Below are 44056 nucleotides of genomic sequence, written 5' to 3'. Positions count from 1 at the left end.
GTAGGAAGACGTTCTCCTTGTAACTGCCCTCGATTCCACATTCTCCAAGCAGTGTCATAACTGATCCCTTTTTTCTTAGCATAATCTGATAGTTTCATGTGAACTGCAATGTAAACTTGCACTAACCATATTAGCAGTTGTTTGCAGTCATTTGCATATATTTTTTACAAAACTTTACAATACTAAATCCAAAGATGGCTTTTAGTTGTCAGCTAAATTTTTTGACCAATTGGGTCAAATTGCTTCAAGAGATTTGATTGCGAACGCCACTAAAAGCGGCATAGGCGATCGCTATAGCATCTACAGCATCATTAATGGGCATTTTTGTCAATCCGAATAAATACTTAATTTGTTCGGCCACCTCCGCTTTAGTGGCCCTACCATGGCCCAGATGACATTTCCAACTAGCTTGATGGAGGAAAATCGGTTCAATTCCCCCATCGCGGCAGCTAACCAGATTGATAATTCCCAATGCTTGCAGGACTCCACCAGCTGCCTTGATTTGCCGGTTAAAAAAGGGCATTTCCACGGCAATTTCCCCCGGTTTATATTCTGCGATTAACTCCTTTAAATCCCGTTCAATTTCGATCAAACGCTGGGCAGTAGAAAGATTTTTAGAAGTTTCGATCGTGCCGTAATCGACTAAAATCGGCATTAACTCACTATTATCCCGGAGAATAGCCCAACCGACAATCGCTAATCCGGGGTCGATACCCAACCAAGTAGTCATAGATTAAGCCAAAAAATCTTGGACGATTTGGAGGATTCTTTGGGATGCTTGTCCATCTCCAAAAGGATTAATGGCATTAGCCATACGATCATAGGCGATTTTATCCCCTAATAATTCTCCCGCTTGTGCTAAAATTTGCTCTGGATTAGTACCAATTAATTTCGCTGTTCCCGCTTGTACTGCTTCCGGTCTTTCCGTGGTTTCTCGCAATACTAAAACCGGTTTTCCTAAACTAGGGGCTTCTTCTTGAATGCCCCCCGAATCAGTTAATAATAAATAACAGCGTTGAATCGCCCCCACTAACTCGGCATAATCGAGAGGTTCAGTTAAAAATACCCTGGGATGATTGCCCAAAGCGGACTGTATTGGTTCTCGGACGGTGGGATTGCGATGCAGGGGTAATAATAGGGCTGTATCGGTATATTTTTCTAACAACAAAGTGAATCCTTTGATAATATCCCGTAAGGGTTCGCCCCAATTTTCCCGGCGGTGAACCGTGGCTAATAAAACCCGATAATCTGACCAATTTAAGCCCGCAATTTGACATTCTGGGGCGGTTTTGGCTACGGTTAATAAAGCATCAATAACTGTATTACCGGTGTGGTGAATATTTCCTGTCACCCCAGATTTTTGTAAATTTTCCACGGCTAAAGTAGTGGGAGCAAAATGTAGGGTAGTCAGTTGAGAAATTAGGCGGCGATTAGCTTCTTCGGGATAGGGATTATAGATATCATTAGTTCTTAATCCTGCTTCTACATGGGCGATAGGAATTTGTTGATAAAAAGCCGCTAAAGCAGCAGCAAAAGCCGTGGTAGTATCACCTTGCACAATAATTAAATCTGGTTTTATGCGCTCAAAAACTGTTTCTAAACCCCGTAAACTGCGGCAAGTAATATCAGTTAAGGTTTGACGGGTTTGCATAATATCGAGATTTTCATCTGCTTTTAAAGCAAATAATTCCATCACCTGCGCTACCATTTCTTTATGCTGTCCCGTCAGAACTACATGGGTTTGAAACTGTTCCGATTCTTGAAAAGCACGAATAACGGGAGCTAATTTAATCGCTTCAGGACGAGTTCCAAGAGTAATACAAATTGATTTAAACATATTATTATCAGTTATCAGTTATCAGTTATCAGTTATCAGTTATCAGATGTGAGTTTTCATTTCACTGATTACTGTTCACTGAAAATCGCTTGAATTGTGCTGTTTTGTCATTTTTCACTCGTGGGTGGTTGTTGAACGATAAATTGGGGATAGAGTTGCATTTGCTTAGGATTTAAAGGTCGAGAGATGGTCAAAACTTTTTGTTTAGCTAACTCTTGAGTCATGGTATCTAAAGTTTGAGCGATACGCAAATTATATTCTAATTGTTCCCCGGAAGAAAGCAGATTACTTAAGCCATCGATTAAACGTCTTAAATTCTCGCGAAATTGGGGATCACCGATTAACTCATCGATATCGGAGGTGATTTTTTGAGTATTTTCAAAAGTCACCCTAGCGGATTCGAGAGTTTTTTGCAGTACGACAATTGTAGCAGGATCGTTAATAGTTTTAGTAATTTCTCGTAAATTATTCGATGTTTCCACCGCATTATTCAAAATAGTCTCGATATTTTGCATGACTTGTTTAGTATCAATTTCATCTAAACCTGCATTCAACCTCAGGGCGGTATTATTGAGATTATTAGCGAGACTACCAATACCTAAACTAGCTTGATTAATATTACCGAGAGTATCAACAATTTGTCCGCGATTTTCGCTGAGAACAGCATTGATATTAGCGACCAATTGGGAAGATTGTTGAAAAGTCCTGCTGATTTGACTGCGATTTTCCTGAACGGTATTATCTAAAGTATTGACAAAACGGGAGGCATTATTAGCCGTATTAGTGACCGAGCGACTGGTGGTAGCTAATTCCAAAGATAGACGAGAGATTTCTCTTTGGGCATTACGGATAGTCTGGGAGGTATCATCGGATAAACGGGCGATTTTTTGAGCTGCTATAGCGGTATTTTTGGTGACATCATTGAGATTACCCACAAATTCAGGACTGGTAAAAGTATCCACTAAACGACCAACACTAGACATTAATTGTGTTCCTGTTGTCCCCTGTAAACGAGTATTATTACAGAGAATTAACTGTTGATCACAGTCGGGACTCAGAGGGTCGAGATTTTTAGCCTCAGCACTTAAAGAAACTAAGGGAGTGATATCGATGGCTGCCTCTCCAATTAATCCGGAAAGATTGGTAGTAACAGTTACCTTCCTAGGCATAACTAAAGTAGCAGAAGCGATTTCGGCAATAACTTCCACTTGATTACTCCCCGGGATAAAACTCGTAATTCTTCCCACTCTCACCCCGCGAAAACGCACCGGCGCCCCGACTTGTAACCCTTCCACGTCGGCAAACTCGAAGATTAATTGATAGGTTTTCTGACCAAATCCTCCCCCGCGAACCCAGATAGCGAGCGCCCCAAAGACCAATAATCCGCCTAGAGCAAACAAACCTAGTCTTCCTTCCCGTAAAGCTCGCGAACTCTGCATGATTTTTCTCTCATTCTCGATAGTTCTTAATTTAGCTTAATCTAGCTTAAACGATTGTCCTAATCGGGCCTTCAATGCTGGCGCTAAAAAATTGCCGGATCATGGGATGATCGGTACGATCGATATCTGCCACTAATCCCTGCCATTGCACTTTTCCCTGATAGAGAAATACTACTCGATCGGCGGTGCGTCGGATGGTACTTTGTTGGTGAGAAACCATCACATAAGTGTTCGCAGACCCCGATTTTTCATGGAGAGTCCGCACTAGATCCTCGATAATTGTGGAAGCTATCGGGTCTAATCCGGCGGTAGGTTCATCATACAGCAGTAATTCGGGATTATCGGCCGGATTATCGGGATTAGTGATAATAGCGCGGGCAAAAGCCACCCGTTTACGCATTCCCCCCGATAGTTCCGAAGGATAAAGGTCACTAATTCCCTGTAAACCGACCATTTCCAGGCTTTTTTCCACTAATTCCCTAATTATGGCTTTTTTTAAATTAGTTTGTTCATAAAGATAAAAACCGACATTTTCCCCGACGGTGAGAGAATCAAACAGGGCCGTTTGTTGAAAAACTAAGGAAGTTCGCATCGCTTCTCGACCATCTTCTAGCAATCCCTGACGCAATTGACCTTTAATACGAATTTCTCCAGCATTTATCCCCGTTAATCCCGCAATTAACCGTAAAACCGTTGATTTTCCCGTTCCCGACGGCCCGATAATTACCAGGGCCTCCCCTCGATAAATGGTTAAATCTAAACCATCGAGAATAACATTATCCCCGAATCTTTTCGATACTCCTCTCAATTCAATTAACGGTTCTTTCATGAAATCAAGATTAATGTCGCTTAATTATCTTATAGCCTCTGGAATTTTAGGGAGATGGGGAAGTGGGGTGTGGGGTGTGGGGGGAAGTGGGGTGTGGGGTGTGGGGAAGTGGGGAAGTGGGGAAGTGGGGAAGTGGGGAAGTGGGGAAGTGGGGAAGCTGTCTCATCACCCTATCACCCTATCACCCTATCACCCCAAAACCCTATCACCCCAAAACCCTATCACCCCAAAACCCTATCTCCCGACTCCTGAATACTGACTCGATTCTGGCTGCTATAGTAGAAAAGCACCCATTGCTGACGATATCTGAGGTAGATTGCCGTGACTATTGCTTTAGACCAACTGCTTACCCCCGACATTTTTCGACCAGCGCGTTATTTGGGCAACGAGTTAGGCGCTAAACATAAAGAATGGGCAAGTGCTGTGGTTCGTTGGGTGTTAACCTATCCGGAAGTGTACGAAGTGGGGGCATCTAACCTCGGCCATATTATCCTCTACAATATCCTCAATGCTCAACCCCGCCAACTCTGCGATCGCACTTATTTACCCGCACCGGATTTAGCCCAAAAACTCAAACAGACAAAAACCCCCTTATTTGCCCTAGAATCCCGTCGTTGCCTCACAGATTTTGATATTCTGGGTTTTAGTCTCAGTTATGAGCTAGGAGCCACCAATATTTTAGAAATGCTCGACTTAGCGGCAATTCCCTTGACTTGGAGAGCAAGAGACTCGGGTAACTATCCGCTAATTTTTGCCGGGGGACAAACTGCCACCTCTAACCCCGAACCCTACGCCGACTTTTTTGATTTTATCGCCCTTGGTGATGGCGAAGAATTATTGCCAGAAATCGGTTTAATTTTAGAAGAAGGTAAACTAGCTAATCTAAGCAAAGAAGAACTATTACTAGATTTAGCCCAAATTCCGGGGGTATATGTCCCGCGTTTCTACGATGTCACCCCAATCGGTGCAGTTATCCCCAATCGTGACGATGTACCGCCAAGAATTTTACGCCGGGTAGCGACTCCTATCCCAGCCTATTCTATCGGTTTAGTTCCCTTCGTGGAAACGGTTCACGATCGCCTGGTGGTGGAAATTCGTCGCGGTTGCACTAGGGGATGTCGTTTCTGTCAACCGGGGATGTTAACCCGTCCTGCGCGGGATGTGCAACCGGAAGCAGTAATCGAATCGATTGAAAAAGGAATGCGAGCGACGGGATATAACGAATTTTCCTTATTATCTCTCAGTTGCTCCGATTATCTAGCTTTACCTGCCGTGGGTATGGAGATTAAAAACCGTCTCCAGAATGAGAATATATCTCTATCGTTACCCAGTCAAAGAGTCGATCGCTTTGACGAAAATATTGCTAACATAATTGGGGGCAATCGTCAATCGGGTTTAACCTTTGCACCGGAAGCGGGAACCCAACGAATGCGCGATGTGATTAACAAAGGGTTAACCAACGAAGAATTACTCAGAGGGATAAAAACTGCTGTCGAACAGGGTTGGGATAAGGTCAAACTCTATTTTATGATCGGTTTGCCAGGGGAAACCGATGTGGATGTCATCGGTATCGCGGAAACCCTGCGTTGGTTGCGTCGGGAATGTCGTTTACCGAAGCGGAAACCCCTCGATTTTACCCTAACTATCTCTAATTTTACGCCTAAACCCCATACCCCCTTCCAGTGGCATTCCGTCTCGACGGCCGAATTTATCCGCAAACAGGAGTTATTAAGACAGGAATTCCAAGGCATGAGAGGGGTAAAAGTCAATTATACCGATGTCCGCATCTCGGCCATGGAAGATTTTATCGGTCGCGGTGACAGAAGTTTAGGGAAAGTGGTGCTGCGCGCTTGGCAATTGGGAGCCGGGATGGATGCTTGGTGGGATAATACAGAGAAAGCCTATCAAGCATGGTCACAGGCGATCAAAGAATCCGGTTTAACTTGGAAATATCGTCAGATAGAACAGGGAGAATGGCATATTTTTGCCGATGCAGACAAAGATATTTTAGAGCGTCCTTTGCCCTGGGATCATCTGGATACCGGTATCGATAAAAAATGGCTACAGGAGGACTTAAAACGCGCCCTAGACGCGGCAACGGTCCCCGATTGTTCTTTTGAGGGTTGTTCCCATTGTGGCGTTTGTAGCGTCGATTTTGGTCATAATATCGTCATTGAAGCGCCTCCGATTCCCGCTTTTGCCGGACATTTTCAACCCAATCAAGAACGCGCCCAAAGAATTCGGGTTTGGTTTGGCAAAATTGGCGAAATGGCCCTACTTAGCCACTTGGATCTGGTGCGTTTATTTGATCGCGTCGTCCGTCGCGCTGCTATTCCCATTTCCTTTACCGGTGGATTTCACCCTGGTCCGCGCATTTCGATCGCCAATGCTTTATCCTTGGGAGCAACCAGTAGCGGTGAGATTGTCGATTTTGAATTGACAAAAGTGATCGATTTAGAGAGGTTTAAACAGCAATTAAGCGCACAATTGCCCGCAGATTTACCAGTTTATCAGGTGGAAGAAATTCCCTTAAATGCCCCCGCTGCCACCCGTTTGTTAGAAAAAGCTGCGTATTTGCTCACTTTTAACAGTGAGGGAATTGACTGCCAACAATGGCAAAATTGGATCGAGGCGATTAAGCAAGCAACGGTGATGGAACGGGAAAAAACCACCAAATCCAGCAAAAAAGTCACGATTAATCTGCGAGAACAATTATATGAATTAGAGTTAAAAACTGTTGACAAGGAAGCCGTTTTGTGCTATGTGGGCAGTTGTCGCAATGATGGCACTTTACTACAGCCCGATCATCTCGTCGAGATGTTAGAAAGGGTTTCTGGACAGGAAATTTCGCTGCTTAATTGCCATCGTCAGTGCTTGATTTTAGGAACTTAACCATCGTCAACTGTTCCCTTTATACTCACCCCAGAGAGTCAGCTAATCTTGATCGACTAATTCTAAGCAATCATCAATCAAAGCTGGCCGATAACTTTGAACAACCATCGGTAAAAAAGCCCCTCTTAAACCCTTTTTTATTCTCTCGGCCGTTTGATCAAAAACCACAAATAAAGGATGAATTGTTTCTGCACCTTCACTAAACATATGTTGTTCTCTGGGGGGCATTAACCATTCATATTCTTTATCTAAACATATTTGTGTTTCGCGCCAGCGTTTCAACAAATCAGAAAAATCTTCCCCCGGACGATGGATAAAAATCAGGATTTCTGAACCTAATTTAATTTTCCATTCCGGATCACACATCAGAATCGCCAAATCACAAGCTAATTGTACCGTCTTTCTAGATTCAAGGGCAGAAGATGGACGAATTCTGACCAAGGGCAAGGGAATAGTAATTAAACTCTCTTCAGGACGACGCATACTAGGAATTAACTCTAAATAGGGGCGATATTGTCGCAATAATTCGATCGCCCCCTCACGACAGCTATATTCCGCTAATAAAGTTTCGTAAGACACAGATTCACCTAATCAAATAAAAGGAGATAAAAATTAAAATCTTGCTGATTTCCAGCTACCGGCAATAGTCACTGATCACTTGATCACTGCTCAACTTATCCCAACGCATCGAAGATTTTAAACATGGGCAAGTACATAGACAAAAGAATAATTCCCACCATCCCCGCAACACCAATCATCATCAAGGGTTCAATGATACTGGTTAAAGCTTTAACGGCCTGTTCCACCTCATCTTCGTAGAAATCCGCCACTTTCATCATCATGGCATCTAATTCTCCCGTTTCCTCCCCAATACTAATCATTTGAATTGCCAAAGGTGGGAAAACATTGGCTTTTTGTAGGGCCAAACTCATCATTCCCCCCTGCTGAATTTCCGCCTTGGCACCAGCGATCGCATTGGCAATTACCTGATTACCCACCGTATTACAAACGATGTCGAGAGAACTTAAAATCGGGACACCAGAACGCGTCAGAGTCCCAAAAACCCGGCAAAATCTAGCCACAGCTGACTTTTCATTCAAATCACCAAAAAGAGGCATTTTAAGGAAAAAGTGGTCAATTTGTAGACGACCCATCGGGGTTTTGTAATAGCGACGTAGTAAAAAAACCGTGGCAACAATGGTGACAATCGGAATTAAAATCAACCAACTACGCATCACACTACTTAAAAAGAGCATAAATTGCGTTAAAGCTGGTAGCGGCACGTTTAAATCGGTGAAAATTTTCGCAAACACGGGAATTAAAAAAATTGTCATCCCGAAAAACACAATTACCGCCAAAATTCCCACCGCTACCGGATAGGTCATCGCTGATTTAATCTGGTTTTTCAAGCGGGCCATATCTTCCAAAAGTTTCGAGAGACGGTTCAGCACTTCATCGAGTACCCCCCCCGTCTCTCCAGCTTCGACCATACTGACATAAAGTTCATCAAAACATTCGGGATGTTTGGCCATCGCTTCCGATAACGGACTCCCTTGCTGTACCTCAGCACTAATCGCTTCTAGGGCTTTTTTCATCTTGGGATTACCGCATTGATCCCCCAAAACTCCCAAACATCTCACAATCGCCACACCAGCATTAATCATTACCGAAAATTGACGGGAAAAAACCGCTTTATCTTTGATGGAAATGCTGGCAAACATCAACTTTAAACCGGAAAGATCGATCTCTCCCCCCACTTTTTTGACCTTACCGACGGCGGCATATTTCGCCTTCAGCATCGTCCGGGCCTGTTCGGGAGACATGGCCTCAACTTTCTCTTGGAAAACTTTTCCAGAGCCGTTTTTAACTTGTGCGACAAAATTAGGCATAGGACAAATCAGTTATCAGTTATCAGTTATCAGTTATCAGTTATCAGTTATCGGTTATCAGTTATCAGTTATCAGTTATCAGTTATCAGTTATCAGTTATCAGTTATCAGTTATCAGTTATCAGTTATCAGTTCACTGTTTACAGCAAAAAACTTCCCACTCTCCTATACCTTTTAAACAGGATTTAGGATTAAATCCGGGCTTTAGCGTTAGCGCTGGCCCCGGCGATAAGACGTTGTAATTCATCGGGTTTACCGCTTTTAGAAATGGCCTCTTCCAAAGAGACAACACCCCTAACAACTAAATTAGCTAATCCCTGTTCCATGGTTTGCATTCCTAACTTCATTCCGGTTTGAATTGCTGAATAGACTTGGGGGGCTTTTCCTTCCCGAATTAGGTTAGCGATCGCTGGAGTTACCACCATGATTTCCTGTACCATTGCCCGACCAAATTCCCCCGGTTTAGGATTTTTTTTCTTGACTAGGTTTTGACTAAAAACTGCTAGTAAAGAATTGGATAACATGGCGCGAATTTGTGCCTGTTGATTAGCAGGAAAAACGTCAATAATCCGATCCACTGTTCCCGCTGCCGAGCTAGTGTGTAGGGTTCCGAAGACTAAGTGACCGGTTTCTGCCGCCGTGATTGCCAAACTAATTGTTTCTAAATCCCGCATTTCTCCCACAAGGATAATATCAGGATCTTCCCGTAAAGATGCTCTTAAAGCGTTAGCAAAACTCTTGGTATCTTCTCCTTTTTGTCGTTGGTGAAACAGACTTTTTATATTAGGAAAAACGTATTCAATTGGGTCTTCTACAGTTAAAATATGTTCAGACCTAGTCCGATTAATTAAGTCTAAAATTGCCGCTAAAGTGGTAGTTTTACCTGAACCTGTTTGGCCAGTTACGAGAATTAATCCCCTCGGTCTTTCCGATAACTCCCGTACTACTCTAGGTAAATTTAATTGTTCAAAGTTAGGAATTTTAGAGGACAAAGCCCGTAAACAAGCTGCATAAGCCCCCCTTTCTTTATAAACATTGACCCTAAATCTTGCTAATCCTTTCACCCCGTAGGAACAGTCTAATTCCCAATTCTGCTCTAACTCTTTTCTTTGGGTATTATTGAGCATACTAAAAATCAATTTCTGACAATCTTGCGGGGTTAAAGATTCTTCATTAATCGGGGACAGTTTGCCACTAATGCGAAAATAGACCGGAGCCCCGGACTGAATGTGCATATCGGAACCGCCCATCTCGACCAATTGTTCCATTAAATCTTCGATCATTAATTCCATAAGTTAAACCCCATCTATAAGGTAAAAAGTGAAAAGGAGATAGGAGTCAGGAGCCGGTCATCAGGAGACAAATTCATAATACTTTTGCCGGTTCCGGAGTTCCCTGATAACTGATAACTAAAAAACTGTCTTAATCACTAAATCGCGGTGTCATACAATAGGGACAATCGAGCCATTCTGGTTGTAGTTCGGCGCGACAACCACGACAGATTAAACCGCTTTTCCGTTTGGCTTTTAGTTCCGCTTCCAGACCAGAATCGGTAAATGTCACCCGTTCCACCTCTTCGAGGGTGGTGTAACCCTCGCGCACCAGATTTAAACTATAGGCTAGGAGTGTCACCATGCCCTCATCGACGGCCGTCTCCTTAATGCGATCAGTGGTTGCCCCTTGGTTAATTAACTGCTGCAGTCGTTCACTATTTTGCATTACCTCATAGACCCCGACCCGACCTTTATAACCGCTGCCGCTACACTTAACGCAGAGATTGCCCTGTTTTCGCGCCTGTTGAATTTCCTCTAGGGTTAGGGTATTAGCCTTATAAAAGGTCACTTCCCGTTCATTGGCGGCGGCAAGACCAAAACGGGCTAATTCCTCTTGGGTGGGGTGATAGGCGACTCGACACTCGGTACAGACGCGCCGCATGAGACGCTGGGCCAAGACTCCCAAGAGAGAACCAGAAATCATAAACGGTTCAACCCCCATCTCATCGAGACGAGCGATCGCACCTGCGGCATCGTTGGTGTGTAGGGTAGTTAGGACCAAGTGACCAGTTAAGGCCGCCTCGATCGCTGTTTTGGCCGTTTCCTTGTCCCTAGTTTCTCCCACCAGAATCACATCCGGGTCTTGTCGCATGAATGCCCGCAGAATCGAGGCGAAATCCATGCCTTTTTCGCGAATTACCTGCACCTGGGTGATGCCCGGTAGAGAATATTCGATCGGATCTTCGGCCGTACTAATATTGACCCCGGGGTGATTTCTTTCGGCTAACACCGAGTATAAAGTGGTGGATTTCCCCGAACCGGTCGGGCCTGTCACCAGTAACAGACCAAAGGGACGACTGGCCATGTCTCGGACGATTTGCAGGGTCTTTTGGTCGGTGATTAGTTTATCTAAACCCAACTGGGTAGCCGAGTTGTCGAGAATCCGTAAACAGACTTTTTCCCCGTAGCGACTGGGTAGGGTGTTAACCCGAAAATCCACTTTCCGCCCTTGATATATCCGCCGAATTTTACCATCTTGGGGAAGACGACGTTCGGCAATATCGAGATCGGCCATGATTTTAAAACGGGCTGTCACCGCCGGGGTAATTTTTTTCGGCAGTGGATCAAAAGCTTGATGAAGAACTCCATCTTTGCGAAAGCGAATTTTCAGGAATTCTTCTTGGGGTTCAATGTGAATATCGGAGGCCCATTCCTGTAGGGCTTTAGCTAGAATTTTATTGACGAGGTTGATGACGGGGGCTTGATTAGCGTCCCCTTCTCCGAGATCATCGGCCACTTCATCGTTAGCACCCCCGGAGGCCACATCAATATTGCCGACAATATCGGTGAGATCCGAGAGTTTTTCCAGTTCTTTTTCTTTTTGCAGTCGGGCTTTTTCCTGTTCTAGTTCCGATTGAGCCGAGTGGAATTTTTCCAGTAATCTTTCATAATCTTCGCCGGTAATCACCAAACGCTGTAAACCTAAATCCTTGGGACGGAGAATACGATTAATATCGTCGGAAGCCTCGAGGTTGTCGGGATCGACCATGGCTATCAAAATCCCAGCCGGCTCTCCTTCGATCTTTCGCAGGGGGATGAGACGATAGCGACGACAAAGATCGATCGGAATCAAAGAATCGATCAATCGGGCTATTTCCAGTCCATCCACATCGGTTAATTCGGGGTCGATCGATTCGACCCCGTAGAGAATTTTTAGTTCAAATAACTGGTTTTTCTTATACTGTCGCCGTAAATCCGGGGGCAAAGGGCGCCCGGTTAGTTGTTGTAATATTTCTACTAGCGATCGTCCCGATTTCCGTGTTTCCACTAGGGCCTGTTGCATCTGGTCGGCACCGACATAGCCCGACTGCACCAACTTGTTACCAAAGGGCGAAAAGTAATTGCGTAGGGCAACGGCACGGGTTTTCTTGGAAGAAAATGTCATAGACGATTCTTAACCTCTCCACTACCCTTAAATGTTCCCAATTTTACTAAGAGAATTATATTCTAGCAAAAATTTTTCTAGATCACCGATTATCTATCGGGGTCGCTTATATCCAGTTACGGATCTTGTCCACAAAATGTTACATTAAAGGTTAAACCTTGATTATTAGCTGGTACTTAAAGACCAAAATTAGCAGTAAATGGTCATATATTGCCAAATTACCCACTAAAATTGCATACTATGAGTGCAGAACCAAATACCTCAGTAATTTTCGACGAAAACCAAGAATCCTTTCCTAATTCCCCCGAATCCCTTACAACCGAATCGGAAGCCAGTGTCACCGATGAAGCCAAAACTGTGACGGATCAGGCCGCCTCTAGCGAGGAATTTTCCCTTCTAGGGGGAATGACTATCGATGCTCTACAAGAGGAAATCGATACTCTCAAACAGCAGTTAGAGGAACAAACCCAACAGGTTGATGCCTACAAGAAACGCTATATCACTCTAGCAGCCGAGTTCGACAATTTTCGCAAACGCACAGCCAAGGAAAAAGAGGAACTGGAAACAAAAATCAAGGGCAAAACCCTGATGGAAATTCTTGGCGTGGTGGATAATTTTGAGCGCGCCCGTACTCAAATTAAACCTGCTAATGATGGCGAGATGGGTATTCACAAGAGTTACCAAGGGGTCTATAAAATCTTAGTAGAGAGTCTCAAGCGTTTAGGCGTTTCCCCCATGCGTCCGGAAGGTCAACCCTTTGATCCCACCTACCACGAAGCGATGATGCGGGAGTACACCGATGAACATCCCGAAGGCACGGTGGTCGAGCAGTTAGTGCGAGGATACACTCTCGGAGAAGATGTTTTGCGTCATGCTTTGGTAAAAGTGGCCGCCCCCAAAGAGACAGATCCTAACGCTGCTCCGTCAGAAGCGACTGCCATCCCATCCCAGGAATCAGTCTAAAATCCCGATGGGGATTAAAGCAGTTTGAGGGTTAGGTATTAGCTGGTAGGGTATGTATTCCCTCCCTGTCCCCTATTCCCGCTGAAAGACTTTTTCTCTCTTTACCTAGGGTTTGCTGAAAAAGTTTTTCGTGGGGGCAGGGTGTGGGTTGTAGGATTTTACCCATAAGAGCCAAAGATATTATCCCACAAGGTTTTTAGATTTATTCAGCCAACCCTATTGATCTTTGAATTAAAAACGCTTCTATACCCAAGGCTTTTGCTCCTTGGTAGTCCTCTTTTTTACTATCGCCAATATGCCAAGCTTGTGCGGGGGAACAATCATGTTTTTGCAGGGCGATTTGAAAAATTTCAGCATCGGGTTTAGCTGCTCCTGCATGGGAAGAAATCGTGATCGATCGAAAAAAATATTCTAAGCCTAATTCTGCCAAAACTTGGTAGATACGACTATCAAAATTAGAAATAATGCCCAACTCGATCCCCTGAATCTGCCAGAGTCTTAAAGCGGGAATGACATCCTCGTACAGGACCCAAGGCTCGGCCGTGGCAAAATGACGGTAAAGTTCGCCAAAAAAAGCCTCAAAATCGGGAAATCGTTCCAGATAACCTAAATTATTAAAAACTGCCCCAGTTAGCGATCGCCACCAGCGATACTCTAACTCGGGAATTTGTGCCGGTTCAACCTTAGGAAAAGCTAGGGGGGGAGAAGTGGGGAAAATAGCCAAGAAAGATTGTTCTAGACTCTCGGCCGCCACCTCTACCCCAAAATCAGCTGCTATTTGACTATAAATTGCTCCGACACTGCCTTTTACTCCAAAAAGAGTACCCACAGCATCGAGAAAAATAACTTGCGGTTTCTCCATGAGAGTTTTGTCTATAACGGTCTGACTGAGGTTTTTAGGGTAAGCCCTTTAGCTGGTCTAACACACCTAACAATTGCTTATTTTAAAGGATTATGGCGAAAATTCTCGGATCACTTGCCAAACCCTTAACACCTCTGCCACTGTCCATGCTTGGGCAAAAGCGCCCCTAGGGGTAAAAGGGGCATTACCATCGAAAATTTCGCTTAAATTACCGATACAGCTATCCCAAATATGATCGATCATCGGTGTTAAAAAACTCTCAGCTAGGATGGGATCGCGATAGACTTTCAGATGGGCCTCGATAAATGCCCCTAATAACCATCCCCAGACTGTCCCCTGATGGTAGGCACTATCTCTTTTTAAGCGATTGCCACTGTAAACGCCAAGGTAATCAGGATGATCGGCATCTAGCGATCGCAAACCGCGAGAAGTCAACAATTTTAAAGCACAAATATCGACAATAGCCCTTTTCTGTGGGGAATTTAATAACTCCTCCACCGACAAAGACACGGCAAAAAGTTGATTCGGTCGTAAACTGGCATCATTACCCTTGTCCGTATCCAAAACATCGTAACAATACCCCAGAGAATCATCCCAGAAGCGAGAGAACCCTTTTAGGGTCATTTTTCTCATTTTTTCGTAATCAGTGGCATCCATGCCCAAATAATGGGCAAATTGAACCATTATTTTGAGGGCATTGAACCAAAGGGCATTAATTTCTACGGGTTTGCCGATGCGGGGAGTAATCACCAGATCATCAACTTTGGCATCCATCCAAGTCAATTGTACTCCCGCTTCGCCGGCATAGATCAAACCATCGTCATCTAGGTGAATATTGTAGCGAGTACCGCGACGAAACCAAGCGATCACTTCCTTTAAAGCGGGATAAATAGTTCTGAGAAACTCAAAATCTTGGCTTTGGTTAAAATAGGAACGAATGGCTTCAAAATACCAAAGAATAGCATCGACAGCGTTATATTCGGGCATTTCTCCCCCATCGGGCAGTAAATTCGGCAATAAACCCTGGTCTAGATAACGGGAAAAAGTCAGTAAAATCTGACGCGCGATCGCAGGTCTGCCTGTAGTCAAAGTTAATCCTCTTAGGGAGATCATCGTATCGCGACCCCAATCACCAAACCAAGGATAACCCGCGATAATTGTTTTGCCGTCCGGTTGATCCAGGAGAGGACGACTAACGATAAACTGGTCGGCAGCGAGGGTAAGTTGTTGAATCCATTCAGGCTGCTGGGGATTAATCAGACTATTTTCGTAGCGATAGCGAGACTCTAGAGAAGATTGACCGTCTAAATTCGGATCGGGACGGGTACTAGCGGCAATTGTCACCGATTCTCCCACTCTAAGAGTAGCCGAAAAACTAGCCCCATGGAGATGATTTTCTCGATCGATTAAACCACGATAACGTTCCACGGCCAAATCAAAGCGATAATACCAGATATGAGCGGGAAAAACCTCTCCCTGACTGATTAATAGATAAAAAGGTACAGCATTGTCATAGGCAATCACTCTTACTCCTTTTTCCAGGGGACTAATAGCCATTTGCCAGTTAAAACCCTGGGTATTGCCGTGAAAATCACGATAATTGACAAAAGCAGTCAGATTGAGAGTTAGGGGAGAATGGCCACGACGGTAGGTATAGTGAGTATAGGTGGTATTTTCTCCCTGTTCCATCCAAATGCGCTTTTCTAGTAAGGCATCCCCACAGATAAAAGTCCAGACGGGAATTGTGCCTTCCAGATGAAAACTTTCGATATTAATATAGCCTTGGGGTTCGATCGTAGCACCTAACCAGCGATTGCTGGCCAGATGATAAATTTTCTGGTTATATTGTACCGATTCATCGATTTTAGTCACAAGAAGCGTTCTTTGCGTCGGTGGAGCCAAAGCAGCGATCAAGAGGCCATGATAACAGCGAGTTAGCAATCCGGCCACAGTTCCCGCGGCAAAACCCCCAATACCATTAGTGACTAACCATTCGCGCTTTTCAGCCACTGGGAGACAATTACAGATGTCCCGACCGAAACGGAGCTTGACCATGGGCTTCCCAATTCCTAGTAATTTTGTTATAATTGAAAATTGTGTCTTTATATCTATAGAGTAACTCTATCTTAAGGAGGAAAATCAGCAGTGAGTAAACGTACTTTAGAAGGAACCACGCGCAAACAGAAGCGCACTTCCGGATTTAGAGCGAGAATGCGTAGCGTCAACGGACGCAAAGTAATTAAAGCTCGTCGGAAAAGAGGGCGCTATCGTTTAAGTGTTTAGGTTATTCTGGGAACCGACTAATTTTCGTGGGACTACCCCAAATTCATCGCTTAAAACATCGACAGGATTTTCAAGCTGTCTATGGAACAGGGAAGCGTTATCACGGTTCCCACTTAACCTTAATTAGTTTAGAGGATTCTTGCCCAGATGCCCCCGGCCCCAGTCGTTTTGGTATCTCGATTAGCAAGAAAGTTAGTAAAAAAGCGGTGGTTCGTAATCGACTAAAAAGGCAAATACGAGCGGTAATTCGGCAGTTATTGCCAGAAATAGCAGCAGGATGGCGAGGGATAATCATTATCCGTCCAGGGGCGATCGAGTGCAATTATGAACATTTTTTGCGAGAATTAAAGCAGTTGTTAGTGAAGGCCAATATAATTCATGGGCATTAAAGAAGAAACTTTTTATGAAGGGGGTCCGCACATCGGCGACCTAATCATCAATATCCTGCTAGGATTTACGGTGATTTGTTTACCTTTGACCGTTGGGGCAGTAGTACGGGCAATCTGGTTAAGATATAAGATAACCGATCGGCGGATTTCGATCACCGGGGGTTGGATGGGACGCGATCGCACAGATATTATCTATTCGGAAGTGGCAAAAGTAGCGAAAATGCCGAGAGGAATTGGTCTTTGGGGGGATATTGTCGTAACTCTCAAGGATAGAAGTCGTTTAGAAATGCGCGCGATGCCGAAATTCCGGGAAATTCATGACTATATTGCCGAAAGAGTCGCCGATAAAACCGGTCGTCCCCTAGAATCGATCATAAGTCAATAAAACAAAATAATCGATCGCCGAGATTCGATAAATTAGATTTGTCAAAGTGAACCCCTATTAAACGAGAAGGCATAGATTAAACCCATGGATTTTGGAGTCGGATTTATTTCCACAAATATCATGTTGCCAATCCTAGATTTTTTCTTTCGGATTGTGCATAGTTACGGTTTCGCCATCATTGCTTTAACGCTGGTGGTGAGATTTGCCGTCTTTCCCCTCAGCGCCGGCCAGATTCGCAATATGAGAAAAATGCGAATCACTCAACCCTTGATGAAGGAAAGACAGACAGAAATTCAACAACGCTACAAAAATGACCCGCAAAAACAACAGGAGGAAATGGGCAAATTAATGCAGGAGTTGGGCAATCCCCTAGCGGGTTGTTTACCCCTGTTATTACAAATGCCGATTCTTTTGGCTTTATTTGCGACTCTGCGGGGTTCCCCCTTCTCGGACATTAACTATACCGTCGATTTACAGGTGTTGCCAAGGGAACAAATCGCCCTGGTGCAGCGCCAACCCTATGCCACCAAACCCCAAAACGTCTATATTGACGAGTCTCTCCACTATCCCATTACCGCTTTTTTACCCCAAGGCAATAAAATCGCCCCGGGAGAACAGCTAAAAATCGACCTCCAAAACGACCAGGGCAAGTCTTTAAGCCAATTAGCCACGGAAGTACCCGAAAATAACCTAAAACCCACCTACGAGGTGGTTAAAGGTCAAGAACTGGTGCAAGTTAATGAAGACGGTTCCATCGTCGCTTTAGCCCCCGGAGATGCCAGTATTAAAGTTATCGTCCCGGGGATTGCCGCTAATACGGGTTTTCTCTTTATTGAGGCCCTGGGAAGAATTGGGGCAACCGGTCCAGATGGTGAAATTCACTGGGATATTTTGGCGATGGTGATCGCTTTCGGTATTAGTATCTATGTTAACCAAGAGTTATCCGGCGCCGGTGCGCCTTCGGGGGGGGCAGCCCAACAACAGCAAACGGTGAATAAAATCACCCCGATAATTTTTAGTATGATGTTCCTGTTTTTCCCCTTACCGGCGGGGGTATTGATGTATATCTTAACCGCGAACATCTTCCAAACTATTCAAACGGTGATTTTAATGCGGGAACCGTTACCGGAAAACCTGCAAAAATTGGTAGCGGAACAGGAAAAAACGGAAAAATCCCGCGATGCTCTCCCCTTTGAAAAACGTTCTAGCAAGAAAAAGGAAAAAACATCGTAATGAGTATATGGGAGCAAAATAGCGAGAAAGCTAAACAATGGCTGGAAAAACTGCTAAAGTTGATGGCCATGCCCGCAGATGTCCAGATTGGTGTGCAGGAATTGGGAACTGGACCTTCCTCCTGTTGGTTAATTATTGATAGCAGTCAATTGAGTCCCCAACAAGTGGAACTTCTCCTCGCTAACAAGGGTGAGGGACTGGATGCGATTCAATCCCTAGCTAATACGATTCTGAATATTGGTGTCGAGGCGGCAGAACATCAGTTCTATATTGTCGAAATCAATGGCTATCGTCAACAAAGACAGGCAGAACTTTTCGACTGGGTGAATCAAGCGGCGACGCAAGTACGGCAAACAGGACAGGAAATAGAATTAAAAGCCCTATCTTCGGCGGAACGTCGCCAAATCCATGCCTTTTTTCAGGAAGAAAACGATTTAACCACGGAAAGTCGCGGCGTGGAACCCGATCGCCGGTTAGTAATTCGTTTAAAGTAGGATCAAAGGGTGGGCTAAAACCTGCCCTCTTTTTTATTTTAGGCTTTAGCCTTCTTGCTCACTCTAAAATTGAGTTGAGAATTACCACAGCCATGGAGATATAAAATTAGAAAATACGACCACCTCGACGGTTGGGAGCTAAACCACGATTACTGGGTGTAAAGCAGTAGGCATCGCGATTGATTCGTCGAATATTCTCTTGTAAAAATCGATCACAATTGCCCTCTGGAACGATAATTGTTTGATAGAGCGATTTTCCCGATAGATTACTATAGTAAGGAATCCAAAGAATACCCAGATTTTGAAATCCATATTTGAAGTGTAGTTCTTCCCCGCGTTTCTTTGCTTCGTATTCGGTCTTCCAAGCTGACTCGGCAATTACTCGCAGACCTTCAAAATCGGCACTGTGCCAGTCAAGACGTGGAGCAGCGAAAACCTCACCGAAAAATGTACTCGAAAATGCCATGCACATCATCAATAAAGTGATTTCTTGTCTGATATTCATGAAAAATTGATAACTGAAATATTTTTTATTTTAACCTCAGTTCAAGATAAGCCGAAACCATAATTTTACCTTAGCCAGTCAGTCCTATTCTTTCCTGAAAGTCATGGCAAAATCTGCTGGGTGCATCTCATGTTTGTAAATCTACCAAGTTGGGATTTTTACGGGGAAACTCCTCGATAAAATTGGGCGTTACTTGCGATTTTATCACTCAATCCCAGCTTTTGGGGGGTAGAACCCCCCAAACCCCCCGTTGGGGGCGTGGCGCCGCCCCCAAACCCCCCGCGCATTAGCTTTTCGGTGGGATGCTTACAGGCAGCTGCTGATACATTTGTCATCATCTAAGAGTCACTGATAATTGCTGATTATCGGTATTTCTGCAAATGTGAGATGCACCCAATCTGCTTAACCCGAACTGAAGTTATTTTAGCCAGATATCTCCTTTCTCTTCTGTCTTTTCGCCTGTTTTTGCTCTCAAAGCTCTGGCAGCCAAAATTTTGTCATCGATTGACGTTGTTAATAGTGGGATTAACTCCCCATCCAACTTTAAAAACACCCCACATCCAGGAAAAACTTTTTGCCGCAAACCCTAGTTAATAACTTAACTTCAGAGCATTTACCGGTACATCATCCCAAGATTCTACGGTTCTTAAAACTGCTACCCACCCCGCTTGTTTTTGTTCATCCGTAAGACTGGTTAACCAACTTTGATGACAATCTTTTGCTGCTTGTTCATCTTGACAGGCAATACAAGCTTGTACTAAACCGCAGGGGTCAATCTGTTCATTTACCCAAATAATCATAGTTAATAGCCCTACTTAACTTTACTATTATAATCCATCGATCGCCCACAGAGAAACTTTTGATATTCATAACCTGTTACATAATTGGAGGATAACTCTGAGAGTTGACAGTCCGCTCGATCTATTGAAGAATGGAAATTAATTAACCATAATTCAAAAGGGGGAGAAGATGGCAGATTAAAATTTGGCTTTTGTCCTGAGTTAACTAAGATAAACTTAGGTTTCTTATCGGGAAATCTTTGGTTAAATTCCCAAGCAATTCCCATCATTTCTCCCACCTGCACCAAACTCCTATAGCTAGTGGCAATTACTAACGGATAACGGCTATTATTTTCGATGGTGGTAACTAATTTATCCGGGCGATAATACTTACGATAGCCTAAATTAAAAGTAACACTTAGGGAACTAACTAAAGCCATGATAATTACAATAATTACGATTTTTTGCTGCTTCCTTTGCCAACAATTGTCTAATAAAATTGCCAGAATTAAAATTACCGAGGGAAAGTAAACAAAACTATATCTAGCTCCCCGGGTAATATCGATCGAGAGCAGATAGGTGATGACAAAGAAAATAGCAATTGAACTGAGAAAAAATGCCGAGAGAATGCCTAATTCTGGTTTATAGGAGTCTAGCCATGCTGTTTTTAATTGTGGGATAATCCAGAGAAAAAAACCGATCATTATTGCCCCAGAAATCAAGATAATTATTAAAGATTCTGATTCAACGGGGAGCAGGGAAAGCATGGTGATTAATGTTCCCAGCAATTGAAAAAAGGGGCTAATTACGGACAAAAAACTATCATTGTCTCTCTGAATCCAACTGGTCATCTGATTGCCATAATCTTTGGGTACAAAAGTGATAAACCAAATAATAATAAAGCTCAAGTTACCTAAAAAAACTAAACTTAAACGCCACCAATTAGTTATCCAAAAGTTTTTTTGTTTGATTTGCTTGAATAAAATCAATAATAAAGTTATCGCTTCTGCGAGGATAGTTAAACTAAAAAAATAGTGGACTAATAACCCTAGACAGTTGACAATTAACCAGAAAAAAACCAAAGTATGGGATATTCTCTTATGGTCGATAATTTGGCCGCTTGCCTTAAGAAAACAGCCTAAAGATATGAGGACAAATACAACCGCTAAAGTATAATGACGCGCTTCTTGGGAGATAAAAACCGCGTAGGGAGAAACCGCCATTAAAATCGCCGACAGAAAAGCGATCGAGCCTGATTTAAAGACCAATTTACTGATAAAATAAATTAAAGGAATCGAAATAACTCCCCAAAAAACTGCCAGCGATCGCATTCCTGCTAAAGATACATATTCTCCCCGATCAAAGAATAATTTATTCCAGAGATAGGCGAGAATAAAATATAAAGGTGGATGATTGTCCTCCTGAATAACTAATTTAATTACATCGGCAATAGTTGCCTGATGGTTGCTCTGGAGAGGTGCTAATAAAGTGTCTAGGGAAATTATTTGATTTAACGGCACTATCTGGTAATTATTGCCAATACTAAAAACCATAGTGGCAAATTCATCCGTCCAGGGAGGTTTGCTAGTTAATTGTGTTAACCTAATAACCAGTCCCAAAATTATTACTAATCCTAACCAGCAAAAATCAGACCAAGCTAACCGCTCCTTGCCTTTTTGTTGTAGATCAGAAATGACTGTAGATAAATTCAATTTAATTGTTATCTCCGAAAGATTCGATTATTTTAACCGCTTCCGATGGGGAAATATCTTGACGGCAATTAGGATAATCATACTCCTCCCGGGCAATTAATGCCCCACTGAGACGATAAAAATATTCTCCCATTTTCATCCAATCGGAATACAAATCGGGTTCGGGGAATTGTTGCCTTAATTCCGAGTCTTTGGGTGTACCATAATTGAGCCAGTATCCTTCTCCAAATAGTGGGGAATTGAGCGCTAGGGTTCCCTCTAATTCTAAACCATCATCGCCCCTGGCGTTTTCGATTCCTTCCACCAAAAAACAGCTATTCTCGGCATTTTCAAAGAGGACTGCGTATCCATTCCCCTCTTCTGCGAGGATTTTAATCTCGCTGGCCCGAAATCCGGGAGGGATATAGTTAGGTAAAATAATCTTAGCATCTAGCGATCGCAGTTGTTGCCGTTGACTGGCGCTCAAAGTTACCGTTTCTGCTCTCAGATATTGCCCCTTGTCAATAATAACAATAGATAATCCTAAAACTAAAGGCCAGAAAAATTTTATGGTCATAATCGCTGTTTCTAGGGTCATATTCTGGAGAATATGTCAGTTTTTAGGCAATTTACTGATTATTTAACCATATAAGCGACGAATATTGCCCTTTTCCTGTTCCCGATTCCCTATTTACCGATTCTAATCGACAAAAAATCATAGCTTATCTGTGGATTCCACTTTTTTCCACTTCTGTCACCCGGAATTATGGGACTGACATCACCCCAAACCCTCTCGTATTCTAAGGTTATCGACAGGAAAGAGAGGTGACAACCATGTTAGCCAACCACCAAAATCAAACTTTTGTCCGTAACTACTTAATCGCAGTTATCTCCGTGGTGATGATGGGTGTGGGAGTTGCCGATCTCGTCAATAATCCCTCTCGAATCGCTCAACAAAACCGTCTTGATGGTTATGGTCGCTATGTTAGCGCTGGTTTGGTTAGTGGTGCGGTCAATAATATGCGTTAATTTGCCTCTGATTCTCAATCCTGTTTAAAAGGTGTGGGGGAGTGGGAAGTTTTTTCAGTGATCAGTAAACAGTGATCAGTAAACAGTGAACTAATAACTCAAATCTGAAAACTAATAACTGATAATTGATAACTGATAACTGATAACTGATAACTGATAACTGATAACTGAAAACTGATAACTGCTTAAACCCAAGAATGGAGAGCGCGTAATTGGGGCGTTTTTTTCGCTTGGTGGCTCTGCATTCTTTGTAAAACATCATCGAGAATTGTCACCGCTTCCCGGATATATTCCCCCTTATTAAGCATGACACATTCGGCTCTTTCGGCCATAGCGGCATCGGTAATCTCGGCCCGGGAAGGAATACTTTTCTTGACCAGATTTTCTAGGACTTGGGTGGCCCAAATTACCGGAATATGGGCTGCTTCGCATAACCAGAGAATTTCCTCTTGAATTTCTGCGAGTCTTTGATAGCCAATTTCTACGGCCAAATCACCCCGGGCAATCATCACCCCAAAAGGTTGTTTACCGGCGGCATGGATGATTAATTCGGGAAGATTTTTCACGGCTAAAGGTGTTTCTATTTTGGCCACGATTGCTTTTTGTCGCCAAGCATCCCCCAAACGACTTTGTAACTCTAGCTGTAGTGTCTCGATATCGCTGGCTTTTTGCACAAAAGAGTAACCGATAATATCGGCATTTTGGGCAATAAAATCTAAATCTTGCCGGTCTTTTGCGGTCAAAGGATCGATATTTAAGACGGTATCGGGGAAATTTAGGCCCTTATCTGCTTTGAGTTTTTCCCCTTTCTCCCTGGCGTGGGTAATTTTTAGTAAGAGACCTTCTGGCATTATGGCAATAACTTCAGCCCCGATATGACCATCATCAATCCAAACTTTCGCCCCGACGGGAATTTGGGGAATAATTTCCGGTTGGGAACAATTAGCCTGAAAATACTGAGGATGGGCAGTGTGGGGGGGTTGGGTGGTTAAGAGGAGAAAATCCCCTTGATATAGTCTGGTTTGGGACTGGGGGGCTAAAATCTGTTCTAAACGGATTTTTGGGCCCGCTAAGTCCATATAAACTTTACAGGTATGTCCATTGACTAAATTTTCGGGATTTTTGACCGCCTCGCGCAGATTTTCGATCATTCCCTGCCACTCTTTCGGGCTATCATGGGCGCAATTAATGCGAATACAGTCCATCCCGCAACGCAGTAATTGAGCGATAAAATCGGGGTCGGTTGCCGCCTCCGTCGGCATTGTCACCATAATTCGCACCCGACGCCGGGGGGAAGGCAGACCGAAAACTTCCGCGCTATGGGAAGCTAAAAGTTGATCTCCTTGGAAAAATGCCTCTAAAGGGGGATGTTTGGGTAATAATGAGGCTTCTTGATGACAAACCGCCCCTAAAGTGGCAATTACCGCATCGAGAGTCGGTAAAACTTTCGATTCAATCCGGCCTAGGGAAGATAATCCCCAGGGCATTAAAGCTAATTGTAAATCCCGGATATCTTCTTGTCTCAGGGCGAGATAATAGGCTAAATTACGGGTGCTAGGTTGAAAATTCTCCTTTTCAATGAGGTTTTTCCACTGCTGCAATTTCTCCTCTCCTTCCACTGTCACAAAATGCCGTAACCTTTGCAGATGATGGAGGAGAGTTTGGGGATAGGATAATTGTTCTCGCTTGAGTTGTTCTGAGAGAGTTAAAGACATAAAATTGAGTAAAAAGTAAAAATCGTCAATTAAGTAGGGAAGCACAATTATTTGTAGGATGGGTTAGCGGTAGCGTAACCCATGCGGGCGTTGGGTTTCATGCTTCAACCCAACCTACGTTCATCTTATATTTAATTCCACCCACCTACTTACTAAGGCAATACTTGCCTAGAAAATGCTCACTTTCGCCGCTTATATTGCTTTTGGCTGGTTATGGTGTCAGTTCTCAGGTATAATCTCTCTGTTTCTATACTAAGCAAATATCCCGTCTCTAGAAGTTAATTTTTGCTACGATTTATGTCGGTTATCTTAACGGTGAGGTGGAAAGTTTTAGGTTTCGTTTTCTGTGGTCGGTGGTGGATACTAGAAAATCTAGGTTTATCGGTGAAAAATTATCGATAGTCTTCCCTGTCTTATGCCTTTGATATTATTAAAAATAATGCGGAGATTGGTTGAATAAATTATCTTTTTTGAGCTATATTAAAGGTGCAGAAAGTTATTAGTAACTACATTATTAAGTTTTGTGAAGGGAGGGAATGCTCCTGAATCGCGACTATAATGATTAAACAGATCATTCCTGTGTCGGCTAGAGCGAGAAAATATGTCTGCCACTGAATACGAAGCAATTATCGGTTTAGAAACCCACTGTCAACTCAACACCAAAAGCAAGATATTTTGTCCCTGTCCCACCAACTTCGATAGTCCCCCCAATACTAACGTCTGTCCCGTCTGTTTGGGTTATCCGGGGGTATTACCCGTCCTTAACCAAGAAGTCCTGGCCAGTGCCGTTAAACTGGGATTAGCTATCGACGGTAAAATCACACCTCATAGCAAATTCGATCGCAAACAGTATTTTTATCCCGACCTGCCGAAAAATTATCAAATTTCCCAGTATGATCTCCCTATTGTCGAACAGGGTCAACTAGAAATCGAGATCGTCGATAAAAAAACTAAGGAAGTTAGCCGCAAAATTATCGGCATTACCCGTCTGCACATGGAAGAAGACGCGGGAAAACTGGTTCATGCTGGCAGCGAACGTCTCTCCGGTTCCACCCATTCCCTCGTGGATTTTAATCGTACAGGTGTACCATTATTAGAAATTGTCTCGGAACCGGATTTACGCACTGGGGCCGAAGCGGCGGAATATGCCCAAGAATTACGGCGTTTAGTGCGTTATCTCGGCATCAGTGACGGCAATATGCAGGAAGGTTCCCTGCGCTGCGATGTCAATATTTCCGTTCGTAAAAAAGGCACTAAAAAGTTCGGGACTAAGGTAGAAATTAAAAATATGAACTCCTTTAGTGCTATCCAAAAAGCCATAGAATACGAGATCGATCGACAAATTGAAGCGATCAAAAATGGCGAACTGATCGTACAGGAAACCCGTCTTTGGGAAGAAGCTACTCAACGGACGATTAGTATGCGGAAAAAAGAAGGTTCTAGCGATTATCGCTATTTTCCCGAACCGGATTTACCCCCCCTAGAAGTCTCCCCCGAACAGTTAAAAGCTTGGGCGGAAGAATTACCGGAATTACCCGCTCGTAAACGTCGTCGTTATGAAGAAGAATTTGGTCTTTCCGCCTACGATGCCAGGGTTTTAACCGATGATCGCACCGTGGCCGAATATTTTGAAACTGCTGTAATTGCGGGGGCCAATGCGAAATTAGTCGCTAACTGGATCAGTCAAGATATCGCCGCTTATTTGAATAATAATAAGCTGACGATCACAGAAATCGCCCTGCAAGCGTCAGACTTAGCCGAATTAGTTAAACTGATTGAAACCGGAACAATTAGTGGCAAAATTGCTAAGGAAATTTTACCCGAACTTCTCACCGAAGGCGGTTCACCGAAAGCGCTGGTGGAAAAGAAAGGATTAATACAAATTTCTGACACTTCTGCGATCGAAAAACTGATCGAGGAAATTATCGCCTCCCATCCAAGCGAGTTAGAAAAATTCCGGGCGGGTAAAACCAATCTTAAGGGATTTTTTGTCGGTCAAGTCATGAAAAAAAGCGGCGGTAAAGCCGATCCTAAATTAACTAGCCAAATCTTAGATCAAAAACTTTCTGGTTAGTTATATTCAGTGATCAGTAATCAGTAAACAGTAATCAGTGGGGAGCTTTTTTTCAGTGATCAGTAAACAGTAATCAGTAAACAGTAAACAGTGAACTTAAAACTCAAATCTGATAACTGATAACTGGTAACTGATAAGTAGCTGGTTATAATTAAATTGAAGATAGATTTTAGGTTCGATCCCCCCTGCCCCCCTTGATAAGGGGGGTGCCGGTAGGCGGGGGGATCCCCCCTTAATAAGAGGGGCATCCGATAACTTTTAACGCCTACTTACTTAACTGATAACTGATAACTGATAACTGAAAATGACCTCGCAATTAAAGCCTAATAGCCCAAAAATCCTCGCTGTTGTCAATGGTAAAGGTGGTGTGGGTAAAACCACAACTGCGGTCAATTTAGCGGCAATTTGGGGGGAGAATCAGCGTGTTTTGCTGGTGGATGCGGATCCGCAGGGTTCCTCCACTTGGTGGGTAGAAAGAAATCAAGCGGGTATGGTATTTGATTTAGCCAAGCAAATTAATACCGAGAAATTAGGAGAATTGCGTCAAATTATCGAGTACGATCTGATCGTGATTGACACACCACCAGCTTTGCGCTCCGAATTACTTACGGCAGTAATAGCAGAATCAGATTATTTAATTTTACCGACTCCTCCCGCACCGATGGATTTAATGGCTTTAATTGACACGGTACGCACGGCAGTTAAACCCCTAGGAATTGCCTATCGGGTTTTGTTAACGAAAGTGGATTCCCGTAGTCTTAAGGAAACTTTGGAAGCACAAAATACTTTATTAGAATTAGGTATTCCTGCCTGTCATGCTTTTGTCAGAAATTATAAGGCCCACGAAAAAGCCGTTTTAGACGGGGTTGCTATTACCAATTGGCGCGGTAAAAATGCCCAAGAAGCCAGCGCCGATTATCGTCGTGTGGCCGAAGAATTAGAACGAGATTGGTAGATTTATTAACAGGTTTTCTAAGGACAATATTTTTGCAGTAAAGAAATAACTAAATCCAGACCATCGGGCTGAACTTGAATAGTATAGGCTTCGGCTTCGATTTGTCTGCTAAAACCCTGATAATTCATAAAAAATCTTCTGGTCATTGCTGGTGGTTCTATGGCTAAATTAAGAGCTTTAACTGTTTTGCCTCCATGACAAAGTTGAGCGGCATGGACAGCTTCATGAATTAATGTTGGTCGGGCAATACCTAAGTCAAAAACTAGGGGATGAATCCAAATAATTCTAGTTTTACTATCAAATAAACCGTAGGCTCCTCGCACTGGTGGCGGGGCAATTTTGACGATGAAATTGTGTTTTTCTAAAGCTTTCTGCAGCTGGAGAAAATCAGGGTTTGCCGCCGATAAATTTTCTCCTGTGGCTAATTGCATTCCTAGGAAAACAGCAGCGATTGTGTAATAAATGCCCATCGGGTGATAGTTCCTATTAAAAAAATATCAAAATTAGCAGGAGGTTATTCATTGATGAATCGAACCATCGGGGAGAATTGTTCCTGTTAAAATTGCTCCAGTTAATTTCACCATAATACGCTTACCAAAGCCAATTTTTGCCCCGCGTAAATCTGCCGCCGACAGATCCGCCCCGCTTAAATCCGCCCCGATGAGATTGGCTTCCTGTAAATTTGCGCCCTTAAGGTTAGCTTCGAGGAGATTGGCGCGAAAAAGATTAGCTTTGTACAGATTAGCTTTTTCTAGGTTAATTTTGTGCAGGAAGCTATCGCTTAAGTCGGCATGGCTTAAATCAGCCCCGATGAGACTGCGACTAGAGAGATCTTTTTCTTTCAGGTTAGCTCCCTGTAAATCGGCTCCGTTTAAATCCCGATAGTGAGGGCGCCAGGCGCCATGATTGTGAACCTGATGGTTATTCTGGGAGTGGCTGTGTTGACTATGGGTTTGTTGACTGTGGGTTTGTTGACTGTGGGTTTGTGAATTTTGGCCGGGTTGGCTAGGGTGAGGCTGATAGGGGGACGCAGTTTTATAGGCGTGGGCGGGCTGTTTTTCAGTTTTAGGGGCGGAATTGGAGCGTTTAGGAGAATTTTGATGAATTTGCCGCAATTGTTCCCTAGCTTGGTTAATTTCTTGCAGTTTAGCCGTGGCTTTTTCCAAAAGACGCTGATTATCTTTGGGAATGCGATCGGGATGCCAAATAAACACCAAATCTTTGTAGGCTTGATTGATCTCGTCGAGAGATGCCCCATGATCTAACCCTAAAACTTTATAGTATCGCTCCAATTCTTTCATTATCGAAGTCCTAATACAAGGATAAAAGCATTAATGGCTACAATTTCTCTGAGTCTTGTCGGATTTTTTAGGAGAGGATTTCTTTCAGGATAATTTGACTCTGGGAGAGTTGCCATAAAATTTGAGAAAATGTCTGGTAATTAAGAAAATCTCGTTTTTCTATCCTGTTTTGTGGTGTAACTGTGTAGCAGATAACAGCAAAATTAGCAAATTTTTGATACAAAACTTAATTTTTGCTGTGGGGAGATAGGGAAGTGGGGAGGTGGGGAAGTGGGGAGATAGGGAGGTGGGGAGATAGGGAGACCACTTCGTGCGCGTTGCGGGGGGAGATGGGGAGGTGGGGAGATGGGGAGGTGTGGAAGTGGGGAAATTGAACTAAAACCCCAAAACCCCAACACCCCAAAACCCCAACACCTAAAACCTGCCGACCGCCGACCGCCTCCCGACTGCTGTATGATAAAACTTGTCCCGATAGGATAAATCAAGGTTGTGAAATTTGGTCAGTGGTTGGGGTTTATCTGTTTAATAATGGCTCTGTATGTATTGTGGCAGATTCGACAGCTGTTATTATTGATTTTTATGGCGATCGTGTTTACCGTAGCCTTAAATAGATGTGTGAAAGGATTGCAGAGATTGGGGATTAAAAGGGGTTTGGCTATTTTAATTACCCTGCTGACGAGTCTAGCAATTGTGATTTTATTTTTTGTAATTATCGTTCCCCCCTTTATCGAACAGTTTCAAAAATTAATTGAACTTTTACCGCAAGCTTGGGATTTAGTCCGCAATAACTCGATTCGATGGCGACAACAATTTCAATTTGATTGGTTGCCATCGCTGCCTAATTTAACTGATTTATTCCAGCAGTTACAACCTTTAGGAACCTTTGTTTTTAGTAACTTTTTTACCTTCTTTTCTAACTCAGTGGCGGCAATTTTGCAATTATTATTCGTGCTGGTGTTAGCAATTATGCTGTTAGCTAACCCCCAACCCTATCGACAAGCTTTCTTAAAATTATTTCCTAACTTCTATCGTCGTCGTGCCGAGGAAATTCTTACCCTATCGGAAGCGGGTTTAGGTAATTGGTTGTTGGGAATTGCCATTAGTTCAACTATGGTGGGATTATTCAGTGGTTTCGGTCTTTTGCTTCTACAAATTAATCTAGTTCTCGTTCATGCTATCCTAGCCGGATTGCTCAATTTTATCCCTAATATCGGACCGACTGCTAGTGTGATTTTTCCCATTCTAATTGCTGTTATCGATGCACCTTGGAAAATTGTCGCTATTCTGATTCTCTATTTTATTATCCAAAATGTCGAAAGTTATTTGCTGACACCAACTGTCATGGCTAAACAGGTATCTTTACTACCAGCAATTACCCTAATCGCTCAAATTTTCTTCGCTCAAATATTTGGCATCTTAGGTTTATTATTGGCTTTACCTTTGACAGTGGTAGTAAAGACATGGTTAGATGAATTATTATTCAAAGACATTTTAGATAAATGGGATCACGGTCATAACAAATCTTAAATAATCTCGGCAAAAGTCATGAAATTAATCATTCTTACTCTCGTTATTTTATCTAATTTTTTTGCTCCCCTCCCAGCTAAGTCTGAAACGGTTCTAGAAAAAATTAAACGCACGGGATTATTAGAAGTAGCTATGAGAGAAGATGCCATTCCTTTTGGCTATCGAGATAGTAATAATAATTTGCAGGGATTATGCTTAGATTTTATCCAATTGCTCAGAGGGGAACTAAAGCATAAATTAAACCTCCAGATCATCAGTGTCAAAATTTATAAATCAACTTTATTTAATCGCTTCCAGTTATTGGAAAATAAAACGGTTGATTTCGAGTGTGGTCCCAATAGTATCAGAAAAAATATACCTGATGGTGTCAGTTTTTCTCGTCCTTTTTTTGTCACTGGAACTCAGTTTTTAGTGAGGAGTGATAATCAGAAGAATTTTAACTTTTCTTCGTCCTTAGAAGGTATAAGTATTGGAGTTTTGCGAGATACCAGCACTCAAGAATTATTAAGACAAAAATATCCTCTTGCTACCTATCAAGAATTTCAAGGAGTGACGGGAAGACTGCGGGGTATCCAAAGTTTAAGAAGGAATAGAATAGATGCTTTTGCTAGTGATGGCATTCTGCTAATTGGAGAAGCTGTCATTCTCGGTTTGTCCTTAGAAAAAGATTATAAACTTATCCCGCGCAATCCTTTAAATTGTGATTATTATGGTTTCATTCTTCCCGCTAATGATCCCCAATGGCAAGATTTTATTAATGGGGTTATCGTCACCAGTGAGAACAGAAATATTTTTAAAACATGGTTTACTGAAGTTGCTGCCTATTTTATACATACCTGGCAGTATTGTCGTAATAACCCCGAAAAATCCCAGTAAAACTTAATGATTATGTACAAAAAAAATGATTTATTTTGGTTAATTGGTTGCGCGACAATAATCCTGTTTGTTTGCAGTGCTATCAGACATATTTTATTTCAATCTAATGCTCTCGATCTTGGTTGGTTCGATCAAGGAGTTTACCTAATTTCTCAAGGTAAACCACCGATTATATCTTTTGTTGACTACCATATTTTAGGCGATCACATCGCTTTTATTCTCTATCCTATAGCCTTACTTTATAAAATTTATCCTAGCGTTTATTGGCTGCTTTTCTTACAAGCTTTTTCCCTTTCTCTTGGTGCTTTTCCCCTCTGGCAATTGGCAATAGAAGCGGGATTAAAAGAAAAACAAGCTTATACATTAGCCTTAGTTTATCTGCTCTATCCCCTAATTTTTAATGTTAATCTCTTTGATTTTCATCCCGAAGTTATCGCAGTGCCAGCGATTTTTTGGACAATTTTAGCGGCAAGATTAAATAATCTCTGGGGATTTTGTCTAGGAATCATTGTTATTCTCGGTTGTAAAGCAATTCTCTCTTTAACATTGTTGGGAATCGGTATCTGGTTACTTCTCTGGGAAAAGAAAAAAATCTCGGGAATAATTGCTATTATTAGCGGCATTCTTTGGTTTATTATCACCACGAAGTTATTAATTCCTCTCCTGACAGGAAAATCAGCAGTTATTGAAATGGCCGATTCTCGATATAGTTATCTAGGAGATAGTTTACCAGCAATTATCTTTAATCTTTTCCTCAAACCCGATCTTGTCTTGGGAAAAATCTTTACTGGCAATAATCTAGAATACCTAATCCTATTAATTATTCCCTTAGTTTGGGGTTTATCCTGGCGCTATTCTGCCCCAATAATTGCCGCTATTCCCGCACTCGCTTTAAATTTATTAGCAGATCATGCCCCACAAAAAAACTTAACCACTCAATATTCCCTGCCAATTTTGCCCTTTTTATTTCTAGCGGTTATCGCCACTTTAGCCCATAATAGTAACTGGTTGAAGCAGCCTAAATGGATAATTACTTGGGCAATTATTGCCTTTTTTGCCTTAGCTAAATACGGCTATTTTTGGTCACTGTATTTAAATTCCCTCGATACTTGGTCCGCCACCCAAAAAGCTCTAACCCAAATTACCACCAGTGAGAGTGTCTTGACTACTTCTAGAATTGCCCCCCATCTTACCCATCGAGAAATGATCAAATTAGCGATCGAAGGTTCCCAATCCCTAGATTTAAATCAATTTAATTACATCCTACTCGATCGCCGTCATCCCGGTTGGTCTAGTTCACCAGAACTAATTGATGATCACTTAAATAAACTGAATCAAAATGAGAACTTTCAGTTAATCGTTAATCAGGATGATGTGTTTTTATATCGGGCCTTGACAACCCCTCAAGAAACAAAATAATTTTTCGTTCCACCGATTCCAATAAATTTTCTTTATCGACGGGAAACCAGACAATATCAGCATCGGCACGAAACCAAGTGCGCTGACGTTTGGCAAATTGACGGGTGTGGAGGATAATTAGATCGATCGCCTGTTCTAAAGAAATTTCCCCGAGCAGATATTGCTTAATCTCTGCATAACCCAAAGTCTGCAAAAGTGGCAAATCCCAACCGTATTTATCCCCCAAATTCTGCACCTCTGCTACTAATCCCCTGGCGATCATTTGATGAGTACGAACAGTGATCCGCTTGCCTAAACTTTCTGGGGAACAATCTAAACCAATTTGTAAAATCGGATAAGTGGGAGGATTTTCTCCCTGCTGACTAGAGATAGGTTTTCCTGTCAGATAAAAAACCTCTAAAGCGCGTAAAGTCCTTACCTGATCATGGGGATGAATTTTTTTAGCAGCCTCCTCATCTACCTGGGTCAGAATTTGATAAAGATAGGATTGTCCTAAAGCTTGTAATTGCTGTCTTAAATCCGCTTGAGGAGAAACCCTCGGTATTTTTAAACCTTTGACAATGGACTTGATATAAAGTCCCGTACCACCGACCAAAAACAGAGGAGAATAGTGGAGAGTGGTGATTAAATCCTCAGCTTGTTCTTGGTACTGTGCTAGGGTAAAATTATCTTGAGGAGCGCAAATATCAATTAGATAATGGGGAATCCGCTGACATTCTTCTAAGCTAGGTTTAGCGGTACCAATATTAAATTCTCGATAGATTTGTCGGGAATCGGCACTGAGAATTACTGAATTAAACTTTTCGGCCAATTGTAGTGCCAAACTGGATTTTCCCGTGGCAGTTGCCCCACAAATAACAATTAAAATAGGTAAAGAGGAAGTAGTCATCGACGCTACATGACAGTGAACAGTAATCAGTGAACAGTAATCAGTAATCAGTAATCAGTGAACAGTAATCAGTAATCAGTAATCAGTGAAAAGACAGGACTGTTAAGTTAAGTGGGTGGGTGGAATTAAATATAAGATCAACGTAGGTTGGGTTGAAGCATGAAACCCAACGTCCGCTCATGTTGCGCTACCGCTAACCCATCCTACAAATAATTGTGCCTCCCTACTTAAGACGCATTTAAACTGGGTATTGTGAAGCTGATTAACAGGGGTACATCCCACATTAATTATCAGTGACTCTTAAATTATTACAGATATATCAGCAGCTATCTGTAAGCATCCCACCGAAAAACTAATGCGCTTCGGGGTTTGGGTAGGGTTGATTCATGAATCAACCCTACCTTGAATCAACCCTACCTTGAATCAACTTTAGGAGAAAGTTTCCGCTTAAAAATCCCAAATTACATGAGTAGAAAACGGGTTTCTCCGAGAAACCCGTTTTCTCTGTGTGGGATTGACAAAAATTGAGATGCACCCGATTAACAGCTATCAAAAAAAACAGCACCCATCAGGATGCTGTTTGTCAAGAAAATGTTACAAAACTTAAGCTAAAGCCGCCATTTTCACATCGTTATTAGCGAGGATATTTTGCAACTCCTCTGCGTCCACGGTTTCTTTTTCCACTAACATTTGCGCTAACTGGTCTAAGATGGCGCGGTTATTGACTAAAACCTCTTTAGCGCGACGATAGGCCTGTTCCACTAGGTTACGCACTTCCTCGTCAATAGCTGCCGCAGTTTCATCGGAGAAATCTCGATCGGAAGCGATATCACGACCTAGGAAAACATTACCATTTTGACGACCTAAGGCCACCGGTCCCAGGCGATCGCTCATGCCGAAACGAGTGACCATTTGCCGCGCTACTCGTGCCACCTGTTGCAGGTCATTAGAAGCACCCGTAGTCACTTCTTCCTCACCGAAGATAATTTCTTCAGCTAAACGACCCCCCAAAGCTACAGCCATCTGATTTTGCAGATAAGCGCGAGAATATAACCCGGATTCCATGCGATCCTCGCTGGGAGTGAACCAAGTTAAACCCCCAGCGCGACCGCGAGGAATAATACTAATTTTCTGGACGGGATCGTAATCCGGCATTAAAGCACCCACCAAAGCGTGACCAGCTTCATGGTAAGCAACTAAAGTTTTGCGTTTTTCGCTCATGACGCGATTTTTCTTCTCAGGACCTGCCAGGACACGATCGATCGCATCGTTGATCTCATCCATAGAAATCTCGGTTAAATTGCGACGTGCCGCTAAAATTGCGGCTTCGTTGAGCAAATTAGCTAGATCGGCACCGGTAAAACCGGGGGTACGACGGGCGATTTTATCGAGATCCACGTCTTGGGCCAAAGTTTTGCCTCTGGAGTGGACATTAAGGATTTCCTTACGGCCAGCGTAATCGGGACGATCTACCACCACTTGGCGATCGAAACGACCCGGACGTAATAAAGCGGCATCCAGCACATCAGGACGGTTAGTGGCGGCGATAATGATAATACCTGTGTTACCTTCAAAACCGTCCATTTCCGTTAATAATTGGTTGAGGGTTTGTTCCCGTTCATCGTTACCACCCCCTAAACCGGCACCCCGTTGACGACCGACAGCATCAATCTCATCGATAAAAACTATACAAGGTGCATTCGCTTTCGCTTGTTCAAATAGGTCGCGGACGCGAGAAGCACCCACCCCGACGAACATTTCCACAAATTCCGAACCGGAAATGCTAAAAAACGGGACTCCTGCTTCTCCAGCTACTGCGCGAGCGAGTAGGGTTTTACCAGTCCCCGGAGGACCGACTAAAAGGACTCCTTTGGGGATTTTTGCCCCAATTGCCGTGAAGCGATCGGCATTTTTCAGGAAGTCCACTACTTCGTTTAATTCTAATTTTGCCCCTTCAATCCCGGCCACATCACCGAAAGTAACCTGGGTTTGGGGTTCCATCTGTACTCTTGCTTTCGATTTGCCGAAGTTCATCGCTTGGGAACCGGGGCCACTTTGGGCGCGACGGAGCAAGAAAAATAGACCAACAAGAAGCAAAATGGGGAAAAAGAGGCTACTGAAGGCTCTTACCCATACTCCTTCTTCTCTTTGGGGCAGTACGGCAATATCAACGTTATTTTCTGCCAAAATGTTGATTAATTGCGGATCGTTGGGCAGGTTAACCAATACATTCGTACCGTCTTGGGTGGGTACGATCGCTCGTTGCCGGTCGGCACTTAAGCGCACGGTTTCTACTTTACCTTCCCGTACTTCCTGTAAAAATTCACTATACTTCCAAGTTTGTTGCACTGCTGGCTGGCGATCGAAGAAAGCTGAGGCCAAGGCAAGGACTACGATTAACAATAGGGCATATAGTCCCGCATTGCGCCATTTTTTGTTATTACCGTTTTTGTTCACGCTGTCGAACTCCTGATAAATTGGGGATGATCTTATCGGTTGTTAAGGGGTTGTTAACTTATGTTAACGTTTCTCAGGAACAGTGGACAGGTTTTTTTTTAATATGCCCGTTCTGGTCCGCCATGGGGGTTAGCTGTTGGGGGTTGGGGAGTATGTCAATGTGACTCTCCTAGACCGAGTATGATCAATTTGTAACAAAATGCCAAAATACTGCATAAAAGCTGCAAGTGGAACGATAGAGAGTTTAGTTGACCTCCACGGGGACTAGCTAGATGAAAAAACGAGAGACTTTGCTGGAGAAGTTTTGTTGCTTTTTAGTTTTGCAGCAAAATAGGACAGAATGGAATTGCGATCGGCGTTTGCGTCGTAACATGGAAAGCTATGGCCCAATCGATCCTAATGTCGAGTCCGAGGAATATTGGTCTCTATTCTTTCACCAACAGTATCAGAATCACGGTTCCCAAAATCATCTTTTTCGTGGGCATTTATACGCTTATTTACAGGAACCTTGCTACTGGGCTGCTGCCGAAATCTATCAAAAATATCAAGCTAAACTAGATTATCAGATCGAAGACTACTTTAACGAAGGAATTCTTGGTTTTGAGGCTATCTTAGCTGACTTTAAGCCTTTATTCTCCACTCGCTTCGATAATTTTGCCACTCAGAGGATTAAATATCGCTTAATCGATCGCATCCGTCAGATTAGTCAAGCATTCGGCCATAATACTTGGAGCCTACTACTTAATTCTACCGGAGCGCGTCTCAGCCAAGCTCTCCAGGCGAGGGGATTAGTGGGAGAAACTCTCGAAAATTACCTTTTAGCTTGGGATTACTATAAAGAAATTTATGCCCAGGCAAAAATAAAAACCGATGGTAAAATTCAGGAACCTAGTCCAGAAATCTGGCAAAAAATCGCCGCTGCTTATAACTCGGATAGCCACTCTACCATCAAAATCAGTTCTGCGACAATTAACCGATGGTTAGAGGATGCGGGACAAGCTATTTTTGATTATTTATTTCCCCAAGGAAAAACAATTTCTCTACAGCAACCTTTAGGGGGTGAGGAAAGTAGCACGAGGGAGGAAATGATCGAAGATACTCTCCATGATACCCCTTGGCAGCAATTAGAAGCGGCGGAAAATTTTCGCGAGTCGCAACAAAACCACCAAAAAATTCTAGCTTGGTTGCGGGCAGAAATTCAACAGATTTGTCAGCAGCCGCAACAGGTAAAACTGCATCCGCAAATTCAGTTAATTCTAGAGATGACTTATGGTTCAGGGTTGGGACAAGTGGCAATTGCCGCTAAGATTACAGAAATCACCACGGTGGTTATCAAACAATATCAGGTTTCTAGGGAACTGGATAAAGTTTATCGTCACCTCGCTAAAAAGTTTTTACCCTGGGCCACCGAAAACCTGCATATTCCTTCCCAGTCCCACGATAGAGAAGTTATTAGTAAGGCAATAGAACCATGGCTAACATACTACTATCAAACCAGCGCAACAACTCAGGAGGATTAATTATGGTTAATGATTGGTTAGAACTAACTCCTGATAGCATTTGGCTAGAAATACCCGCCGATATTCAAGAGATAAGTTGGGCAAAAAGTGCCAGTTTTACTGATGCCAGTATTCGTCAGAGATTTTATATTAATTATCTCTGTCAACAAGTTATTTTTAACTATCTACAGTCAGGGATGCCTGGGGTTAGCTTAGTAGAAAATCAAGAGGATTTCTGGCAACTAGGAGTTAATGGTTTTACCGTTAAATTAGGCGAAAAGTCAGTAATAGTTATTGCCAGCGAAACTCTGGATCTAGAAGCGATCGAAATTCCTCAAGAATGGGTAGATATTCCTCAATTAATTGGTGATTATTATCTAGCGGTACAGGTAAACACTGCCGAAAGTCATCTGAGAATTTGGGGTTATACTACCCATAAAGATATTAAGGAAAAAGGACAATATATTAAGCGTAATCTTAACTACTCTCTACCGAGAAATCAACTGCAATCAGGATCAGATTCTTTGGATTTATGGGGAGAGTGTCAATTACAACCAGTGAGGATTGAACCGGAAAAGATGGAGGAAAAACTATCTTTAGATAGATTGACAACCTTACTAGACATCTTAGCTAATCCTCAGTTAATCTTTCCCAGAAAAGCTATTGCTTTTCAAGAATGGGCAGCAGTAATCGTCAATAGTAACTGGAGAAAAATTTTAATTAACCGTCGGCAAAAATCCCCCGTCAAGTTAACCAATTGGTTTACTGATAATTTCCCCATTGATTGGCAAAGTATCCTCGATTTTAGCTCACTGTCACTGGTTCCAGCTTTCAAAAATACAGAAATTAAACGCATCAAAGATTTAGGAGTAGAATTACTGGGAAATTCCCTCGCTTTGATGATTACTATCGCTAAAATTGAAGAAATATTTAGCCTGCAAGCGACTGTTTACCCCACGGGAGAAACAAGCACTTTACCCCCCCATTTAAAATTAACTATTCTCACCGAAAATGGTCAGGTTTTTCGAGAAGTAATTGCCACAGATAACGATGAATTTATTCGTTATCGATTTGATGCTGAATTGGGGGATAAATTCTTTATTGAAGTGGCTTTAGAATCGGCAAGAGTAACCGAATATTTACAAGTATAAGCGAGGAAAAACTTAATGATTAAACTCTTAACTCTCGAACTAGATGGCACATTCGATCGGGGATTTAAAGTAAAATTAGAAATTCGTCCCGATCTTAATTCTCGTCCCCAAACTGTGATCAAAGCAAGGCTACCAGCTAATTTAGAGTTATTAACTCTTTACCGTCAATGGCAACGTCACTATAGTGAATTAGAGGGATTTTTTAAAGTCTTAAAAGATAGCAATCCCCAACAAATTACCAATAGTTCTCAGCAGAGTTTAGTTTTTAAAAACTGCCAAGAAAAAGCCAAATTATTTGAGGATCACTTAAACAAATGGTTGAATAATAGCCCAGAATTTGAACCGATCAAAACCGCAATTCTGCGCTCTGGTAATAACTTTCGTATCTGGTTACAAACCGATAATATCTGGCTGCAAAGATTCCCCTGGGAAAAATGGGAAATCCTCCAAAATACTGGCGCAGATATAGCCATTATTGTCTCGGAATACGATACCCTAGCCAGACAATTAAGAAATCATGAAAAAATTCGGATTTTAGCCATTTTAGGCTATGCCACCGACTTAAGATTTCTCGAAGAAGATCGCAAAACTTTAGACGATATTGCGGGAAAAGCAGGAGCAGAAATTATCTGGGAAAAAGCCCCTCACCCGCAAAAATTAAATCAGTTATTGCGTCAAGAAACTTGGAATATCCTCTTTTTTAGCGGTCATAGTGCCAGTACAGAAGATGGTCAAGATTGCGAAATTCAACTAACAGAAACTCATAAATTAAAGATAGCTGATTTTAGCTTTTCCCTGGGAGAAGCCACTAAAAACGGGTTAAAGTTAGCGATATTTAACTCCTGTGATGGTATTGGTTTGGCACAACAACTATCCCGGGAAAAAGGGATGGCATTACCCCATCTAATCTTTATGCGCGAGAAATTACCCGATCCCGTTTCTCCCAAATTTCTGCAATACTTTTTAACCGCTTTTACCAATAATAAATCTCTCTATAGCGCCGTACATGAAGCCCAAAAAAATCTGCACGATGACTGGGAAAAAGACTATCCCTGTGCCAGTTGGTTGCCCGTAGTTTGCCCCAATCCCACCGAAGAACCCCCCACTTGGCATAGTTTTAGTAACTCCCCTAAAAAACAACAAAATTGGCGACGATTTGCTCTAACTTTCGGTTTAGGTTTAGCCGTAACGATGACAGTCTTGGCAATAAGAGAAACAGGAATTTTAGAACCCTTAGAATTAAATATTTATGATCGTCTGATGCAACTAAAACCCAAAGATAAACCCGATGAAAGATTATTAATTATTACCATCGATCGCCAAGATTGGGCCTATCAAGATCGCATGGGGATGAAAAGACCAACAATACCCGGAAGCGATCAAAAACGTTCCCTCGCAGGAGAAGCATTATCGCAGCTTTTAAATAAATTACTGCCCTACGAACCGCAAATTATCGCCTTAGATATCCTCCGTCCCATCGCTGCCAGTCAAGATTATCCACCCCTAGCCAAACAATTACAAAATACTCCTAATTTTATCTCGATTTGTAAGTTTAATAATTACCCGCAACCGGACGGATTTCCCCCACCACCGGAACTGCCAAAAAATCAGAGTGGTTTTAGTAACATAGTCCCAGACGAAACCATTGCCGGAGTTCCCCGAATTCGTCGTTTTTTATATCAGGCAAAACTCGATCGCACCTCTCCCTGTCTTCCCCCGGATTCTTTGGCCAAAGTTGACTCAATGTCCTGTAATTTTAAAGATTATGCTCCTAGTTTTAGTCTCCTAATTGCCAAACGATATCTAGAATCCCAGAATCAAGATTTTGACTGCAATAAACTGGAGCGGGGAATTCTAGAAATTAATATCGGGGATACTCATCTCGGTGACTGGCTACAATCCAACCGCGGCCCCTACAGAACCAGTCAATCCGATACCCGATCCGGCCGTCAAGTTATGCTCGCTTACCGTCGAATCGCCGATAATGGCATCGATGCAATCATCAAAATTGCTCCGAAAAAATCTCTCCGACAGGTTTTAGATCCGGGTTTTAATTCCGAATCAGTCCGGGAAAAAATTGTCCTGATTGGAGTAACAGAACCCGGGATCGATGATTTTTTAACCCCCTTTAGTCGCAACCCATCGGAAGCAATTCCGGGGGTTTATTTGCACGCGCACGCAGTCAGTCAAATTCTCGATACAATGACAGGAAAACGTACCTCGATCGCTTTTTGGAATCCCCTACAGGAGGCTTTCTGGGTGTTGGGTTGGTCCCTGGTGGGGGGATTATTAACGTGGCGTTTTCTTCGGGTAAAAACGATACTTTTGACAGTGGCGATCGCTGTGATTTCCCTTACTGGTATCGGTTGGCTTCTCTTTAGTTATTTCGGTCTCTGGGTTCCGATTATCCCCCCAGCGATCGCAATTCTCACCACCTCCGGTATCTTCTTTTTTCTTCGTTCTTACTACTTAAAATAGCAAGGTAAGGCTTGCTGAAAAAGTACGGGCGAAGCATTCGGATAGAAAATCTCCGGTTTCACCGATAGGTTATTGCCCGAATGCTTCGCCCCTACAGGACCCGGGCCGATGAAGACGCAAGGTTTTGAAGCACGATTCTCTCAAAATCTTGCACCTGTTTCACGAGAAAAACGACAAAACTCTTACCTTGCCTACATTTCACATTTATTCAGCAAACTCTAGGTAACAGCCATGATCAAACCTTCGATCGCCCTCATCCTTCTTTTCTCCCTACTGCCTCAACCCGGGTTAACCCTTATCACCCCGGCTGCCGGAAATATTTCTAATCATCCCATTCTGACGGCACAGGGCGATCGGGAGCTTACCGAAGAGCAATTCCTACAACGAGTCACCGTTCGGATTACTAGCGAGACAAATCGGGGATCGGGGACGATTATCGCTAAAAAAGGCGATAATTACCTTATCCTAACCAACGCCCACGTTACCCGCAACACGAAAACCCTACAGGTACAAACTTACGACGGCCACAGCCGTGCGGCCCGCATTGTCCCCAATTCCCTATCGGAGAATCAAGATCTCGCCCTGCTGGAGTTTAGCGATACCCGGGACTATGCGATCGCCACCATCGCGGAGTTTACCCCCAATCAAGACAGGATCGGTTTAGAAGTGGTGGCCGCGGGATATGTTGCCGAAACGGGACAGTATCGGACGACAAAGGGAACCCTCGAACAGGTGAGCGATCGACCCCTCCGGGATGGCTACAGCGTCGGTTATAGTGGCGATATCGTGCAGGGAATGAGTGGCGGCGGCATTTTTGTTGATGGGGAGTTAATCGGCATTAACGGGCGATCGGCCCATCCGATTCTCTCTAACTACATCTACGAAGACGGTACGAAACCCACAGACGCAGAAATCCAACAGATGAGAGCGGTTAACTGGGGCATTTCCATCAATACCCTATTAACCTACATCCGTCCCGAAATCCTCAGCGCCTATAACCTACCTCTACCGCCGGTGAACCCCGATATAGAAACCACCGCCTATACTGGCTATATCGCCGAATTAGAAACAAAAGCCAAGGGTTTCACCGTCCGGATCGATAGTACGAGCGGTGGAAACGGTAGCGGTGTCATTATCGCTAAAGAAGGGAATATTTACACCGTCCTAACCGCCGATCACGTCTTCTGCGAGAAGGAAAAAAGTCAAGATGCTGCAAGTAAACCTTGTCTCAATTTCACCTACACCGTCGTCACCAGCGACGGCAAAACTCGAAACATCGAGAAAAGCACCATCATCCGGCAGGAAGGGGTAGATTTAGCAGTTTTTCAGTTTGAAAGCCTGGACAATTATCCCGTTGCGGAAATAGCGAATTATAACCCAAATACCGGTGATTTTGTTTTTGCGGCAGGCTTCCCCAAAATTGGCGACAATCCCTCGAAATGGTTGTTTAGTGGCGGTGCAATTCTCGAGAAAGAAGAGGGATTAATACAAACCCGCCAAAGTCCTTTAAGCACTCAACAAGGGGGAACATTACAAAGTGTTGCTTCTTTAGAAGGAGGGTATGAATTAGTTTATACCAGCATCACATTTGGGGGCATGAGTGGCGGTGCAGTCTTAGACTCCCAGGGGAGAGTAATAGGGATTCATGGAAGTTCGGAAACAGCAGGGGTAACGGAAATTCAGTTAGGGTTGAGTTTAGGGATTCCCATTAGCACTTTTATCGGATTGCAAGAAAGATTGAAGGTAAAACCGCAATTATTAACCACTGCTCAACCCCAAGTTAGTCAGCAACAACAACAAGAAATTATTCAAGCGATTACTGGTGTTATTGTTCCTAATACCAATGCGAAGGCGGATATTTGGATACAAAGGGGAGGACAATTATGGCGGTTAGCAAGGTATGAGGAAGCAATTAAAGCCTTTGATGAGGCGATTAAGCAAAATGAGTCCGAGAATGTTTATTTAGCTTGGTACGGGAAGGGATTAATGTTATTTGCATTACGCGAAGATCAAACAGCTACAGAAGCTTTGCAACAAGCGATTAATACCTTACCTAAACGGGAAGATTTAAAGGAGTTTCACAGTAGTATTTTACAACAGCAAAGTGCAGTTTATCGCTATTTAGAAAATTATGAGCAAGCATTAACGGTGATTAATCAGGCGATTTCTCTGGTTCCCAATAACCCCAATTACTATAACGAGAAATGGGCAGTATTAAGTGAATTAAAACGCTATGATGAGGGATTAGCGGCGATTAATCAGGCAATTAATCTCGCTCCCCGTGCTGCTTGGTATTACAATCGGGGGAATCTTTACTATTACCAGCAGAAATACGATTTAGCCCTCTCTGACTACGACAAAGCTATTGAACTTAATCCTAATTATGCTTATGCTTACTACAATCGGGGGAATCTTTACAAAAACTTGCAAAAATACGAATTAGCTTTAGCTGACTACGACAAAGCTATTGAACTTAATCCTAATTATGCTAAGGCTTACTACAATCGTGGGGTTCTTTACTATGACCAAAAAAAATACGAATTAGCTTTAGCTGACTGGAACAAAGCTATTGAACTTAATCCTAATTTTACTGATGCTTACTACAATCGGGGGAATCTTTACTATAACCAGCAGAAATACGATTTAGCCCTCTCTGACTACAACAAAGCTATTGACATTAATCCTAATGATGCTGGTGCTTACCTCAATCGGGGGGGTCTTTACTCTTACCAACAAAAATATGAATTAGCTTTAGCTGACTTCAACAAAGCTATTGAAA

General features: G+C 42.9%; 37 protein-coding genes and 1 pseudogene. 18 read left to right on the top strand and 20 right to left on the bottom strand.

The genetic code is table 11. From position 1 onward, the window contains the following. From EWV68_RS05930 to EWV68_RS05910, 5 genes and pseudogenes are all read right to left on the bottom strand, one after another. Positions 1 to 98 (bottom strand): annotated as a pseudogene (locus tag EWV68_RS05930) (IS607 family transposase); the annotation flags it as partial. 146 nt (positions 99 to 244) lie between these two features. Next, positions 245 to 730: a crossover junction endodeoxyribonuclease RuvC gene (locus EWV68_RS05925; protein WP_002763127.1), complete on the bottom strand. Its 486-nt coding sequence runs from the start codon at positions 728 to 730 to the stop codon at positions 245 to 247. Positions 731 to 733: 3 nt separating this feature from the next. Further along, the gene (wecB, locus tag EWV68_RS05920) at positions 734 to 1837 is read right to left on the bottom strand and encodes a non-hydrolyzing UDP-N-acetylglucosamine 2-epimerase (protein WP_061432553.1); all 1104 of its coding nucleotides are present in this window, start codon (positions 1835 to 1837) and stop codon (positions 734 to 736) included. A 107-nt stretch (positions 1838 to 1944) separates the two neighbouring features. Then, positions 1945 to 3276, bottom strand: coding sequence for an MlaD family protein (locus EWV68_RS05915; RefSeq protein WP_061432554.1), 1332 nt, complete (start codon positions 3274 to 3276; stop codon positions 1945 to 1947). 46 nt (positions 3277 to 3322) lie between these two features. After that, positions 3323 to 4105, bottom strand: coding sequence for an ABC transporter ATP-binding protein (locus tag EWV68_RS05910; RefSeq protein ID WP_002739028.1), 783 nt, complete (start codon positions 4103 to 4105; stop codon positions 3323 to 3325). 321 nt (positions 4106 to 4426) lie between these two features. Here EWV68_RS05910 and EWV68_RS05905 point away from each other — a divergent pair, with 321 nt between their 5' ends. Continuing rightward, the gene (locus EWV68_RS05905; RefSeq protein WP_287169147.1) at positions 4427 to 6997 is read left to right on the top strand and encodes a TIGR03960 family B12-binding radical SAM protein; all 2571 of its coding nucleotides are present in this window, start codon (positions 4427 to 4429) and stop codon (positions 6995 to 6997) included. Positions 6998 to 7039: 42 nt separating this feature from the next. Here the strand turns inward: EWV68_RS05905 and EWV68_RS05900 are convergent, their stop codons facing one another. Both EWV68_RS05900 and EWV68_RS05895 read right to left on the bottom strand, forming a co-directional pair. Next, positions 7040 to 7576: a hypothetical protein gene (locus EWV68_RS05900; protein WP_061432556.1), complete on the bottom strand. Its 537-nt coding sequence runs from the start codon at positions 7574 to 7576 to the stop codon at positions 7040 to 7042. Between the two features lie 95 nt (positions 7577 to 7671). After that, entirely contained in the window at positions 7672 to 8886 is a 1215-nt protein-coding gene (locus tag EWV68_RS05895; RefSeq protein WP_287169145.1) for a type II secretion system F family protein, read from the bottom strand. Between EWV68_RS05895 and EWV68_RS05890 the strand changes: the two genes are divergently transcribed. Further along, complete coding sequence (locus tag EWV68_RS05890) at positions 8819 to 9127, top strand: hypothetical protein (protein WP_287169148.1); 309 nt, start codon at positions 8819 to 8821, stop codon at positions 9125 to 9127. The two genes, EWV68_RS05895 and EWV68_RS05890, sit on opposite strands and share 68 nt — an antisense overlap. Here EWV68_RS05890 and EWV68_RS05885 read toward each other — a convergent pair. Next, positions 9077 to 10177: a type IV pilus twitching motility protein PilT gene (locus tag EWV68_RS05885; protein WP_061432558.1), complete on the bottom strand. Its 1101-nt coding sequence runs from the start codon at positions 10175 to 10177 to the stop codon at positions 9077 to 9079. The genes EWV68_RS05890 and EWV68_RS05885 overlap by 51 nt on opposite strands. Positions 10178 to 10307: 130 nt before the next feature. Next, on the bottom strand, positions 10308 to 12323 hold the full coding sequence (locus tag EWV68_RS05880; protein WP_287169144.1) for a GspE/PulE family protein: 2016 nt from the start codon (positions 12321 to 12323) through the stop codon (positions 10308 to 10310). 240 nt (positions 12324 to 12563) lie between these two features. On the opposite strand from EWV68_RS05880, the gene grpE reads away from it, so the two are divergent. Continuing rightward, the gene (grpE, locus tag EWV68_RS05875) at positions 12564 to 13286 is read left to right on the top strand and encodes a nucleotide exchange factor GrpE (protein WP_287169143.1); all 723 of its coding nucleotides are present in this window, start codon (positions 12564 to 12566) and stop codon (positions 13284 to 13286) included. 202 nt (positions 13287 to 13488) lie between these two features. On the opposite strand, the gene EWV68_RS05870 is transcribed toward grpE, so the two are convergent. Continuing rightward, a complete protein-coding gene (locus tag EWV68_RS05870; RefSeq protein WP_287169142.1) occupies positions 13489 to 14148 on the bottom strand; it encodes an HAD-IA family hydrolase in 660 nt (219 codons plus the stop codon). A 90-nt stretch (positions 14149 to 14238) separates the two neighbouring features. After that, positions 14239 to 16203: an amylo-alpha-1,6-glucosidase gene (locus EWV68_RS05865; protein WP_287169141.1), complete on the bottom strand. Its 1965-nt coding sequence runs from the start codon at positions 16201 to 16203 to the stop codon at positions 14239 to 14241. A gap of 90 nt (positions 16204 to 16293) precedes the next feature. On the opposite strand from EWV68_RS05865, the gene rpmH reads away from it, so the two are divergent. The 5 genes from rpmH to EWV68_RS05840 all read left to right on the top strand — a co-directional run bounded on the left by rpmH (position 16294) and on the right by EWV68_RS05840 (position 18932). Further along, positions 16294 to 16431: a 50S ribosomal protein L34 gene (gene rpmH, locus EWV68_RS05860; RefSeq protein ID WP_002739276.1), complete on the top strand. Its 138-nt coding sequence runs from the start codon at positions 16294 to 16296 to the stop codon at positions 16429 to 16431. Between the two features lie 26 nt (positions 16432 to 16457). Continuing rightward, positions 16458 to 16820 (top strand): ribonuclease P protein component, encoded by a 363-nt coding sequence (gene rnpA, locus EWV68_RS05855; protein ID WP_002763101.1) that lies wholly within the window; start codon positions 16458 to 16460, stop codon positions 16818 to 16820. Next, positions 16810 to 17205: a PH domain-containing protein gene (locus EWV68_RS05850; protein WP_002738951.1), complete on the top strand. Its 396-nt coding sequence runs from the start codon at positions 16810 to 16812 to the stop codon at positions 17203 to 17205. The genes rnpA and EWV68_RS05850 overlap by 11 nt, the downstream gene beginning before the upstream one ends. 84 nt (positions 17206 to 17289) lie before the next feature. Further along, a complete protein-coding gene (gene yidC / locus EWV68_RS05845; RefSeq protein ID WP_061432563.1) occupies positions 17290 to 18438 on the top strand; it encodes a membrane protein insertase YidC in 1149 nt (382 codons plus the stop codon). After that, positions 18438 to 18932 (top strand): Jag family protein, encoded by a 495-nt coding sequence (locus tag EWV68_RS05840; RefSeq protein WP_002784366.1) that lies wholly within the window; start codon positions 18438 to 18440, stop codon positions 18930 to 18932. Before yidC ends, EWV68_RS05840 begins: the two co-directional genes overlap by 1 nt. Before the next feature lie 106 nt (positions 18933 to 19038). Here EWV68_RS05840 and EWV68_RS05835 read toward each other — a convergent pair whose 3' ends face one another. The 4 genes from EWV68_RS05835 to EWV68_RS05820 all read right to left on the bottom strand — a co-directional run bounded on the left by EWV68_RS05835 (position 19039) and on the right by EWV68_RS05820 (position 22505). Then, entirely contained in the window at positions 19039 to 19437 is a 399-nt protein-coding gene (locus tag EWV68_RS05835; RefSeq protein ID WP_002738634.1) for a hypothetical protein, read from the bottom strand. Between the two features lie 590 nt (positions 19438 to 20027). Continuing rightward, positions 20028 to 20237, bottom strand: coding sequence for a hypothetical protein (locus EWV68_RS05830; RefSeq protein WP_002739214.1), 210 nt, complete (start codon positions 20235 to 20237; stop codon positions 20028 to 20030). Positions 20238 to 20248: 11 nt separating this feature from the next. Continuing rightward, the gene (locus tag EWV68_RS05825; RefSeq protein ID WP_287169140.1) at positions 20249 to 21928 is read right to left on the bottom strand and encodes a glycosyltransferase family 39 protein; all 1680 of its coding nucleotides are present in this window, start codon (positions 21926 to 21928) and stop codon (positions 20249 to 20251) included. A gap of 1 nt (position 21929) precedes the next feature. Next, a complete protein-coding gene (locus EWV68_RS05820; RefSeq protein ID WP_061432565.1) occupies positions 21930 to 22505 on the bottom strand; it encodes a cupin domain-containing protein in 576 nt (191 codons plus the stop codon). A 236-nt stretch (positions 22506 to 22741) separates the two neighbouring features. Here EWV68_RS05820 and EWV68_RS05815 point away from each other — a divergent pair, with 236 nt between their 5' ends. Continuing rightward, positions 22742 to 22936: a hypothetical protein gene (locus EWV68_RS05815; protein ID WP_002763089.1), complete on the top strand. Its 195-nt coding sequence runs from the start codon at positions 22742 to 22744 to the stop codon at positions 22934 to 22936. 185 nt (positions 22937 to 23121) lie between these two features. Here the strand turns inward: EWV68_RS05815 and EWV68_RS05810 are convergent, their stop codons facing one another. Then, positions 23122 to 24651, bottom strand: a complete 1530-nt coding sequence (locus EWV68_RS05810; RefSeq protein ID WP_061432637.1) for a pyruvate kinase — start codon at positions 24649 to 24651, stop codon at positions 23122 to 23124. Positions 24652 to 25252: 601 nt separating this feature from the next. On the opposite strand from EWV68_RS05810, the gene gatB reads away from it, so the two are divergent. Then, positions 25253 to 26725 carry an Asp-tRNA(Asn)/Glu-tRNA(Gln) amidotransferase subunit GatB gene (gene gatB / locus EWV68_RS05805; RefSeq protein ID WP_061432566.1) on the top strand — a complete coding sequence of 491 codons (1473 nt, stop codon included), beginning with the start codon at positions 25253 to 25255 and terminating at the stop codon, positions 26723 to 26725. 304 nt (positions 26726 to 27029) lie between these two features. Continuing rightward, entirely contained in the window at positions 27030 to 27680 is a 651-nt protein-coding gene (locus EWV68_RS05800; protein ID WP_002799248.1) for a ParA family protein, read from the top strand. Between the two features lie 17 nt (positions 27681 to 27697). On the opposite strand, the gene EWV68_RS05795 is transcribed toward EWV68_RS05800, so the two are convergent. Then, positions 27698 to 28150, bottom strand: a complete 453-nt coding sequence (locus EWV68_RS05795) for a DUF8637 domain-containing protein (protein WP_002777993.1) — start codon at positions 28148 to 28150, stop codon at positions 27698 to 27700. Between the two features lie 48 nt (positions 28151 to 28198). Then, the gene (locus EWV68_RS05790) at positions 28199 to 28981 is read right to left on the bottom strand and encodes a pentapeptide repeat-containing protein (protein ID WP_287169138.1); all 783 of its coding nucleotides are present in this window, start codon (positions 28979 to 28981) and stop codon (positions 28199 to 28201) included. 489 nt (positions 28982 to 29470) lie between these two features. Here EWV68_RS05790 and EWV68_RS05785 point away from each other — a divergent pair, with 489 nt between their 5' ends. Genes EWV68_RS05785 through EWV68_RS05775 form a run of 3 tightly spaced genes read left to right on the top strand, consistent with a single transcriptional unit; the run spans position 29471 to position 32803 of the window. Continuing rightward, positions 29471 to 30508: an AI-2E family transporter gene (locus EWV68_RS05785; protein ID WP_287169137.1), complete on the top strand. Its 1038-nt coding sequence runs from the start codon at positions 29471 to 29473 to the stop codon at positions 30506 to 30508. 18 nt (positions 30509 to 30526) lie between these two features. Continuing rightward, complete coding sequence (locus EWV68_RS05780) at positions 30527 to 31384, top strand: amino acid ABC transporter substrate-binding protein (protein ID WP_061432569.1); 858 nt, start codon at positions 30527 to 30529, stop codon at positions 31382 to 31384. Between the two features lie 12 nt (positions 31385 to 31396). Continuing rightward, entirely contained in the window at positions 31397 to 32803 is a 1407-nt protein-coding gene (locus EWV68_RS05775; RefSeq protein ID WP_287169136.1) for a DUF2079 domain-containing protein, read from the top strand. Here the strand turns inward: EWV68_RS05775 and miaA are convergent. Beyond that, positions 32745 to 33692, bottom strand: coding sequence for a tRNA (adenosine(37)-N6)-dimethylallyltransferase MiaA (gene miaA, locus EWV68_RS05770; protein WP_287169135.1), 948 nt, complete (start codon positions 33690 to 33692; stop codon positions 32745 to 32747). The two genes, EWV68_RS05775 and miaA, sit on opposite strands and share 59 nt — an antisense overlap. A 603-nt stretch (positions 33693 to 34295) precedes the next feature. Then, a complete protein-coding gene (gene ftsH3 / locus EWV68_RS05765) occupies positions 34296 to 36149 on the bottom strand; it encodes an ATP-dependent zinc metalloprotease FtsH3 (protein ID WP_147071163.1) in 1854 nt (617 codons plus the stop codon). Positions 36150 to 36421: 272 nt separating this feature from the next. Between ftsH3 and EWV68_RS05760 the strand changes: the two genes are divergently transcribed. The 4 genes from EWV68_RS05760 to EWV68_RS05745 form a co-directional block, all read left to right on the top strand. Then, positions 36422 to 37669 (top strand): RNA polymerase subunit sigma-70, encoded by a 1248-nt coding sequence (locus EWV68_RS05760; RefSeq protein ID WP_287169134.1) that lies wholly within the window; start codon positions 36422 to 36424, stop codon positions 37667 to 37669. A gap of 2 nt (positions 37670 to 37671) precedes the next feature. Continuing rightward, positions 37672 to 38799: a DUF1822 family protein gene (locus EWV68_RS05755; protein ID WP_287169133.1), complete on the top strand. Its 1128-nt coding sequence runs from the start codon at positions 37672 to 37674 to the stop codon at positions 38797 to 38799. Between the two features lie 15 nt (positions 38800 to 38814). Further along, on the top strand, positions 38815 to 41277 hold the full coding sequence (locus EWV68_RS05750) for a CHASE2 domain-containing protein (protein WP_287169132.1): 2463 nt from the start codon (positions 38815 to 38817) through the stop codon (positions 41275 to 41277). A 231-nt stretch (positions 41278 to 41508) separates the two neighbouring features. Beyond that, positions 41509 to 44056, top strand: a 2548-nt coding sequence (locus EWV68_RS05745; protein WP_287169131.1) for a tetratricopeptide repeat-containing serine protease family protein, incomplete at its 3' end; no start/stop codon positions are given.

Origin of the sequence: Microcystis sp. M_QC_C_20170808_M9Col (assembly GCF_007095495.1) — a bacterium.
Taxonomy (GTDB): Bacteria; Cyanobacteriota; Cyanobacteriia; order Cyanobacteriales; family Microcystaceae; genus Microcystis; species Microcystis aeruginosa.
Note: the sequence above shows the minus strand (reverse complement) of the source record. Positions and strands in the feature narration are given on the sequence as shown.

Excerpts from the sequence above, each read along its gene's own strand:
- EWV68_RS05925 (WP_002763127.1), bottom strand. The coding sequence starts at position 730 with ATGACTACTTGGTTGGGTATCGACCCCGGATTAGCGATTGTCGGTTGG.
- wecB (WP_061432553.1), bottom strand. The coding sequence starts at position 1,837 with ATGTTTAAATCAATTTGTATTACTCTTGGAACTCGTCCTGAAGCGATT.
- EWV68_RS05915 (WP_061432554.1), bottom strand. The coding sequence starts at position 3,276 with ATGCAGAGTTCGCGAGCTTTACGGGAAGGAAGACTAGGTTTGTTTGCT.
- EWV68_RS05910 (WP_002739028.1), bottom strand. The coding sequence starts at position 4,105 with ATGAAAGAACCGTTAATTGAATTGAGAGGAGTATCGAAAAGATTCGGG.
- EWV68_RS05890 (WP_287169148.1), top strand. The coding sequence starts at position 8,819 with ATGGCCTCAACTTTCTCTTGGAAAACTTTTCCAGAGCCGTTTTTAACT.
- EWV68_RS05895 (WP_287169145.1), bottom strand. The coding sequence starts at position 8,886 with ATGCCTAATTTTGTCGCACAAGTTAAAAACGGCTCTGGAAAAGTTTTC.
- EWV68_RS05885 (WP_061432558.1), bottom strand. The coding sequence starts at position 10,177 with ATGGAATTAATGATCGAAGATTTAATGGAACAATTGGTCGAGATGGGC.
- EWV68_RS05880 (WP_287169144.1), bottom strand. The coding sequence starts at position 12,323 with ATGACATTTTCTTCCAAGAAAACCCGTGCCGTTGCCCTACGCAATTAC.
- grpE (WP_287169143.1), top strand. The coding sequence starts at position 12,564 with ATGAGTGCAGAACCAAATACCTCAGTAATTTTCGACGAAAACCAAGAA.
- EWV68_RS05870 (WP_287169142.1), bottom strand. The coding sequence starts at position 14,148 with ATGGAGAAACCGCAAGTTATTTTTCTCGATGCTGTGGGTACTCTTTTT.
- EWV68_RS05865 (WP_287169141.1), bottom strand. The coding sequence starts at position 16,203 with ATGGTCAAGCTCCGTTTCGGTCGGGACATCTGTAATTGTCTCCCAGTG.
- EWV68_RS05850 (WP_002738951.1), top strand. The coding sequence starts at position 16,810 with ATGGGCATTAAAGAAGAAACTTTTTATGAAGGGGGTCCGCACATCGGC.
- yidC (WP_061432563.1), top strand. The coding sequence starts at position 17,290 with ATGGATTTTGGAGTCGGATTTATTTCCACAAATATCATGTTGCCAATC.
- EWV68_RS05840 (WP_002784366.1), top strand. The coding sequence starts at position 18,438 with ATGAGTATATGGGAGCAAAATAGCGAGAAAGCTAAACAATGGCTGGAA.
- EWV68_RS05835 (WP_002738634.1), bottom strand. The coding sequence starts at position 19,437 with ATGAATATCAGACAAGAAATCACTTTATTGATGATGTGCATGGCATTT.
- EWV68_RS05830 (WP_002739214.1), bottom strand. The coding sequence starts at position 20,237 with ATGATTATTTGGGTAAATGAACAGATTGACCCCTGCGGTTTAGTACAA.
- EWV68_RS05820 (WP_061432565.1), bottom strand. The coding sequence starts at position 22,505 with ATGACCCTAGAAACAGCGATTATGACCATAAAATTTTTCTGGCCTTTA.
- EWV68_RS05815 (WP_002763089.1), top strand. The coding sequence starts at position 22,742 with ATGTTAGCCAACCACCAAAATCAAACTTTTGTCCGTAACTACTTAATC.
- EWV68_RS05810 (WP_061432637.1), bottom strand. The coding sequence starts at position 24,651 with ATGTCTTTAACTCTCTCAGAACAACTCAAGCGAGAACAATTATCCTAT.
- gatB (WP_061432566.1), top strand. The coding sequence starts at position 25,253 with ATGTCTGCCACTGAATACGAAGCAATTATCGGTTTAGAAACCCACTGT.
- EWV68_RS05800 (WP_002799248.1), top strand. The coding sequence starts at position 27,030 with ATGACCTCGCAATTAAAGCCTAATAGCCCAAAAATCCTCGCTGTTGTC.
- EWV68_RS05795 (WP_002777993.1), bottom strand. The coding sequence starts at position 28,150 with ATGGGCATTTATTACACAATCGCTGCTGTTTTCCTAGGAATGCAATTA.
- EWV68_RS05790 (WP_287169138.1), bottom strand. The coding sequence starts at position 28,981 with ATGAAAGAATTGGAGCGATACTATAAAGTTTTAGGGTTAGATCATGGG.
- EWV68_RS05780 (WP_061432569.1), top strand. The coding sequence starts at position 30,527 with ATGAAATTAATCATTCTTACTCTCGTTATTTTATCTAATTTTTTTGCT.
- EWV68_RS05775 (WP_287169136.1), top strand. The coding sequence starts at position 31,397 with ATGTACAAAAAAAATGATTTATTTTGGTTAATTGGTTGCGCGACAATA.
- miaA (WP_287169135.1), bottom strand. The coding sequence starts at position 33,692 with ATGACTACTTCCTCTTTACCTATTTTAATTGTTATTTGTGGGGCAACT.
- EWV68_RS05760 (WP_287169134.1), top strand. The coding sequence starts at position 36,422 with ATGAAAAAACGAGAGACTTTGCTGGAGAAGTTTTGTTGCTTTTTAGTT.
- EWV68_RS05755 (WP_287169133.1), top strand. The coding sequence starts at position 37,672 with ATGGTTAATGATTGGTTAGAACTAACTCCTGATAGCATTTGGCTAGAA.
- EWV68_RS05750 (WP_287169132.1), top strand. The coding sequence starts at position 38,815 with ATGATTAAACTCTTAACTCTCGAACTAGATGGCACATTCGATCGGGGA.